The following is a 44,972-nucleotide window of genomic DNA, read 5'->3' on the forward strand; positions in this document are numbered from 1 at the left end:
GAGTCTGGGCCGTGTCTCAGTCCCAGTGTGGCCGATCACCCTCTCAGGTCGGCTACGCATCGTCGCCTTGGTAGGCCGTTACCCCACCAACTAGCTAATGCGCCGCAGGCCCATCCTCAAGTGACAGATTGCTCCGTCTTTCATCGTTTCCCCATGCAGGAAAACGAATTATCCGGTATTAGCTACCGTTTCCGGTAGTTATCCCAGTCTTCAGGGCAGGTTGCCTACGTGTTACTCACCCGTCCGCCGCTAACTCTCAGAGGAGCAAGCTCCTCATCAAGTCCGCTCGACTTGCATGTATTAGGCACGCCGCCAGCGTTCGTCCTGAGCCAGGATCAAACTCTCCAATAAAGATGTTACGAAGTAACATCGACCTCACCGGATTTGGGTCCCACTCGACTGAGTGAATCAAATTCGGTGAGCACTATCGAAAGAGCGATTAAGCTCATTTGAATCTGACAAGATATCATATCTCAATGTTCGCTCCGTCATTCATTCTGTCATAGACACGAACCAAATGACATTGCGGATCGGTTTTACGATGTAAAACCTACTCACTCGTTGTTCAGTTTTCAAAGATCAAACACTTAATTTTCATCACCACTGCATCTCAGCGGCGACTTTAATAATATAACACACAACATCGAAATGAGTCAACAACTTTTTTGAAAGAAATTTTCTCTTTGCAGCTGTTAAAACACTTCATGCTCAAAACAGCAGTCATTAATGTATCACAGTTTCACTTGGTCCGTCAACTTCGGCCCCGGAGCTTGTTGGCATCCGCCCGATCAGGTGTATAAAAACAGTTTTAAAGCATACAGCAGCCCTACCCCCGGCAAACCCAAAACGGCTACTGCCCCTATTGTTACCGGATTGAGTGGAATATGCACTTGGGTGATCCAACCGGAATAATTGACGACATAAATACCCATTGCAGCTATTGCCAAATGTGCACCAAACGTCACCAACCAGCCAGCCCTCGCTTTTTTCATAACCAGCAGATAAAACAGCAACACTACAGAAATGAACATAACTGCCCACGCCACCATTTTCATTCGGCCTTCCTCCCTCTGTTCCACATGAGACTTTCTATTGCCCCCGCTTCATCGGCAGGGAGCCGGAGACGGTGAAGCCCGCTCTGTTTGGCCTTTTTTAATTGGATCTGGTAGTTCCGTTCCGCCGCTTCGAGCACAAAAATAGCGTAATCAATCTGATCTACTCCCACAGCCTCTTGAAACATGCGCTGCGCTCTTATCCAGTCCGTATGGGCAGCACACACATCAGCAAACAGCTCTGTTTGATGCTCAGCATTATCCGGCTCGTCTTGTTTTCTTCTGTTCCAGGTCCACACTTTGCTCACTCCCTACCGATGTTGCTCGGCATCAGTTCCTGCCGTCTCTACATACTTATTCGGGAAATGGACAAACTTAGAACCTCTATCCGGGCCCGGACCGAAATGATTTGGGGGCGACAAAAAAAGGCCAACCGGAAAATGATCCGATTGACCTTCTCTCTAATTCAGTTGGCGTCTTCCTTCAAGCGCCTTGGATAAGGTTACTTCGTCGGCGTACTCCAAATCCCCACCTACTGGAAGCCCGTGCGCAATACGGGTAACGGTAATATCAAAAGGCTTGACCAGCCGCGAAATATACATGGCTGTAGCTTCCCCCTCAATATTCGGGTTGGTCGCTAAAATCAACTCTTTTACCCGCTCATCACTCAAACGGGTAAGCAGCTCCTTAAGCCGGATATCTTCAGGCCCCACACCCTCCATGGGCGAGATAGCGCCCTGCAGGACATGGTAATACCCGTCATACTCCTTCGTTCTCTCCATGGCGACAAGGTCCTTGGAATCCTGAACGACGCATATGATTGACGAGTCCCGTGTTTTATCCTGGCAAATTCGGCATGGATCCGTATCCGTAATATTGCAGCAGACCGAGCAGTAATGGAGATTCCGTTTGACACTCACCAAGGCCTTGGCAAAATCGATCACGTCATCTTCTTGCATATTCAGCACGTGAAAGGCGAGTCGGGCGGCGGTTTTCGGACCAACCCCCGGCAGGCGGGTAAATGCATCGATCAGCTTCGCAATCGGCTCCGGATAGTACAAAGTCTGTTGCTCCTTCGTTCTTATAGATTAGAACAGGCCCGGAATTTTCATTCCGCCCGTAAATTTACTCATATCATTATTGGCAAGTTCGTCAGCTTTGGTAAGCGCATCATTAACGGCAGTCAGCACAAGGTCCTGCAGCATTTCAACATCATCAGGGTCAACAGCCTCGGGTTTGATGGCGATAGACAGAATTTTCTTGTGTCCATTAGCCTGTACAGTAACTACCCCGCCTCCTGAAGTGCCTTCAACCGTCTTCTCCCCGAGCTGCTCCTGAGCCTTAAGCATCTGCTCCTGCATCTTCTTAACCTGCTTCATCATTTGGTTCATGTTATTCATTAATCATCATCTCCTCAAACAAAATTTAAACAGCTCATTCCTTGATTACGATGAGGTCTTCACCAAAGAGCTCAATCGCCTCATCAATCCATGGCTCCTTGGACTTTCCCGGCTCTTCACCCTCGTGCTCCAGCTTAAACTCTTCTTCCTGCCGGGTATTAGTTCCTTCAATAGCCTCCGACCAATCGCGCTGCATCATCGTGACGAGACGAAACGGCTTGCCAAGCTGTTCGTGAAGCACTCTTTCAATCACTTGCCTGTTGGCCGGCTTCTCGGTCGTCTCCCGGTGAATGTTATTTTTGAAGGCCACCAATACGGCATCCTCATACAGCGATACAGGCTCGCCATCCATAAACCAGGCATGCACGGTAACCTTCTCTTCTTTGACCCGCTGCAAAATCTGGCTCCATTTGCGGGCAGCCTCCAAAAAATCCGGACTGGACTTTGCGGCTACAAACTCCTTGAGCTGGGAAGGCAGCTTGGCCGGTGCGGAAATCCGCGGAGCCGCCGCCCTTGAAGCCGCAGGCCGATTCCCTGGGCCCTCTTGTCCAGCTCCCCCGGAAAGCCCCCCTTGCAATGCGCGCTCCAGTTTCTTTTCCATCTCCGAGAGCTGTCTCTTAAGAGCCGCTATCTCCGCACTGTCAGTCCCGGAGGCTTGCCCCTCTTGGCGGGATGGGGTCTGCCGGATGCTGCAAAGCTTCAGCAAAGCTACCTCAAAAAGCGTCTGAGGCTGGACGGCATATTTCATTTCACTTTGATAGCGATTCAGCGTATCAATCATCTGGAAAAGCTGCTCTTTCGTGAATATGGCAGCCACGTCCTGAAACTGTGAGGGATCAAGCACTCTTTCCGTCAGCTTATCCGCCTGCGGCACCATTTTGATCATGAGGAGATCGCGAAAATAATACAACAGATTCTCCATGCATTTATCGGCGCTCTTGCCTTCCTGCATGAAGCCTTCAATCATCTGCAGAACCGTGGCAACATCCTCCTGCTGAACCGCTTGGGCAAGCTTGCTGAACTGCTCGGAAGGAATACCACCGGTCATATCGATGACCTGCCGGTATGTCACCCGTCCGTCTGTAAAGGATGAAATCTGATCCAGCACACTCAGCGCATCACGCATACCGCCGTCGGACAAACGCGCAATATACTGCAGCGCATCGCGATCCGCTTCGATATTCTCCTGTCTGCAGATCAATTCCAGTCGATCCGTCTGTTCCTCCAGCGACACACGCCGGAAATCAAAACGCTGGCATCGGGAAATAATAGTGGCAGGGAGCCGGTGAGGCTCAGTGGTTGCTAAAATAAACATGACGTGCGGAGGCGGTTCTTCGAGCGTCTTAAGAAGAGCGTTGAACGCTTCCGTCGTCAGCATATGCACTTCATCAATGATATACACTTTTTGCCGGACTTCCGTCGGCGCATATTTCACTTTATCCCGCAAATCACGGATTTCTTCAACACCACGGTTGGAGGCCGCATCAATCTCCTGCACATCCATAACCGCCCCGGCTGTTATCCGCTTACAGGATTCGCACTCATTGCAGGGCTCGGTGGCCGGACCACGCTCGCAGTTCACAGCCTTGGCCAAAATTTTGGCCGCACTCGTCTTGCCGGTGCCCCGGGGACCGCTGAACAAATAAGCATGGGACGTACGTCCCTCCCGAATGGCATTCTGCAAGGTCTGGATAATATGCTGCTGTCCTACCATGTCCTGAAACGACTGAGGCCGCCAAGCACGGTACAACGCTATATGTTCCAATTCGCGTTACCCTCTTTCAACATCACTTTCGTGACCTTCGTCGTTACTACATTATACTATATTCCCGTACGAATCTAAACTTTAACCTGTCCCGGTTTTTATGTACAAAAAAACATCCTTTGCCTGTGGCAAAAGATGCTGTGTGCTGCAACCATCAATGGATTTGAATATTCATATTAAGCCGTGCACCTGTTATTGATAATTGCGATCCGAGCGGCAAACCTGCGCAGCAACTCGGGCTAGGCCACCCTCCGGCACATGAGCGGGCTTGCTTATGGCTGCTTCCTTCCGGACCTGACCAGGTTCACAAGTACTCATTGCGGAGGACCCAACCGTCAACATTGTGCTCAGGGACCAGCCTCACATCGACAATACCGCTAACAGGAATTCAACCTCGCTATAGCGGATTGCGAGTTACAGGGCACCGCTGCCTCCCCGTCTAGCACGGTGAAAATAAGTATATCCTATGCATGTACAAAAATCAACCGGGATAAAATGGTCCCTTTTCCGGCAACAAAAAAGACCTCCGCACAAGGCAAAGGTCTGTCTGATACGGTTCATGCCGCGAAACGGCCTACCGGATTACATTCCGTATTTTTTCTTAAATCTATCAACACGTCCGCCGGCATCAACAAATTTTTGTTTGCCTGTGAAGAACGGATGGCAATTGGAGCAAATCTCCACGCGCAGGTCTTCTTTGACGGAGCCTGTTTCAAACGTATTACCACAAGCGCATGTTACAGTAGTAACGTGATATTTCGGTTGAATAGCTTCTTGCATGAGTTTCACCTCTTTCCGCCCTGAGCATCTTATCAGCCCAGAGATATATGGACATATGATTATATTATATCATCCATTACAACTGTCCGCAATGGCTTTCACATAATATTTCAACGCGTCATAACCGGTGACTTCGGCCGTGCCTGCCCTGATGGCGGGACATGGGTATACGATCCGATCACAACATCAGGAAGCTCCTGCCGGTAAATCTCCAGCATCTGCTTCATGCCCAAGATCTCACCCTGGGCTCGAGGGATAAGCTCCAGATACGCTTCCGGATCGATGTTAAGATTGCGCATTTGAATAAGCTTCAGCTTGGTGCGCTTGGCAAATTCAATCATCGCCTCAATTTCTTCCTCCCGGTCGGTTACACCCGGAAAGATAAGATAATTGATCGAGGTATAGACCCCTTGCTCGGCCGCATACTTCATCGATTTCTCCACATTGGCCAGAGTATAGGCCCGCGGCTTGTAATACGCATTATAATGATCATCCAGCGCGCTGATTGTGCTGACTCGCATCAGATCAAGCCCTGCATCTACAATTCCCCGGATATGATCCGTTAACCCGGCATTTGTATTGATATTGATGTATCCCATGTCCGTTGTTTTGCGGACTTCCCGGATCGCTTCGATAATCAGCTTGGCCTGCGTGGACGGCTCGCCCTCACACCCTTGTCCAAAACTGATGATGGATTCAGGGGTTTTCAGGTGCTCCAGCATAATCTCTACAATTTCCTCCACCCGCGGCCGGAAGTTCATTCGGGTCTGCGGGGATACGAACCCGCTGTCATCCGGCTGCTCGGAGATACATCCGAAGCATCCCGCATTACAGGAATAAGATACTGGCACGCCGCCTTCCCAGCGGTTCAAAAACGTATTTGACGAGGTCAGGCATTCATAACCGAGCGCACAATTGGACAAATGCTGATATAAGCGGTTGTCCGGATACTGCTCCGTCAGCCGTTGTACGCCTAGCCGCACCTGGCTGCGGTCACAGTTGTCCGGATTCCATTTGTCCGGTTGATCGCTTTGTTCCGCTGTGACGTAAAAAGAACCGTCTTTCCATACGACAGCCGAATATCCGAATAACGGAAGGCGGTATTCCTTGTCCGTCTTCACATAACCCGGCAGACAGAGTCGAGTATACCCCTGGGGCAACAAGGCACCCACGGCCTGCACGTTTCCGGGCAGAGGCACCATTTCCCCCGTATCCGGGTTCATGCCGACCGGCCGGGTGTGCGGCAGCCCGACCAGAGTAGCCCCATCAGGAAGGGGTACCAGCTCATCCTCCATAATTTCGACGATCATATCGGCGCTGCGGGCAAGACCGTACAGCGAAGGATGATCAAAGACGTTGCCTTTTTCATCAGCGTATACCAAATACATATCGGAACTCCTTTCGTTCCTTCAAGCGTTGCAGCTTTTGAGATCTATTCATATATTTACCCGTTCGTAGTAGCAGGGACCGTAGCTGCCGCTGATCTTGGCGTTCTGCGCTGACCGCCGCCACTGCCGGATCCTCCAGCCGGAGCCGAAATGTCAAAGGAAGCCAAAAACTCGGCATTGGTTTTGGTGTTGCGCAGCTTTTTCAGGAAGTTTTCCACAAATTCATGGCTTTCCGTCATATTTCTACGGATGGCCCAGATGGTGTCCAGCTCATCTTTATTAAGCAGAACTTCTTCACGGCGTGTTCCCGAACGTCTGATATCAATGGCAGGGAATATGCGGCGCTCAGCCAGCTTCCGGTCAAGATGCAGCTCCATATTGCCCGTACCCTTAAATTCTTCATAAATAATGTCATCCATACGCGAGCCCGTATCAATCAGCGCGGTAGCCAGAATAGTCAGACTGCCGCCCTCTTCCACGTTCCGGGCAGAGCCAAAAAACCGCTTCGGACGGTGAAATGCCGCCGGATCGATACCGCCGCTCAGCGTGCGGCCGGAAGGAGGGATAACCAGGTTGTAGGCGCGTGCAAGCCGTGTAATGCTGTCCAGCAAAATGACAACGTCCTTCTTAGCCTCCACCAGACGGAGCGCGCGCTCCAGCACCAGTTCAGCCACCTTGATGTGATTCTCGGGCAGCTCGTCAAACGTCGAAGCCACAACCTCCCCTTTCACCGAACGCGACATATCGGTTACTTCTTCAGGGCGTTCATCGATCAAAAGAACAAACAATTCGATCTCGGGATTGTTGGTTGAGATGCTGTTGGCAATTTCTTTGAGGAGTAACGTTTTCCCAGCTTTTGGAGGGGCTACGATCAATCCGCGCTGTCCTAATCCAACAGGGGCAAGTATATCCATAATTCGCGTAGACAAATTGTTGGGGGAGGTTTCGAGAACCAGCTTGGTTTGCGGATAAAGTGGAGTCAGGGCCGGAAAGTGCAGCCGTTCCGCCGCATGCTCTGGACTTTCACCATTGACTGCGTTCACCTGGAGCAGCCCGAAGTAACGTTCATTCTCTTTCGGAGCACGGCATTTGCCGGATACCAAGTCGCCCGTTCGAAGATCAAACTTTCGAATCTGAGAAGCCGATATATAGATATCCTCGGCACTCGGGAGATAGTTAATCGGCCTCAGGAAGCCATAGCCCTCGGGCAGAATCTCCAGCACACCCTGCATGAACATCAGGCCGCTCTGTTCCGCCTGCGCCCTCAGGATGGCAAAAATCAACTCTTTTTTCTTCAACTGACCGTAATACGGGATTTGATACTGCTTGGCAAGCTTGTATAAATCCGTCAGCTTTTTTTCTTCCAGATCGGAAATTTGCAGATCCATGTAATAACCACCTATTCAATTAATAAGTCCGTTAAGATAAAGGACAAAATCTTCATTCATTTATTTTTACCCAAAAAGGTATAAATTATGCAGCAAAAGCGAGAGACGCAAGGCATTTTGCTTCCTTGCGCCGGCTGTTGCCGTGTTAAAACCCAACATCACCTGAAGGAGTATCACTCATTCTGACGCCATACATCCGCTCCCAGCATCCGTAAGTTGGATACGAGATGATCATAACCGCGATCAATATATTCAACGCCGGTTACTTCGGTAACTCCATCCTCCACTGTAAGCCCGGCAATGACCAGCGCCGCGCCTGCGCGCAGATCGGCGGCTTTAACCTTGGCGGCGTTCAGAGGGCCGCCTTCGATGATGGCCGAGCGTCCTTCCACACGAATCTTAGCACCCATGCGGATCAATTCCGGTACATGCTTAAAGCGGTTGCTGTATACAAAGTCGCTCAGCACGCTCACACCGCGGGCTTGCGTAAGCAGACTGGTCATCGGTGACTGAAGGTCTGTGGCAAAACCCGGATAGACCAGCGCCTTGACGTCAACATGCTCATAGGAAGGCGCTCCCTTGACCCGGATGCTCTCATCAAATTCCTCAATGACGACACCCATTTCCTGCATTTTGGCAGTAATGGCCTCCAGGTGCTTGGGAATAACGTTATCGATCAGTACATCCCCGCGCGTGGCAGCTGCGGCTATCATATAGGTGCCGGCCTGAATTCGATCCGGAATGATGGAGTGGCGGCAGCCGTGAAGCTCCGAAACGCCCTCGATCCGGATCGTTTCGGTTCCGGCCCCCTTGATGACGGCGCCCATTGAATTTAGTAATGTGGCTACATCTATAATCTCAGGCTCTTTGGCCGCATTTTCGATAATTGTAGCGCCTTTGGCCCGGGCGGCCGCCAGCATGATATTAATGGTCGCTCCGACACTGCTGACATCCAGATAGATTTTCGTGCCGCGCAGCTCTTTTGCGTGCAAATGAATGGAGCCATGCTCGTTGGTCACGGTCGCTCCAAGCGCCTCAAAGCCTTTGATATGCTGGTCAATAGGCCGGGGCTCAAAATTGCATCCTCCAGGGAGTCCGACCACCGCTTCCTTAAACCTTCCGAGCATTGCCCCCATCATATAATAGGAAGCGCGAAGCTTCTTGACAGGGCCGTTAGGCATCGGAATGGATTTGATGGCTGAAGGATCAATGCGCATTTGGCTGCCTTCCCAGACAACCTTTGCCCCAAGCTCCTCCAAAATTTCGGCATACACCGCAACATCGCTAAGAAGAGGCAAATTATCCAGTATCACTTCCGATTCCGCCAGAATAGCGGCAGGAATCAAAGCGATTGCACTGTTCTTGGCTCCGCTGATGGAAACCATGCCCTGCAGTGGACGTCCACCGCTAATCATCAATTTTTCCATAAGCTTTAGGGTCCCCCTACTTCACTCCACAGCTGAAAACATGTTCTCATGGAAGTCAATTGGTAACTGAAATGGAAAAACACCGGCTAAGCGGTGCACTTCCATATCCGTATGATATCGGACAGCCCCCGAAGGGTCTGTCCGATGTAAAATCGAGTGTTTCAGTAACTGCAGGATAACAACCGCATCCTGTAAAATAACCTTGTCTTACGCCTTGTTGTTGGAGCCGAACTCGCGGATTTTTCCAATAACTGTTTGTTTGATTGCGTCACGGCCTGGCACAATGTATTTGCGTGGGTCATAAGCATCAGGCTTGGCAGCCAGAACTTCGCGGACAGCCTTGGTGAACTCAATTTGGTTCTCGGTGTTAACGTTGATTTTAGAAGTTCCGAGAGAGATGGCTTTTTTGATGTCATGAGTAGGAATTCCAGTACCGCCATGCAGAACCAGTGGAACTTTAACCGCATTGCAGATTTCTTCCATTTCCTTGAAGCCAAGGTTTGGCTCGCCTTTGTACGGTCCGTGAACGGAGCCCAGCGCAGGAGCCAGCGTATCGATGCCTGTTTCATTTACGATGCGTACGCAGTCGTCCAGTTTGGCATACATTACGTCACCGACAACGTCGTCTTCCTGGCCGCCGACCATGCCGACTTCGGCTTCAACGGAAACACCTTTGGCATGAGCGTATTCAACAACCTTCTTGGTTGTCGCAATATTGGTGTCGATCGGGCTGTGGGAATCGTCGATCATAACGGATGTAAATCCGGCGTCGATCGCTTCTTTACATTTCTCGAAGCTGGAGCCATGGTCAAGATGAATGGCAACCGGAACCGTGATTTTCATGTCGTGCAGGAGGCCTTCTACCATTTTTACAACAGTATAAAAGCCGCCCATATGGCGTGCGGCACCCTCGGATACACCGAGAATTACCGGGGATTTCTCTTCTTCGGCAGCAGCGAGAATAGCTTGGGTCCACTCCAGGTTGTTGATGTTGTATTGACCTACAGCATATTTCCCTTCAAGGGCTTTGTTCAGCATGTCTGTCATGGATACTAATGGCATGGTTTCATCCTCCTAAGGGGTATTGGGTTTGTCTATGGTTTTTAGCCGACATTCACACAGGGCCTATTATACCACATCCCATGTCAAATACTAAACAAGCTTTTACAGGCGCATAAAGGGGCCGGAAAGCCCGTAATCACCCGTTTTGTCCTACAAAAAACAGCCCCTCGCGTGTATAGCAGCCTAACCACCAGATATAGACCCATGATGCTATATTTCATCTATATATTGCATCTTTTATAAACGGGTTAAGAAGGTCTTTTTCCGTCCTTTAACTACCAGCCTCGGAATACACTCTTCAATTTATACTAGCAGTTTAACAAAAAATACAAAAAAACAAAAAACCCTGTACAAATACAGGGCTCTTACCTGAACCGGTTAGGCTCTTCCTGTCCATCCTTCAGCTGTCCGTTCACCGCGATGCGCATTTCATCGATATCAAACGGCTTGGTGAAATGCATCAGAGCGCCCAGTTCAGTCGCTTCCTTGATCATATCGAGTTCACCGTAAGCTGTCATCATAATTACTTTGATCTCAGGATTTCCGCTTTTGATGTGCTTTAAGATTTCCAGCCCGTCCATGCCTGGAATCTTCATATCCAGCAGCACAAGGTCCGGTGTCTCGCGTTCAACGATTTCCAGAGCGATTTTTCCGTTGGCCGCTTGAAAGGTCTCATACCCCTCACTGCTGAACACTTCCATCAACAAAATGCGGATACCGTTTTGGTCATCGACTATCAGAACCTTTTTCATCTCCACTTTTTTAACCTCCCGGGTCTTGAAAAGCAACAATGGCTGTCCTAAGCAAAGTCCGGAGCTGTAAGCCATTGATATAACTGATCACTCAAAAGGTATTCGCGCTTAACGGGTGAAATCCTTCCCCTGTTCAAAAATGTGGAAAAGAAAAGGCCTCCCGGGGGAGACCTTTGTTGCTTAAGCTTTATTCAGCAAGGATGCTTTGACAAATTCACGGAACAGCGGCTGCGGACGGTTCGGACGGGACGTAAACTCCGGATGGAACTGTACGGCCAGGAACCAAGGGTGATCCGGATACTCCACAATCTCCACCAGACGTCCGTCCGGAGAGGTGCCGGAAATTTTCAGGCCGGCTCCCTCGATCACTTCACGGTACTCGTTATTAAATTCATACCGGTGACGGTGTCTTTCATACACAAGCTCATCATTATAACAAGACATGGCGAGGGAGCCCTCAACCAGCTTGCACGGATATAATCCGAGCCGCATCGTTCCGCCCAAATCTTCGATATCCTTCTGTTCAGGCAGCAGGTCGATTACCGGGTATTCAGTCGCCGGGTTAATTTCAGAGCTGTTGGCTCCGTCCAATCCCGCCAGCGCGCGGGCCACTTCAATGACGGAAACCTGCATGCCAAGGCAAATGCCGAAGAACGGAATTTTCCGCTCACGGGCGTAGCGAATCGCGCTGATTTTGCCCTCGATTCCCCGGTCTCCGAAACCGCCTGGCACCAGAATGCCGCCTACACCGCCAAGAATGCTCTCCACATTCTCATCCGTAAGCTCTTCTGCATTGACCCAGCGGATCTTCACGTCCGCATTGGCGGCAAATCCTGCGTGAGAAAGGGACTCCACCACGCTGAGATAGGCATCATGCAAAGCGACATATTTGCCGACAATGGCAATCTCAACGGTCGTCTCCAGCCTGCTGATCCGGTCTACGAGCGCTTCCCATTCCGACATATCCGCAGGAGGGGTGGTCAGCTTCAGATGGTTGACAACAATTTCATCCAACCCCTCTTCCCGCAGGTTGAGCGGAACTTCATACAGAGTGGAAGCATCGCGGCATTCCACCACCGCATTGGGGTCAATATCGCAGAAGAGGGCGATCTTCGCCTTCATGTCGGCAGACAATTCATGCTCTGTCCGGCAGACGATCACGTTCGGCTGAATGCCGATGCTGCGCAGTTCTTTTACGCTGTGCTGGGTCGGCTTTGTCTTCACTTCCCCGGCCGCCTTGATATAAGGAATGAGCGTAACGTGGATGTACATCACGTTCTCGCGTCCGACCTCGCTTTTGATCTGACGGATCGCTTCCAGGAAAGGAAGACTTTCAATATCGCCTACCGTACCGCCGATTTCCGTAATGACAACGTCCGAGCCTGCTTCACGGCCTGCGCGGAATACGCGTTCTTTGATCTCGTTGGTAATGTGCGGAATGACTTGAACGGTTCCCCCAAGGTACTCGCCGCGGCGTTCCTTGCTGATGACGCTGGAATACACTTTACCTGTAGTAACGTTGCTGTTCTTTGACAGATTGATATCAATGAAACGTTCATAATGGCCAAGGTCCAGGTCCGTTTCCGCGCCATCATCCGTTACGAATACTTCACCGTGCTGATAAGGACTCATGGTGCCCGGATCCACGTTGATATATGGATCAAATTTCTGGATCGTTACTTTCAATCCCCTGTTCTTAAGCAGCCTGCCGAGCGAAGCAGCCGTAATTCCTTTTCCCAGGGAAGACACAACTCCGCCTGTCACGAAAATATACTTTGTCACTTTTTAAAACCCTCCTAAATAAAGTCCAGAAATTCAGGCGACATATGATGTTAGCGTAACCCGTTTGCACGGATTATCATCCACAAAGAAAGCAGCGGATCAATTTCCCAACTCCGCCGCCTACCGCTTGCATGTTAAGGTCAACAGCACCGAGCCGGGCTGGAAAACCCCTATAAAAAACAAAAAAGCACTCCCGTGGTAACGGGGCACTTTTAGCACTCAAAACGCACATATTATATAACTCAATCATAAGCCCAAGCAATAGTTTACCTTTTGTTCATACCTCTGTCAAGAAACTTTGAACGACTTGTCGGGAAAGATGGAAATTCCAAAAAAAGAAAAAAAGGGAGCATCCGCCCGTCTCCCTTTTATTCCGGTATTAATACTCATCCTCTTCTTCCGCCGGCTCTTCATCATTCTCTTCTTCCGAGTCTTCCTCTTCATCAAGGTCCTCGTCATCCAGCACGACGTCTTCATCGGTGTCATCGTCGTCATCGCCATCGAACAGATCATCATCATCGTCGGCGTCGGGATCATCCACATCTCCGAAATCGTCGTCGGCGTCGTAGGCTTCTTCCTCTTCCTCATGATAATCTTCTTCCTCATCGTCCTCATCATTGATGATGCGCGGACGCTTGCCGCCTGTAAGGGCATCTTCCGATTTATCTACCGGATACCAGCGCTTGAGGCCCCACAGATTGGTGCCTACACAGGCAAAACGGCCGTCAATGTTGATCTCGGTATATAGCTGAGCAATGACTTCATTGATTTCTTCTTCAGACAAGCCCCGCAGCTTGGCAACTTCATTCATCAAATCACGATAGTAGAAGGGCGTATTGGCTGCCTTCAGCACCATGAATGCCAGGTCTACCATCGGTATTTCATGGACTTTCTCGGGGTCAAGCTTCAAGTTGAGTGGCGTACTCACTTAAGGACACTTCCTCTCATGCGTAATTCACACGAACATTCTAGCCTGCGATTGCTCCATGCAGACTAACTTATCCATTATCACACCTAAGTAAACATTATTTAGGCTTAAATTGCAAGCTAAATGCCCATGTACCGGGGCAGGATTTCAAAGAACAGGATAGAGGCACGCAAAAAAGGCGGGTTACCCCGCCTCCGACTGTATCCCCTCTGAAGGCTAGGCCTTCAAAGGTGATGCGAAAGAGCTTGTAGCTCTCACAGTATCCTATGTCCGCAGTTAATGAATGACACGCAGGAAGCCTATTAATTGTAAAAAGGGGCATGTTCCTCATGCGGCTCTCCTCCTCCTTTCATACAATAATTCAGCATGGCTCAACAGGGGGGAGCGCCTCTTCATGGACTATCCGGGATTTTTGCAGCTATTAAACAAGGCTATTCAGGAGCCAGCCCGCTCGGGGCGGCCAAAACAGATTATCCGGTTCAATAAAGCGTCTCAATACAGGGAGTGTCTTTCGTATTTGCAGAAAATGAAGCCAGGTCTGTCCGGTCTGCGGAGCGTTCAGCCATCCCACCTGATCAGGGCCCTGATCGCTCCGCTTGCCTCAAGAGACCGGCTCGGCAAATATCAGAACGGTGTTGTCATTGAAAATGATTCACGCATCCGCGTTCACGGAGGAGCGGCTCCGCTCTCTGCGGAGACCGTCTCCACCCTCCCCTGGGGGGTTAAAAAAATAAAGGCCCATCAAGCATGGCCTCTCTCCACAGGCTCACAGATCCGGATTGGCGTCATTGACACGGGTGTCGATTTTCGTCATTCCGATCTCCGGCATTGTCTTGCCCATGGGGTCAATCTGCTGAACCGGGCTCTTCTGCCGTACGACGATAACGGACACGGCACCCATATCGCCGGAGCTATAGCGGCTGCCAGCTATGAGCGGGGGGCCGTTGGCGTGGCCCCAGGCGCAATCATCTGTCCCGTCAAGGCTTTCGATCACAACGGCTCGGCGTACGTATCCGACATCATCCTTGCCATAGATTGGTGCGTTCGCAACCGGATCCATATTATCAACATGAGCTTCGGCATGAAGACACGCAGCAAGGCGCTGCTTGATGTCGTCAACAAAGCACATGCCAACGGGATTGTGATCGTAGCTTCGTCGGGCAATGACGGCAAAAGGCAAAGCATCGATTACCCCGCCCGTTATCCGCAGACGATCGCCGTCGGGGCCACGGACCGTCTCGGACGCATCGCTTCATTCAGCAACCGCGGTCCGCACGTGGATATCTATGCGCCAGGCGAGAAAATCGTCTCTGCATGGGTCAACAACAGGTACCATGAAATGAGCGGCACCTCCATGGCGACCTCTCACGTGAGCGGCGCCATCGCGCTTCTGCTCGAACAAAGGCCCGGCCTTTCACCGGCGGAGATCAAAACGCTGCTCAGACGGACAGCTTCGCCCATACGACAGCGCTCGGGCACGGTGTCCAAAACGCACAGATTGGGAGAAGTGGATGCCTACCGGCTCGTTCGGGAAGGGATTAAACTGAAATAATAAATATGTAAAACCGCCCGGCTTTCGGGCGGTTGATTTTTCGACTATATCTGATTTGTGTAATCCGTCTGCTCTGTTACATGCGCTCCGGCGCAGTTACACCAACGAGTCTCAGCGCATTGGCAATCACCGTACGGACAGCAGCCAGAAGGGCCAGCCGGGCCTGCGTCTGTTCCGTATCCTCCGTAATGACACGCTCAGCCTTGTAATAGCTGTGGAACATGGACGCCAGCTCGTATACGTAACGAATCATGCGGTGCGGGGCATAGGACGCAGCCGCCGTGGACACTTCGTCCGGCAGTTCGCCGATTTTGCGGAGCAGGTCATACTCATGCTCGGCATTCAGTCTGGACAGGTTCACTTCCGACAGCGGCAGAACGTTGATGCCCTGCTCCTCCGCCTGACGGAACACGCTGCATACGCGGGCATGCGCATACTGCACATAGAAAACAGGGTTTTCGTTGGATGTGGAGATCGCCAAATCCATATCAAAATCAAGATGCGAGTCCATGCTGCGCATCGTGAAGAAGTAGCGGATCGCGTCAACGCCCACTTCCTCCATCAGATCCTCCATCGTAACGGCTTTGCCGGTACGCTTGGACATTTTTACTTTTTCCCCGTTCTGGAACAGGCTCACCATTTGGGCAATGAGCACTTTAAGCTTGTCCGGGTCATTACCGAGCGCCTCCATAGCAGCCTTCATGCGCGGAATATATCCGTGATGGTCTGCACCCCAGATGTTGATAATAATGTCGTACCCGCGTGCGTATTTGTCACGATGGTAAGCGATATCCGGCGTCAAGTAGGTATAGGTGCCGTCGTTCTTGATGAGCACCCGATCCTTGTCATCCCCGTACTTCGTCGTGTTGAGCCAGGTTGCTCCTTCCTTCTCGTACACCTCATTACGGTCGCGCAGCTCATTCAGCGCCTTGAGCACTTCCCCGTTCTCGTACAGGGAGGTTTCGCTGAACCAGGAATCGAACGGAACCCGGAAGCGCTCAAGATCCCGCTTGATCTTGTCCAGCTCTTTCTTCAGCCCGTATTCGCGGAAAAAAGCCGCCCGGTCTCCCGGGTTCATGGACAGCAGAGAGTCGCCTTTCTCTTCTACAAGCTCCTTGGCGAAACCGATAATATCCTCGCCGTGGTAGCCGTCTTCCGGCATTTCCGCCTGCTGGCCAAGCTGCTGCAGATAACGGGCCTCAATGGAACGGCTCATGTTGTAGATCTGATTGCCGGCATCATTAATGTAGTATTCACGTGTAACCTGGTAGCCGGCGAAATCAAGCACATTGCAAAGCGAATCGCCGACAGCGGCGCCGCGCGCATGCCCGAGGTGCAGGCTGCCTGTCGGGTTGGCGCTGACAAACTCAACCTGCACCTTCTTGCCTGCCCCGTCCTGTGTGCGACCGTAGCCGTCTCCCTGCTCCAGCACACGGCCGATCACCGGATACAGGTATCTCTTGTTCAGTCTGAAATTGATAAATCCAGGACCGGCGATTTCGGCTCCTTCAATAGAAGCGGACACCAGATCCATATGTTCGATAATTTGCTCCGCGATTTGGCGCGGATTCTTCTTCGCGATGCGTGTCAGCTGCATCGCTGCGTTGGTAGCCAGGTCACCGTGCGCCTTATCCTTCGGAACCTCAAGCGCTACAGCCGGCAGCTCCTCCCGGCTTACGATGCCTGCCGCCAGAATGGCGGCTTCAATGGCTTCTTTTACTTTCTGATTCACCTGTTCAAGCGGGTTGCTCGTCATGATTCTTGCTCCTCCTGTATCAACAAACTGATCGCGAAATGTCCGGAAAACTCTTCATATACATACAGATCATATGCCCACTCCACATGACCGGAGAGGCCATCCAGCCGGATGTCCAGCTTTCCGGTATCGTTCGACATCATGAAGTTCATGTATGGCGAACGGTAAAACCCGGGCAGCTTGCTGCCCTGCTTGAAGGTCTGCTCGGACTGAATGTCTCCGTGACGGATCAGTTTAAGCTCGTCCTTCCCGATTTTAACGGTGGTCCGTGTCTTTCCGCCCTGCGGCCCCTCCTGCGGATCTTCATACCTGACGTACAGGCTGCCGCCGCGAATCGTCGCTTCCGCGGGAAGCTCCTGCACGACGTTCTCCCCGCCATGGCGGCTGTGCAGACGGATGCGGACCGGTGTATGCTGCGACATCGTCTTTTCGGCTCCCATTCTATGCATTCCTACTGTACTACTATAGCCAGTTCCCCGCCGCAATTCAATTCAAACAGTAAAAAACCCCGCCTTGCCGAAGCAGCAGGATTCGCCTGGCGTCGCGGGCAGGGTCAGGGTTTGCGTGATGGATCAATTCGCTGCTGCGTAAACCGGTAACATCTTTATTTGGTCAGATCTTCCACGAACTTGGGCAGAACAAACGCCGCTTTGTGCAGGCGCGGGCTGTAGTATTTCGTATCCATTTCAGGAATTTGCGTTTCATCCACTTCGAGCGGATCATACTTCTTGCTGCCCAGCGTGAAGGTCCACAATCCACTCGGGTAGGTCGGAATGTTGGCGCCATAAACGCGCACAATCGGGAAGATTTCCTTTACGTCTTTGTTTACCTTCCGGATCAGATCAGCCTTGAACCACGGGTTGTCCGTTTGGGCGATAAATATCCCGTCATCCTTCAGCGCTTCGTAAATGCCCTGATAGAAGCCTCTCTCGAAGAGCGGGGCGGCCGGACCGACCGGTTCGGTGGAATCGACCATAATCACGTCATACTCATTTTTATGCTCAAGAATATGCATGTACCCGTCATTAACCAGCACCTCTACGTTAGGCTCATCCAGCTTGCCGGCAATTTCAGGCAGGTACTTTTTGGAGTATTCAATGACTTCACCATCAATTTCCACCAGAACAGCCTTCTCCACTTCAGGATGCTTGATGACCTCGCGGATGACGCCGCCGTCCCCGCCGCCGACGACCAGTACCCTTTTCGGGTTCGGGTGAGTGTTGAGCGCCGGATGGGCCACCATTTCATGGTAGACGAATTCATCTTTTACCGTGGTCATGACCATGCCGTCCAGCACGAGCATGTTGCCGAATTCTTCGGTCTCCACCATGGCAAGATCCTGAAATTCCGTTTTTTCATTTACATAGGTCTGTTTAATTTTGGCCGTGATGCCGAAAGAGGAAGTCTGCTTCTCCGTAAACCACAATTCCATCGTTCTACCTTCTTTCCCGTCGAATTCGTGTCAGGACTTTATCCCATCGCCTGGACGCTTGCACACGTCTTGCATTATAAGTTACCCCCATCGGGACTGCAAAACATGTTTTTATTGAAACTTTCCTGTATTTAATTTACCCTGCCGAAGGGGATGACATCTGCTATTTTTCGTAAAAACCCCTGAATTTCCCGTTACGAATCCGGTTCTGTTTGAATAGACCCCGGGGGATTGACAATAATGAGTAATCAATAATGGGTAGTCAATAAGTGTGAAGAAGGTGATCAAATGAGCGGGATGCGGCCCAATTCACCAAGCAGAGGACATGGATTCTTTTTGTTCATTAAAATAGCTTTTGTTACCGCCCTGATCGGGCTGATCGCGGCCGCGGGGCTGCTTGTCTACTTATACGGCACAAGCCTTCCCTTAGCGGATACGGATCGTAATTCCCGGCTGCTCGACAGCGAGGGGCAGGTGATTGCCACCTTCTCGGCTGGGGGCAAGAATTCAATCCCCGTGCCGCTAAACGCCATCTCCAAGGATGTGATCGACGCCACGCTGGCCGTGGAGGACCGCAAGTTTTACAGCCATCCCGGCTTTGATTTTAAAGGCATGGCCAGAGCGGCGCTTGTGAACCTGGAGCATTGGAAAATGGCGCAGGGCGCAAGCACGCTGACCCAGCAGCTTGCACGCAATCTGTATCTCTCGCATGAACGGACCTGGACGCGCAAGGCCAAAGAAGCTTTTTATACCGCCCAGCTTGAAATGAAGTACAGCAAGGATGAAATTCTGGGAATGTATCTTAACGAAGTCTATTACGGGCACGGCGCATACGGGATTGAAGCGGCTGCGCAAATGTATTTCGGCAAATCGGCAGACAAGCTGAGCCTGGCGGAAAGCGCTCTGCTCGCAGGCATCCCCAAGGGGCCCACCTACTATTCGCCATACAACCATATGAAGAATGCCAAAAACCGGCAGAAAATTGTGCTGGACTCCATGGTTGAGACAGGCAGCATCACGGCTGCCGAGGCGGACGCCGCTTACGAGCAAATTCTTGCGATCAAACCCGAGAGCGAACGAAGAAGCGTGGAGGCGGCCCCTTATTTCCGCGATTATATCCGGAAACTGGCTGTGGAGCAGTTGGGAATTGACGAGAAGCTGCTTGAACATGGTGGCCTGAGCATTTATACCACGCTTGATATGCGTATGCAGCAGGCGGCGGAGCAGGCGGTAAGCAAGGGGCTGAAGGGCAGCAGCGGACTGGAAACGGCCCTCATCTCCATGGACCCCCGCACCGGGTATATCAAGGCCATGATCGGCGGGAGAAACTATGTGGAAAATCAATATAACCACGTGTTTGCCGCTACCCGCCAGCCCGGATCATCCTTCAAGCCGATCATGTACCTGACCGCGCTGGATTCCGGCGAGATGACAAGCCTGTCGATGTTCGAGAGCCGACCTACGCTTTTCCGGTATGACGATGACCGGAAAACGTACCAGCCGCGCAACTTCGGGGACAAGTATCTCGGGGAGATCGACATGAGACGCGCCATCGCGGCCTCGGACAATATTTATGCGGTAAATACGATATTGAAAATCGGTACGGAAAAGGTCATATCCACGGCTCACAGCATGGGCATTACAAGCAAGCTGGAGTCGGTCCCGTCACTCGCGCTGGGGGTCTCGCCAGTCAGCCCGTTCGAAATGGCTGCCGCCTACTCGGTCATCGGCGGAGGCGGCGTTCAGGTGCAGCCGACGGCCATCCTCCGCATTACCGATGCGGGAGGACGCATAATATACGAGGCTCCCAAGCCTTCCGGCAAACAGGTCGTCAAACCAGCGTCCGCTTATGTGCTCACCCGCCTGATGGAGGGCGTGTTCGAGGAAGGCGGCACCGGCAGCCGCGTGGCCGATCTGATGAAGCGACCGGTGGCGGGCAAGAGCGGCACCACCGACACCGATGCCTGGATGATCGGCTTTACGCCCGAGCTGACGACCGCCGTATGGGTCGGCTATGACAAGGGCAAGAGCATCACGGCCACAGACGCCCACCGTGCGGCTCCCATTTTCGCCGAATATACGGAGAAAGCGCTGGAGAATGTGCCCCCTAAAATATTCCCCATCCCGGAAGGCGTCGTCAGTGTATACATCGATCCGGACTCCGGCAAGCTCTCGTCCTCCGACTGTCCCAGCCAGCGTCTGGAGGTGTTCGTGAAAGGGACTGAGCCCAAGGAAGCCTGCCCAGGGCAAGGAGGAAGCGCGAAACCGGAGAATAAGGAAATGCTGCAGGACGGCTTACAGGCGAACGACCGGGAGGAGAAAAGATCCTGGTGGGCTGATTTCAAGCGCTGGTTGATGGACTGAGGAGACCGACCTGACCTCAGCCATGATTAAAATAGTCTATGGATTTCTGGATAAACGCTTTGGCAGATTGGGTGAGGAAGCGGTCGGCTCGATGAATAATTTCCAGGTTCCGGTATGGAGGATCGTCCTTAATCCGAATGCAGCGTAATGCCGGTTCATTCATCGCTTCTATGATTGGATAAGGCATGACGGTCCCACCAATGTTAGCCTTTACAAGACTAATAATAGAGGTGGCAGAGCTGGTCTCCATGATGGTATTCAATGTGAAACCATATTTCCGACAGTAGCCGTCAACCAATTCTCTGCCTGTGAATCCTTCGGGGAACATTACCGTCTCGATATGACGGAGTTCCTCGATCCCAATATAGTCACGGTCTGCCCAATCGTGGTTCCTGGAAACGACCAGCACATATTCTTCGCTGCACAAAGGAATACGGACAAGGCGTTCGTCCGGAGCGGAAGTCAGCCAGATCCCGATGTCCGCTTCGTTCTCCAACACTTGATTCAATACGTAAACAGAAGATACAAGCTTTAATTTCACTTTGGGAAAAATGGCATGAAAATCGACAAGCAATTGGCTGATCCGGTAGTCCAAATCGGACGGAAGAACACCGATCACCAGCTCCCCACGCTGATCATTACGGAGTTCAGCCATGGCGTCTTTGGTATTCTGCAAGTGGCGAACCATCTGTACACAGTGCTCCAGGAACAATGCTCCGGCTTGTGTGAGCACTGTTTTTTTGCCGACCCGGTCGAACAAGGGTACTCCCAGTTCATCCTCCAGTGCCCGTATCTGCTGGCTCAAGGTGGGCTGCGAAATGTTCACGGCATTCCTGGCCGGTGTAGGTATTGCGCTTGCCGGACCGCTGCTGTCCAGCTTTATTAAGCAGTATTTCCCGGCCCGCGTTGCTTCTATGGTAGGGATTTATTCTACAGCTATGGCTGTCGGGGCCAGCTTTAGCGTCGGCCTGTCCGTGCCACTGCAAAATGCATTGGGAGGCTCGTGGAGAGGGTCGCTGGCGGTGTGGGCCCTGCTTGCGGTGATTGCCCTGCCAATCTGGTTAGCATTGGCGATAACCGGCCGAAGGAATCGACAATATGGGCAGACTGCTGCCGCGAACGATGCGTCTTTTCCCGTGAAAAAAATGCGCGCCTGGGTGCTGACGTTGTTTTTCGGGCTGGTGTCGGCGATTTTCTATTCCTTGACTGCCTGGCTTGCGCCTGCGATTCAGAGCCATGGTTATACCAAAGAGACTGCCGGCAGCATCCAAACGTGGTTTACTATCATTTCATTGCCTTCGACTTTATTGATTCCAATGTTTGTTCAACGTTTCCAGAAACGTTTGTTCTGGCTTGTCGGTTGTGCGCTGATGGAATTGATCGGGGTATTGATGCTGAATCTGTCCGTCAGCCCGTGGATTGTGGCCATCCCCCTGGGAATCGGCGCGGGAGGGCTGTTCCCGATTGCTCTGATGCTGCCGATTGATGAGACGGACAATGCTTCGGAAGCAAGCAGCTGGTCGGCGATGGCCCAATCCGGAGGCTATATTCTGGGGGCTCTTGGGCCGCTGGGAATCGGCTGGCTGCATGATGCCTCGGGCAGCTTCGTTTATGCTTTCTACGGTCTGGCCGTTATCATCGTTCTGCAAATCATGGTTCAATTGGTCATAGGGAATAAAAAAAGCTCAAATTCCGCTTCCAAAAACATGGAATATCAGGGGACTTGAGCGCCAAACTATGGGTGGGCAGTACCGGCATCTCCCATCGTTCTCTCCGATAGGTTATGATGAAGTAAACGTATATCAGGAGGAAAACATTCATGGACAAACAATCAGCGCGGGGCTCGGGTTCCCGGGCGGCGGCTGCGGATCATCCAGAAACCGGCGGGCGGCATGCCCTTCTTACTCCCAGCTTGTACGCCATGACTGCGCTGGAGGCCGGTCCGCGTCTGCTCGGACAGACGCTCGTGCGAGTGACGGAGGACGGGGAAATCCGCTGCCGGATCGTTGAAACGGAGAGCTACGGCGGCGCGGAGGACAAAGGGAGTCACGCTTATGGGAACCGCAGAACCGCCCGAACGGAGACGATGTTCCAGCCGGGTGGCTGCGCTTATGTGTATCTCATTTACGGCATGTACCACTGTCTGAACGTCGTGACGGGCCTGGCAGATGATCCACAAGCTGTCTTGATCCGTGCCGTCGAGCCGCTTACGGACAGAGATGCCGCCCTGATGGCAAGCTACAAAGGCGGAGCGCCGAAGCGGCCATACGAGTTAAGCGGTGGGCCCGGCAGGCTGTGCAAGGCGCTGCGCATCGACAAAAGCCTGAACGGCGTTCCGCTGAACCAGCCGTCCGGTCCCCTGTGGCTGGAAGCCGCGCCGCCATCCGTGCCGGACTTCGGGATTATGCATGGCCCGCGCATCAACATCGATTATGCCGAGGAGTATGCAAGCAAGCCCTGGCGCTTCGTTATTGAGAAGCACGCTTACAATTCCGCCAAGAAAGCATCGCTGGATTGGTACTGCAGGTATGGAGAGCTGTAGGAGTACGATCGGAGGAATGGTTCGTTCCCGAAACGTCTCAGAACATAAAAGAGGAGTCCCAGGTCAATAGATCTTCCGGGACTCCTCTCTAAATATTGCTTCAGCCTTCCAGTGCCTGCTTCAACTCATCAGGAGAAGCGTTCCACCATTCTTCATTATGCGAAATCAGCAGCTTCTTCAGCACAGTTTTCTCTTCACTGCCCAGCTCATCCAGCATAAATCTGCGCTTCAATGCGTAATCCATCCGGTTCACATGGTCGGCAAGAATTTTCCACCCACGCTTGGCCTCTTCATCAATCAGCATCTCACAGGCCGTCGCGCCGCCGTAGAATCGGCTGTCCGCCGTTCGGTCCACCGCCACCCACACGACCCACACCTGACGGCCGTTAGGCACGTCCTCCTTGTTAGGGGAAAATTTGATCCCGCGCTCCACCTTGCTCTTCGCATGCATGGCTCCGACATCAATCTTCGCTTCACCGCGGTCGATGATCACCGGGGACATGTTGTTCAGGTCGATGGAGCCAGCTCCAAAACCTTTATGTTTGCTTTTGCTGCTTACAATATTCAAAGCGATTTGCTTCTTGCCGTCCGGCTGGTTCTGATTCATAACCTATTCCTCCATATCATTGTCGACCATCTAACGTCTACAAATTATTTTAACTAATAATCCCCGGAAAGCAAACATATACATGCTGTAGATGCTTGTCAACGGGAGGTATCCAAAACAATATGAAGCTACAGCGCGGCAAAACCTTTCTCTGTCTGCTGCTTGTTCTTTCCATCCTGTCCGGGGGAGAAGCTGTGTCCGCCCGTCAGCCATCCGCTGCGGCTGCGCCGGAACAGGCCAAGCCCCCGGTGTCCTCTTCCGTGCCTCAGACTTCTGCCCTGCCTTCACAATCCACGGCTGAGGTCCTGAGCAACCGGGTCGTGGAATACCACATCGATGTGTCTTTGGAAGAAGGGGCGACTCTGCAGGGGAAGGAAACGATCACCTGGAAGCATCCCGGACGGAAACCCGTCAATGAGCTTTATTTTCATATGTATCCGAATGCCTTCGCTTCACCGGCAACAACGTTTATGAAGGAAACAGGCGGCAAGCTGCGCAATGATACGATGCCCGCCAACGGCTACGGCTCAATCACTTTGAAAGACCTGAAGACAGAGGACGGGCTTCCACTGATGCACCGTATCCAGTATGTTCAGCCCGATGACGGCAATACGGCGGACCAGACGCTGATGAAGGTAAGGCTCCCCAGACCTGTGAAAGGAGGGGAGAGCATCACCCTGTATATGAGCTTTGAAGTGAAGCTTCCCAAAGTCTTTGCGCGGATGGGGTATGCCGGTGATTTCGTCATGGCTGGGCAATGGTTTCCGAAGATCAGCGTCTATGAGCCCGCCGGACGGCGGGGCCGTGCGGAAGAGGGATGGAATCTGCACCAATACCACGGCAATTCCGAGTTTTATGCCGATTTCGGGATTTACAGCGTGCGCATTCAGGTGCCCGATTCCTATATCGTAGCTGCCACTGGCTTTCCTACACGGGCTCCGGTCAGCAAAGGCGGACGCAGAATTTATCAGTATTATGCAGATGATGTGCATGATTTTGCCTGGGCCGCCTCGCCTGATTTTGTCACCTATGAAGAGCCATTCTCCACCGCGCAGGTGCCGGGCGTCAAGATCAAGCTGTATATGGACTCCTCTCATAAAGAGCTGAAAGCCCGTTATATGTATGCAGCCAAAGCCGCACTGTCCAACTTCAGCAAGTGGTACGGGCCCTATCCCTACTCCACCTTGTCCATCGTCGTTCCTCCGCAAAATGCAAACGGCGCCGGCGGAATGGAGTATCCGACGCTAGTTACGGCTTTCGGGGCTGACGATGCCGCGCCGGGATATAGCCTGGAGCGAACCGTGGTGCATGAAATCGCCCATCAATACTTTTACGGCATCGTGGCCAGCAATGAGTTCGAAGAACCGTGGCTCGATGAAGGGTTCGCCTCCTATGCGGAGGATAAATTAATGGAACAGGAATACGGCCTCATCCCGAACACGCCTTTGCAATCTGGACAGGTCTATGCCCCTGAACCGCTGACCCGTGAAGCATGGAAATACAGCTCGCCCAGCCACTATGCGCAAAATGCTTACCTGCGCGGCAAATTGGTGCTGCTTGGCATGGAACGGCAGCTGGGAAGCGCCAAAATGGAAGCTTTGCTTCGTTCCTATGTGCGGAAATACCGCTTCAAGCATCCATCCACCCAGGATTTTCAGCGAGTGGCGGAGAAATTGACGGGCAGGTCATGGTCCCAATATTTCAATCAGTATGTATACGGCAGCCAGATGGCCGATTTCGCGGTGGACAGCATTCAGCTTCGCAAGCTGGAGAATGGGATGTACGAGTCTGTCGTTACCGTTTCCAAAAAGGGTGGCGACGTGCCGGCAGTGCCCGTACAGATTACGTTCGAGGATAAAAGCAGCGTGCAGAAAACATGGGACGGCAAGCAGCAAAAGGTAACCTACCGTATTCAAAGCCGGTCCCCTGCAGTCTCGGTGGTCATTGATCCCCTTCATACGATCCCTCTGGAGAACAACCACCTGAATAACACACTGCTGGCCAAGCTGCCGGAGAAAACCGAAACGCGCTGGCTTCTGGGGATGACCAGGCTGGCTGAAGCTCTGATTGGAAGTCTGTCATGGTGAGGTGTCCGAGGTGATGAATTCTGTCAAAGAGGGTTGGACGCTCGTCCGCTTGCACTTTTTCATCGTAATTCTGCTGTTTATCTACCGTCTTGTCTGGGGAGTATTCAACTATAAATACACCGAGTCGGGGATCGTGCCCCTGCTGCTGCGTTATCCGGGAAGCGGGCAGAGCGAGCTCAATCAGACCTTATTCTGGATGGAGAGCCAAATTGCATTGACGCAAAATTCTTCCGTCCATCTGTATTTCTGGGTTCTGCTTGCGGTCATCATGCTGCGCATGCTGTTGACCCCTTTGGTCCGGGTGGGTGTGTATTACAGCCTGCACATGAAGAAAGAACAGGGGCGGCGCTCCTTTCTCATCGGCATCCGTCTGTTCTGGCGTTCGTCCCTTTTATATTACATGGTTGAAATCTGCCTTCTGCTGCTTCCCGGATACTGGATTATACCGCGTCTGCTGCAGACTCTGTCCGGTTCAATGAACGAGCCGCTCCTGGCTGCCGTCCGTCTTCTCCCCTACATCGCTTTATGGGGCGTTTTGGCCTGGCTCATCCGTCAATGCGTGATGTACATGCAGTTCGGAACGATCAGTGGGAGGGGCGCGTGGTTCTCGCTCGCCTGCTGCATGCGGCGAATCCTGCCCGGTATCGGAATATCCGCACTGCTCGGAGCATCCGTAATCGTCCTGCTCTCTATCTTTACCGCTTCGGCCTGGCTGTGGACAGGGCTGCTTGCACTCATTCTGCATCAGACCTACCATTTTATTTCTTCACTTTTTACAATATGGCATACGTCCGCACAGTATCATTTATGGAATACGGCCTGTGATTCGTTCGCCAAGGAGTAAATTGATGCCAACCCCTGCATTTCAGCGAATAAAAATATATTGATTTATCAAAAGTATAGGTTCATTCAATTACACTTAACATAGTGTTTTCGATCTTTTATGTCTCTGCTTGCTGCAGAGACTATTTTTTTGAAGTTTTTTGCTATGAAACATTTGCCAAACCATGCTGCCTTTGTTACAATAGTCGCAGTGAACTGATAGTAACAACTTTGTAATTATTGTTGTAACCTTTTTAGACAAACCATTCATGATTGTTCATACGCTTCAAGGTGCATATCTAAGTGAAGCCGAATTCCCGGCACCTGGGAAGCGGGGGAACCAGTTTTGGGTGAATTGATCTCGCAACAGAGGGATCATAGGGGAACCTTCTACCGAACCCTTAAGCTAACCTCGCAGGCATTGGAAGGGGTTTGTATTTTTTTGAAGAAGAAGCTAACCATCGCACTCATGAGTGCAGCAATCGCCTTCTCGGCGTTTTCGTTCGGCGCAGGAAGCGTATATGCGGACTCTAAAATGGACCAGATCATCCAGGATGCCAAAGGCACTTCTTATAGAGCAGGCGGCACAACGTTGAGCGGATTTGACTGTTCCGGATTTACAAGTTATGTATTTGAGAAGCTTGGTCTCGATCTTCCACGCCAATCCTCCTCCCAATTCGATATGGGAACCTCCGTTTCACGGGATGAAATGCGACCTGGCGATCTGGTATTCTTTAACACCAACGGAAGAGGAGTTTCACATGTAGGTATCTTTGTAGGGGACGGCAAGTTTGCCCACTCCTCCTCATCGCGTGGTGTTACCGTCAGCTCCTTGAACGAAAGCTACTACGCCAATCGGTATCTTGGTGCCAAACGTGTCATGAGCACATCCACTTACGAATCTGTTGCCCTTGACTAGAAATCATTACATCATTCATATGAACTTCAATAGCAGCTTCGATTCCGATTGGAATTGAAGCTGTTTTTATTGCCAAACAGGTTTAACTGGAGTACCATTTTTAAGTAGTAATGTGTAGGGGGAAAAGAATATGTCCGCCGGATCAACAAGCTATCAGGTCGTTCCGATGAGTGAAGAGCAGGCGGCTGCCATATGCGAGTGGAAATATGAACCGCCTTATGATATTTACGGCTGGCTCCCCTGGGAGCAAATGAAGGCTCTCGATATCGAATTCGCCAACCCGGAGCTGCGAAGCTCCCAATATGTCGCCGTATTGGCTGAGTCAGGCGATCTGTGCGGATTTGCCCAGTATTTCCCCATGGAAGGGGTGACCCGCCTTGGTCTAGGAATGCGTCCCGAGCTATGCGGTCATGGACATGGCGCGGAGTTTGTGAAGGCTATCGCTGAGGAAGCCAGGCGCCGTACGCCGCAAAATGAGATCGACCTCGAAGTCCTCGTCTGGAACAAACGGGCCATCAAAGCCTACCGGTCGGCAGGCTTTCGGATTACCGATACCTACGAGCGCCAGACTCCCGAAGGGATGAAGCCTTTTCATTGCATGGTCTACAAAAATGGTAAAGGTACAGACGATATACCAAACGCCCCGGATTCAGAGTAATTAACTCTAGACCAGGGCGTTTTTCCATTTAAACGCTTATTATGCTTAAGTTAAATTCGGCTGTAGGGTTAATCCTCCGAACGCATTCGCTCGAACGCTTCATTGTACTGCTGCGCTTCTTTTATATCTACTGCTGTGATCCCGCCTTCATCCCATGAGGTAAGACGCAGTGTGACCGTCTTGTAATCAATGGTGATAAACGGATGGTGATTGAATGCTTCCGAAATACCAGCTACCTCATCCACGAATGCGATTCCCCTCATAAAGCTGGAAAAGACATATTTTCGGACAATCCAGCGTCCCTCTTCAAGCTCCCAGCCCTCCAACCTCTCCAGATGAGCCTCTATTTCCTCTAATGTAAAAGGCATTGTAATTCCTACTCCTCTCCGTTATACGGAAGCCGTTCCTGATGTCTTTAGGGTCAGTGCCTATATCGTGTTTCATATTACCATGGCTTCGGTGAGAAATCCACATGGTTATGTTATACGAGCGACACGAAGGTCAGCTCCTCTTCTCCGATCAGAACATCGATCCGGTAGTGGTTCCGGTCATGAATGACGACTCCGCTGCCGACCGGAATAACCGGCTCTTCCCCAAGCGCATAAAAGAGATCCTCGGCCAGCGCCTCCTGAACCTCGACACGTTCCTCGCCGCCCAGACACTCCCATTCCTCTGCTTCCATTTCAAAAAAAAGGTAGCTGTCCGGAATACGCCCTACTGCAGCCGTTAACTCCTTAAGAATATGCTCATATTCCCTTCCATGCTTAACACCCATGCGAACTCTCCGCTCCTTATTCCAGATTGAATTCATGTTCTCAAAATTGTCATTAAACAGAGTTGTCTTCATTATACCGTGAAATCCCCCTTAAAAAAAAAGGGGCTTTTGTCGATAAATATGGTAATCCGTTTCATCAAAATGCGTTGGAGGGCAAGGATGTCCCCTGGCCGACCGGATGTTCTACCAATTTCTCATGGACGAGGTGTACAATGCAAATTTCAACAATTATAGGACTTGCACTCGGGCTCGTATCCCTGGTTGTCGGCATGATCCTCAAAGGGGCGCCTGTCGTCAATTTGGTCAATAACCCTGCTGCTTACATGATTATCTTTGTAGGCACAGCCGCCAGTGTATTCATGGCCTTCCCGATGTCGGATATGAAGAGAGTACCCAAGCTTTTCAAAATAATTTTCACTGAGCAAAAGCTGCCTGACCGCCAGCAATTGATCACTACTTTTATGGAGTGGGCGTCCATCACCCGTCGTGAAGGTCTTCTGGCCCTTGAACCCAAAGTGGAAGAGATCGACGACGCCTTTCTGCGCAGCGGGATGCGGATGATCATTGACGGCAATGATCAGGAATTCGTGCGTGATGTTCTTATGGAAGATATCAATGCCACGGAGGAAAGACACCGGGCCGGTGCGCAGATCTTTTCCCAAGCTGGCATGTATGCTCCGACACTGGGGGTGCTCGGGGCGGTCGTCGGTCTGATTGCGGCTCTTGCCGATCTCAGTGACATGGAGAAGCTCTCCCACGCCATCGCCGCCGCCTTCATCGCAACACTTCTGGGTATCTTTACGGGTTATGTATTATGGCACCCCATGTCGAATAAACTAAAACGATTGTCCAAGAGAGAAGTTGATATCAAGCTGATGATGGTGGAAGGCCTGCTGTCCATTCAATCGGGCGTATCCACCATAGCTATCAGCCAGAAGCTGTCCGTATTCCTCACTCCTACAGAGCGGGCTCAAATGAGCGACAACGAGAAGGGAGAGAGCGACAGTGAGTAAAAAAGGCAGACACGAGCCGCATGAGGAGCATGCGGACGAGAGCTGGCTGCTTCCTTATTCCGATTTGATGACCCTGCTGCTCGCCTTGTTCATCGTTCTGTTCGGTATGAGCTCGCTGGATGCCAAGAAATTTGAAGAAATGGCAAAGTCAATGAGCTCCGCCTTCAGCGGGGGGAGTGGTGTACTGGATAACACCTCCGCCAACCCGGTCGAAAACCCCTCCGTGGATATGGGCAAGAATAGGGAAACCGTGCAGGACCCCGTGAAGAGCAAGTCGTCCAGCGAGCTCCAGAAGGAGCTTGCCCGCCGCGAGCAGGAAGATCTGGAGAAGCTCAAACGCCGGATAGATAAATATATTAAAGAAAACGGGTTAACAGAGCAGCTGAGCACCAAGCTCAACCAGTCCCAATTAATGATTACGATATCCGATAATGCCCTGTTCGCATCCGGACAGGCCGTCGTCAAGCCGGAAGCCCGCAAGCTTGCCACTGCGATTGCTGCTCTGTTGGACGAATTCCCGGACTATGATGTTATTGTTTCAGGACATACGGATAATGTTCCCATTTCCAACAGCAAATATCCTTCCAACTGGGAGCTGAGCGCTGATCGTGCCTTGAACTTCATGCGCATCCTGCTGCTGGACAAGAAGCTTAATCCGCAGAAATTCAGCGCCATTGGTTATGGGGAATACCGTCCAAGCACCACCAATTCCACGAATGTCGGCCGTGCCAAGAACCGCCGGGTGGAAATTTCCATCATTCGCAAATATCAAAACGGCACCCAGGTCATCAGTGCAACCTCGGGCGGGAATCACTAGAAAATTACAAAAAGCCCTTTCGCCTCCCAGCAGGGAGTCCGGAGGGCTTTTCGTTTACCATGTCGGCACCTTCCAAGATTACTAAAAATCATGTACACAAGTTTGTCCAAATTGACTAGAACATTCTATAAATTAATAGAATAAAATGAAATGAAATATAAAATGATTCATTCCGAATTTCGAAAGCATATTTTCGAAGAAAGGAACATGAACAATGAAAAGTAATGCAGAAAGACAGTTGGAAATTCAGAAGGAGCTTTGCAAATTGGCGGATAAAATAAAAGAAGCCCATGCTGAGGATCAAGATTTCTATACTCAAATTGCCCAGCAATATGTCCTTCATCTGAAACAAATTCAAAAAGAGTGTTATAAACAAAACGGTGAACCTTGTATCGACGTGATGCCGCATTGTAATTCGTAAAACAGCGGTATGATAAGATAGGCCGCTGACATGATGGTCAGCGGCCCTTTCCGTATTTTACACGAGCTTATAATTCAGCATGCGGCCCAGTTCCTCTTTCTCACGATCCGTTAAATCCCGCCAGGCTCCCGTACGAAGCGTTCCCAGGTGAATATTCATAATGCGTATACGCTGCAGACGTCTTACTTCATATCCGAAGGCAGCGCACATGCGCCGGATTTGCCTGTTCTTCCCTTCCGTCAGAATGATCCGGAACACTCTGTCGGATACGCGGGTAACCTCGCAGGGCAAGGTACGCTGGCCCAGAATTTTGACGCCGCTCGACATTCCCTGCAGGAAGGACGGTGTTACCGGCCGATCCACTGTTACAATATACTCCTTCTCGTGCTTGCCCTCAGCGCGTAATATTTTGTTGACGATGTCACCGTCATTCGTAAGCAGAATCAGACCTTCAGAATCCTTGTCCAAACGGCCTATGGGAAAGATACGCTCCTTATGACCGACAAAATCCACAATATTGCCCCGAATATGATGTTCCGTTGTACTGGTGATCCCTACGGGCTTGTTCAGCACTATATATACATGGCCGGTTGCCTTGCTGCCCAGAGGCTGCCCGTTAACACGAACATCGTCCCCTTCCTCGGCCTGGCTGCCCAAAACAGCCACAATCCCGTTAATGGTGACCTTGCCGCTCTCCACCAGCTTGTCCGCTTCACGCCGGGAGCAGTATCCCGTCTCGCTAATAAATTTGTTGATACGCAACTGATTTTACACCCCGCTCTGTAATTCGCCCTCCGGCGCCCCTGCTGTTCCGGTATTCTCCGCATGAGCTGCCCAAGGCAGAAGAATGGTAACAGTCGTACCTTCTCCTTCTTCGCTTTCAATATCCAGCTGCCCATTATGGCTCTGAATAATCCGCTGGCTGACCATGAGTCCGAGCCCGGTGCCCGAAGCCTTTTTCGTGAAAAAGGGCTCTCCAAGCTTGGCCAGCACATCGGGAGGCATCCCTGTGCCCTCATCCTTGATGACAATTTTAACGTTTTCCCCGGACAAGCACAATTTAATGAAAATGCGCCCCCCGCCCGGCATCGCTTCAATCGCGTTTTTGAGCAAATTGATAAACACCTGCTTCAGCTGGTTTTCCTCACAGAAGACCAACGCCGGCTGGTCCGTGATCTGAGGTTCAAATTCAACCCCATACAGATGAGCCTGGCTGTCGAGCAGGGAAATGACATCCCCCAAAATAAACCGGATATCGGTTTTTTGGAACTGAACGGCCTGTGGCTTGGCCAGAATGAGGAATTCGCCGACGATCAGATTGATCCGGTTCAATTCAGAGAGCATGAGCTCGATATGTTTCGGATTCAGCAATCCGGTCTGCTGCTGCAATTGTAAAAATCCGCGCAGGGTCGTAAGCGGGTTGCGAATTTCATGCGCCACTCCGGCGGCAAGCTGTCCGACCGTGGTCAGCTTTTCCGACCGGCGCAGCAGCTCCTCCATCCGGTTCCGGCCCGTCATATCCCGGATTACGCTGATAAAACCGTTGATTCCGTTCTCCTCATCATAAATAGGCGAGATGCTGATGCTTACCTCCACCCGGCTGCCGTCCCGACGCAGGTGAATAGACTCTGTGGACGTAATGCTTTCTCCTTCCAGCAGCCGCTGCCGCTGCTCATCGTATTCCCCCTTCAGCTCTTCCGGGATTAAATCCAGGCACTTCCCGATCACTGACTGCTTGTCCCAACCGTATAAATCTTCAAAGGCTTTATTAACCCGGACAACAACGTCCTCCGTATCGGTAACGCAGATCGCATCCGCCGTTTGATTGATGACCGATTCCAGATGATCCTTAACAGCCCTGTTTTCCTCATACATCTGCTTCAGCCACCGGGTATACAGGCTAAGATTATTTGCCATAACATTAATCCGGCCGCCCAGCTGTGCAAGCTCATCGTTCCCTTTCACATTGAGCCGTGTATCCAACTCGCCGGATGCCATCTTATTCACTTTTTCCAATATGGACTGAACAGGCCTTGTAAAATAACCTGCAAGCACATAAATGCCGCAAATGACCAAAGCCAGCAGGACGACCGAAATGATGATAGAGCTGAATAACAGCTCTTGTATCAATGAGGAGATATTTTGGTAATCCATCACAATACGAATGACGTAGGGATCGCGCCCCTCCGGATAAAAGGGCATAAAACTCTTAAGGACCTTCTTCTCCTGTACACGGCTGTCAAGCATGACACTGTCCCCCGTACGGATCGCTTTCTCGACGGCAGCACTGTCTTCTTCCCATTGGTTTAGCGCATAGGTACCGAACAGAATCGTGTCGAAACTCCCGGGGCTGTCGGCATTCTTGGCGACGGTTTCCGTCCGAACGGAGGAGCTGGATGCAGCGGGGGCTATACCGGTGATCTCCAAATAACGCGGATCGGTCTTGAGGATCTGCTTCAGCGTGTCCTCAAGACTTGGCCCGGCCTCAAGCTGCTGTACGGCTGAGTGACGGAAAGAAACTTTAATAATATAGTTCCGCTGGTGGTCAGCGTACATGCCCCATTTTTCAAAATAAGCATGATCTTTAGTTGAATCGTTCGTCGGGGAGGACCAGAACGTTCCAGTTCCAGTTCCGAACTGTGCGGAAGCGTGGGTCTGACTTCCTGACAGAAGATCTTCAGCTGCTTCTGCCGCTGTACCGGTAAGCATTTCTCCCGCCCCCCTCTCACGGGGATCGAAAGATTCTACTGTCTTAAAGCCGCCTTCTTCCCGCACAACGATGGATATGTGGACAATATCCGTCATCCGGCTTGCTTGCTCCAGGTCCTCCCTCGTAATTGTTCTGTAATCCTTGTTCAATTGCAGAGCGGCCATTCTTGCGGCCATTAGCAGATTATATTCCGCCTGCCTCCGTATTTTCTCTGAAATCGACCGGTTCCGTTCCACTGAACCTTCAATTTGCCTGGCTGCGAGCAGCATCTTCGACTGGCTGTCCCTTTTAAGGCTGTTACCTACCGTATAATAATTGAGTACCAAATTTAACAATAAAATGACCAGGACAAAAACCGACATAATCATCATTAGTTTTTGTTTTATAGACAAACTATTCGTCACCTACTTAGAGGATTTTGGCGATTCCTGGCATGATAATTCCATCATACCCCGTTGCCTGTCCTTTTGAAAAGAATAATCGTATCCATGAGGAGTCCTCTATTTCAAGATTGAACGCAGACAGCGGTTGTTATTTTTATGGGGTTTGCCTACAATATAACTAGTCCACAATCTATCCACAAATACACAGAATTCTGCACATATTGTGTATAACCATGTGTATAACTATGTAGTTATCCACAGATTTGTGCACATCATGTTAACAACGGAATGCCTGTTCGCTGGATAATTCAATGATCGAAAGGAGCCCCATTCCCAGTGACAGACGAGCAGCATGAATACTGGATGAACCAGGCCATTTTGGAAGCGAATAAAGCGGAAGCTATCGGTGAAGTCCCCATCGGGGCTGTTATTGTAAAAAACGGCGAAATTATTGGCCGCGGTTACAATCTGCGTGAAACCACCAGCGACGCAACGGCCCATGCCGAAATTATTGCCATCAAGCAGGCGAGTGAAAGCCTAGGCGCATGGAGGCTGCTTGATTGCCGTCTATATGTAACACTTGAGCCCTGCCCGATGTGTGCGGGCGCTATTGTTCAATCCCGTATTCCAACGGTGATCTATGGAACCCCCGACCCAAAGGCTGGCTGTGCCGGAACATTAATGAATCTGCTGCAGGAACCCCGTTTCAATCATCGCACCGAAGTCATTCAGGGGGTTTTGCAGCCGCAATGCGCGACTTTGCTGACTGATTTCTTCCGCAAGCTGCGCAGAAAATGAATAACTCACAGAAAAGAAGGGACTTATTATGTCTTTAAAGCTATATAACCACTCGCAGGGTATTTTTCTTCGTCTCCTTCGCATGGAGGATGCTCCAACGCTGCTTGAGCTTCGGTGCGCCAACAAGGAATATCTCGCTCCTTTTGAGCCTTTGCGGGAGGAAAGCTTCTTTACGCTGGCCGGCCAGCAGCAGTTTCTGATGCAGCGTATCCAAAGCGAGGAAAGCGGGAACGGCTGCCAATTTGGAATATTTACTATGGAAGATGACCGTCTTATCGGCACGATCGCTGTTTCCAACATTGTACGTGGAGTTGCTCAATATGCCGATGTCGGTTATATGATGGCACAGAGCGAGCAGGGGAAGGGGCATATGACCGCAGCGGTCAAGCTGATCGTTCAATATTCTTTCAAGGGGGTGGGTCTGCACCGGCTGCAGGCGGCCACTCTTCTGCACAATAAAGGCTCTCAGCGGGTATTGGAGAAAGCGGGCTTTCAGGAGGAAGGCGTCGCCCGCAAAATGCTTTGCATCAATGGGGAATGGCAGGACCACCGCAGGTATGCGCTCCTTGCAGAGGACATTTTGCAGGAAGCCTGAAATGCCGCAGCTCTGAAAAACAAGGAACCACCCGGACTTTGCGAGGCCGGATGGTTCCTTGTTGGGTTTTTACTGCTTATTCTTTTGCATTAAAATCCGATTTTGGACATTTCCTCCTGTAGCTGATCCATGGTAATCACCTGATCGCCGGAAGGGATGCCAATTGCAAAGGTTTGCTTCTCATTGATTTTAGAGTACTGACCGCTGCCGGACACAGAAAGCTTAACATTTTGTTTGGTGTCCGGATCATTAAAATCAAGATTGGCATTCAGACTTTGATATACCGGGAAGTTATCCTTGTTGATCGCCGTATTCACATCAAACTGATTTACCTTCAGATACTTTTTCGCTTCTTCCAGATCCTTGGCTACGTCGCCGCTGTTCGATGCCAGCTCGGATTTGAATTTGTCAATTTCGGATTTCTCCACCTGCAGCATATCGGCATATTCTTCTTTGGACATAATATCCAGAACTTTAGGAAGCGCCTTGTTGATAAATGTCGTTGCAGCCTCCTGGAAGTTGTCATTGGTTACTTTGAATTGAACCACCTGTTTGGCGTCTACACCTTCAGGCAGTCCTGCATTTTTCGGATCGATATCGGCAAAATAGGAATCGGCATATTCAGCCAGAATAGCATTCATCACTTCATTGGAGAACTTCTGGGCTTTAGCCTGATCCATCATTCCCGCATTAAATTCGGTGCCGGACTCTTTGGCCAGTTCAGCCGGGTCGAGCTCCAGGAATTTACCCACAACCGTATCCGGTATCGGATAGAACGGGATCTTTGGAACTTTCACATACATTTTATCCTTAGTTGCGATCATAGGAATGGTAAAGTCCATGGACATATCGCCCTTTAAATGAATGCCGAGTGTCAATTCTGTCTGCATCGGATCCTTTTGATATACGCCATCCAGTGTAATTTCCGCATTTTTCAGCAGGTTGGCGGCTGTTTCAAAGTCCGGATCGCTTTGTCCGTCAGAGGATGTCATAGACAAGTCATTAATCGTAAATTTGCTGGTCATTGCGTAAGACGTCATTGTTGTTGATTGTGTTGCTGCTGCTGTGGCCGCTTCCTTCGGCTCCATCTTCTTGCTGCAGCCCACGAGCGCGACCGTCAGTACAAGAATCATGGTCAGCGTCAAGGCTGCAATTCTTTTACTCATTACTCTTTCTCTCCCCTCGTTGTTTAACCCCGATGCACATTAAAGATAAAGAATGCACACATCTTACATGATAACGTAAGTTGTATGTTTTTGAAACACTTTTTGGTAAATTTATCGAATAACCGGAACCAAAAAAACGCCTTAGTCTATGACTAAGACGCTGACTACATATGGCTCCGCCTTCAGATGACCTAGGACCCTTCCGGATTATGGTGGTCGACATGATTGCGGTTTTTGACTTTTTTAGACCCGGACAACGGCTCCTGCATCCCCCGGTCATGATCCCGGTCACGGTGCTGAGCCTCCTGTGCTTCAGGTACCGGTATGCTTTTCGGCTTGCTCATGATTCCCGTCTCCTTTGCGTCAATCTGGTGCCTGGGTTTGACCTTGCTCACATATGGGTCGGGTTCATATCTTCTGTTGCATCATGGTTCAGAGCATCCTGGTGCCGGCGGTCATTCCGGTCCTGCTCAAGCTGCTGAGCCTGATGGCTGTTTACGGGACGCTTATCCAGGCTTTCAACGACGTTGGATAAATTTTTGTCCATTCCCTTTTTCGATCTGCTCACTAAGATCACCCCTGTCAGAAATAGCCTAAAATCTCCGGTCATGCTCCAATCATGCGTGCGTTAGCTGCTGCAGCGCCTGAGCGCATTGATGGATATGCCTTGTGTAGTCGTCAGCCAGCTGCTGTATGATGTCCGACCGCTCATCAACGGTCCGCCCTTCGCTTTCCACATCCACCAGGTTGACCTTAACTTCCCGGGAGTCCACATAGGCACAAGCAAAATCAAAAGAGTACATCTGTCTTCCTTCCACTTCAATGTGAATACGCAGCGCTTTGGGGTCTGCTTCGTCTGCGGACACCCACGCTTTATCTCCAGGACCGATCAAGGTCGGCAAGCGCTCCTGCCATGCCTCCACCAGCTGCTGCTGGTCTATTTGCAGCTCTCTGTTCATTTGCAACACCTCCTCCGCATTGTTAACGTGCGGCAAAGGAGCATCATTTATGCACGAAGCGACCTGAAGATATAAGAAAAACATCTATCGACGTAATTCAAAGAAGCCAGAGCATATTTAGCGGTAATTTTATATCTTTAACAAATGCAAAAAAGCTACCCGCAGCTGCCACAGCAGAACGGATAGCTTATGTATTCATTGTATAATGGCGGAGAGGATGGGATTCGAACCCATGTGGAGTTGCCCCCTAACGGTTTTCAAGACCGCCCCGTTATGACCGCTTCGGTACCTCTCCATGTGGTAAATATGCGTCACGCCTTGAAACTTTAGAGGAAGCGCAACACAATTGATCTTACCACAAATCTAAAATAAAATCAATGCTATGCCTTACGGGCAATTTTCTCAATCCCGCCCATATAAGGCTGGAGCACTTCAGGAATACGCACGCTGCCGTCTTCTTCCTGATAATTTTCCAAAATTGCCGCTACTGTACGTCCAACGGCAAGGCCAGAACCATTCAGTGTGTGCACAAACTCCGGCTTGGCTTTCGGCTCCGGACGGAAACGGATATTGGCACGGCGAGCCTGAAAGTCCTCACAGTTGGAGCAGGAGGAAATTTCGCGGTACATTCCGCTTTCAGGCAGCCAAACTTCAAGATCATAGGTTTTGGCCGACGTAAAGCCCATATCGCCTGTACAGAGCGCCAGCACACGGTATGGCAAGCCCAGCAGCTGCAGTACACGTTCGGCGTTCTGCGTCATTTTCTCCAGCTCTTCGTAGGAGGTGTCAGGGTGCACCAGCTTCAGCATTTCCACTTTGTTGAATTGATGCTGGCGGATCAGCCCGCGTGTATCCCTGCCAGCGGCACCCGCTTCTGAACGGAAGCATGAGCTGTAAGCAACATAATGTTTTGGAAGCTCCTCGACAGGCAAAATTTCTTCCCGGTGATAGTTGGTTACCGGAACTTCCGCTGTAGGAATCAGGTAGTATTCGGTATCGCGCAGTTTGAAGAGATCCTCTTCAAACTTCGGGAGCTGCCCTGTACCGTACAGGCTGTCTCTGTTCACAATATACGGAGGCAGCATCTCCTCATATCCGTGTTCGCTGCTGTGCAAATCCATCATAAAGTTGATCAGCGCTCGCTCCAGACGGGCTCCAAGACCTTTATAAAAGGTGAAGCGCGACCCGGTAACCTTGGCACCGGCTTCAAAATCAAGAATCCCGAGATTCTGGGCGATGTCCCAATGGGCTTTGGGCTCGAAGGAAAACGATCTTGGCTCAGACCATCTGCGGATCTCCACGTTATCTTCTTCAGAGGCCCCAACAGGGACGCCTTCATGCGGGATGTTCGGGATGGACAGCACCAATTCATCAATCTGTTCTTCCAACTCGCGCACCTGCTCATCCAGTTCCTTAATCCGGTCCGATACCTGTCGCATCTCCACAATAAGGTCATCCGCATTCTCTTTGTTCTTCTTCAGCCTTGCCACCTCAGCAGACACGGTATTGCGGCGGTTTTTCAAGGCCTCGCTTTCCTGCAGCAGCTCCCGGCGGCGGGTATCCAGCACCGGAAATTCGCTGATGGAATCTTGATCCTTGCCCCGGTTGCGCAGCGCCTCTTGTACCCGTTCAAAATCATTACGAAGTATTTTAACGTCCAACACGACATTCCCTCCTACACAAAAACCTTGACCTCTGCTCGAAAAATAACGATCCGTTCATGCTGCCTCGGCCGCTTAGCCGTCATTCGTTATTCCCTGCATGAGGGTCAAGGTCGATTCGATTACAGATTTATTTACTGCCTAAATTTTCACGAACCATGTCGGCAAAATATTGATGAAGCCGGTAATCGTCCGTCAGCTCGGGATGGAAAGAAGAAGCCAGCAAATGTCCTTCCCGTGCTGTCACGATTTCACCGTTGTATTTTGCCAGAACATCCACGCCCGGACCAACCTGCTGAATCAGAGGAGCGCGAATGAATACAGCCCGTACGGGCTCTTCTATTCCTGCAATGTTCAGATCAGCCTCGAAGCTCTCCCGCTGCCGGCCAAAGGCGTTCCGGTTGACCGTCATGTCCATCAGTGCGAGATGAGCCTCTTCCTGTCCGGCAATTTCCTTAGCCAGTACAATCAGGCCTGCACAAGTTCCGAAAATCGGCTTCTTCTCCTCTGAGAATTTGCGGATCGCATCAATAAAATCGTACTTGCGCATCAGTTTGCCAATCGTTGTGCTTTCTCCGCCCGGGATAATAAGCCCGTCAATCTCATCCAGCTGTTCCGTGCGTTTGATGGCAATTCCCTCGGCACCGGCCAAACCGATGCTTCTGATATGCTCTGCAACGGCGCCCTGCAGCGCCAGTACTCCGATTTTCATAGATTACCCTTCTCTCTTACCAGCCGCGGTCCTGCATACGATCCTGCGCAGCCAGCTTGGAAATCTCGATACCTTTCATCGGAGTGCCCAGGTTTTTCGATACTTCAGCAATCAGTTTATAGTCCGTATAATGCGTTGTAGCTTCTACAATAGCACGGGCAAACTTCTCGGGGCTATCCGATTTAAAAATACCAGAGCCCACAAATACGCCGTCTGCTCCCAGGTGCATCATCAAAGCGGCATCCGCAGGAGTCGCTACACCACCAGCCGCAAAGTTAACCACCTGAAGCTTGCCGTTCTCATGAACCTCAAGCAGCAGGTCATAAGGCACTCCCAAGTTTTTGGCTTCGGCATAAAGCTCGTCCTTCGACATGTTCTGTACTTTGCGGATTTGGCTGTTAATGAGGCGCATATGGCGCACGGCTTCAACAATGTTGCCCGTTCCCGGTTCGCCTTTCGTACGGATCATGGAAGCCCCTTCGCCGATACGGCGCAGCGCTTCACCGAGGTCTTTGGCACCACAAACGAATGGAACGGTAAAATCCCGCTTGTCGATATGAAACACTTCATCTGCCGGTGTGAGCACTTCGCTCTCATCAAGATAATCGACGCCCAGCGATTCCAGGACTTTGGCTTCAACATAGTGGCCAATACGGGCTTTTGCCATCACGGGAATCGTTACAACCTTCATAACCTCTTCCACGATCGTCGGGTCAGCCATACGGGCTACCCCGCCGGCGGCGCGAATATCGGAAGGAACCCGTTCCAGTGCCATAACGGCGGTAGCTCCGGCCGCTTCGGCGATTTTAGCCTGCTCGGCGTTCATGACGTCCATGATGACGCCGCCTTTTTGCATTTCTGCCATACCCCTTTTTACACGTGATGTTCCCGTTTCCATCTCTTATTGGCCTCCTGTTGTATATGGTTTAATCTGTTGATCCGATCGCTTATGAAAACTTCAAAAAAATTCAGATTCTAACTCGTTATTTTACCTTACGGTACCCAAATACTCAATATCCTGCAGCCAGTTATGTTAGAACAGATTCTTGATGTTGCCGAACAGATCCGCGAAGAAGCCTCCGATCGCCCGGAAGAACATTTTGAACCAGCCCGCTTCCTCCACGTTTGTTGCCGTGATCAGATCAACGGTTTTTTGCTGCGGCTTGTCCATCCCATCCGCCTTGTAGGTGTAGGTTACTGCTCCAACCTTCTCTCCTTGTTTAAGCGGAGCCACCAATTCAGCAGCGGGTGTTACATTTGTCGTGTGTGTAATTTTCGCATTGGTCGCATTCTTCGGAACAACAAAAGTAACAGCGTCCTTGGTGACTACCGGTACTTCGGTTTCTTTACCCTTGGTTACTGGCACCGTCTTCAGATCATCTAGCTCGGCCTTGGGAGCCACAACCTGCTGCAGCTTGAAATTGTTAAAGCCGTAATCCAGCACCTTCCGGGTTTCTTTAAAACGCGCAGGTTCATTGTCAGCACCCATAACCACGCTAATCAGTGTCATGCCATCTCGGACTACCGTGCCCGCAAAACAGTAACCTGCAGCCTTGGTATGACCGGTTTTCATCCCGTTCAAGCCTTCATAGGCATAAGCTTTGAAGTTGGTGATGTTCTTATTGGATTCCAGCATCCAGTTCCAGTTGACAATTGGATCTTTATCAGTAGGGCGGAACCTGTAATTTTGAAGTGTTGTAAATTGGGTATAATCTGGATGATCACGCACAATATATCCAGCCAGTGTAGCGACATCTCTTGCGGTCATAATGGTCTCGCGGTCCGTATCCGGCCGGTACTCCGCCGGCATATCGATCCTGCTCAAACCGGTAGAGTTAATGAAATAAGAATCCTTCATTCCCATGCGCTGGGCCGTTTCATTCATCATTTGCACGAAGTTCTGTTCGGAACCGGCCACATATTCCGCCAAGGCAACAGTAGCATCATTGGCAGAACCAACAGCCATGGCTATATAAAGATCTTTTACCGTGTGCTTGTCACCTTGAGCCAAAAAAATACGCGATCCGACGCTTTTCGCCGTATTTTCTTCAACGGTCACCACATCGTCCCACTTGATTTTGCCCTGCTTGACCTCTTCGGCAACAATATACTCAGTCATCATTTTCGACATGCTTGCAGGCGGCAGCGCCTCATCCGGGTTCATGGACAGCAGCACTTGGCCTGTAGTCGGTTCTATTAATATAGCTGACTTTAAAGCCAGGTCAGGAGTTTTGATTCCGGCAGTACCGACAATCTCCGTTTTGGCTTCGGCAGCAGAAGTAATTACCGTAGGATCCAACGAGCTTATGGCCGGCAAAGTGGTCATATACATCATATTAAACAGCACGACAGCAGCAATACTCTTCTTCAGCAAGCTTTTCTTTTTCCATTCACCTGAGTTTTTCAACGTTAAATAAACTCCTCTCTCACTCAACCCAACTCACTGTAGTCATATGCGAAGGTTGTTTGGGCCTGTGGCCGGGTTTTGCCTGACTGCTCAAGGGTTCTTGTCCCGCCTGGAACTCCCCGTAAAGCAATCACTTATCTATTCTATCATACGCTATGGCGCAAAAAAAGACAGGCCGGGCTAATTCGCCCAGCCTGCCTTCTCTAGCAATTTCTGTATATTACAATGAGTAGTTTGGCGCTTCCTTCGTGATTTGCACATCATGCGGATGACTTTCGCGTAACCCTGCACCAGTGATACGGATGAACTTCGTATCATTGCGCAGCTGCTCAATCGTCTGTGTACCGCAGTACCCCATGCCGGAGCGAAGTCCGCCGATGAGCTGATGAACTGTATCGGACAATGGGCCTTTATAAGCAACACGTCCTTCGATGCCTTCAGGCACCAGCTTCTTGTCGTCATCCTGGAAGTAGCGGTCTTTACTGCCCTGTTTCATCGCCGCCATGGAGCCCATACCGCGATATACCTTGAAACGGCGTCCCTGATAGATTTCGGATTCACCCGGGCTTTCTTCCGTTCCGGCAAACAGACTGCCCAGCATAACTGCAGAAGCGCCTGCCGCCAAAGCCTTGGTGATCTCACCGGAGTACTTGATGCCGCCGTCAGCGATAATCGGCACACCGTACTCACGAGCCACGGTTGCACAATCATAAATAGCCGTGATCTGCGGGACCCCGATGCCTGCAATGACGCGAGTTGTACAAATAGATCCAGGACCGATGCCGACCTTAACGACCGATGCACCGGCTTCGATCAAGTCGCGGGTTGCCTCTCCAGTTGCCACATTGCCCGCAACAATGGTCAGCTCCGGATAGCTTGCCCGCAGCTTGCGGACCGCATCCAGGATATTGATGTGATGTCCGTGCGCCGAGTCTACGACAATCATGTCTACTCCGGCCTTAACCAGTGCTTCCGTACGAACAAACGTATCGGAGGAAATTCCGACTGCCGCTCCCACCAGCAAACGGCCATGCGCGTCCTTGGCTGCATGCGGGAACTGGATCGCTTTTTCGATATCCTTGATCGTAATCAAGCCTTTAAGATTATTGTCCTCATCCACCAGCGGAAGCTTCTCGATCTTATGCTTCTGCAAAATGACTTCCGCTTCCTGAAGCGTAGTTCCCACAGGTGCGGTAACGAGATTTTCACAAGTCATGACTTCACTAATTTTAATATTGTAGTCATGAATGAAGCGAAGGTCCCTGTTGGTCAAAATGCCGACCAGCTTGTTCTCCTCATTGACAATCGGCACGCCGGAAATCCGGAATTTCCCCATAACCTGCTCTGCGTCCGATACCAGATGATCCGGAGTCAGCGAAAACGGATTGGTAATAACACCGCTCTCGGAACGTTTAACACGATCGACTTCTTCGGCCTGCTTCTCTACACTCATGTTCTTATGAATAATACCGATGCCGCCTTCTCTTGCCATGGCAATGGCCATTGGCGCTTCCGTAACAGTATCCATACCGGCACTGATCAGGGGAATATTGAGTCTCACTGTGTCACTTAACCTCGTGGATGTGTCCACCTCTTTCGGCAGAACTTCGGATTTACGGGGCACCAACAATACGTCATCAAAGGTTAAGCCTTCCTTGCCAAACTTATCTTCCCACACCAGGGTTGTCCTCCTTAGAATATGTTTAAGAACGCCACGAATGTCTATCCATGACGGACAAAGTAACGTTTTCTGAAAATATATTATTGCAATCTTAGCAAAGCACTATAGGGGTGTCAAGCCTTAGAATCCACATGTTCTTAAGGTATATTTCCCAATGAATACAACTGTATGCGACCGATGGACATATGACAAATAATAGCCGGACCCCGGCATAAATCCCGAGGTCCGACCGCTAATTAACATTGCTCTATTGAGGTTGATTTGGCGAGGTACGAATAAAAAAATAACCAGTCATCGAAAACCATCGATGACTGGTTATTAAACATGCAAGACTTTTGCCTGGCAACGTCCTACTCTCCCAGGACCCTTCGGTCCAAGTACCATCGGCGCTGGAGGGCTTAACGGTCGTGT

At 50.9% G+C, this 44,972-nt stretch carries 44 protein-coding genes, 1 tRNA gene, 2 rRNA genes, 1 other RNA gene and 1 riboswitch; of the genes, 13 read left to right on the forward strand and 35 right to left on the reverse strand.

What is annotated here, in order from left to right; translation table 11 throughout:
- From ACI1P2_RS28510 to rpoE, 15 genes are all read right to left on the reverse strand, one after another.
- Positions 1 to 351: ribosomal RNA gene (locus ACI1P2_RS28510) — 16S ribosomal RNA — on the reverse strand; the annotation flags it as partial.
- A gap of 437 nt (positions 352 to 788) precedes the next feature.
- The gene (locus tag ACI1P2_RS28515) at positions 789 to 1,055 is read right to left on the reverse strand and encodes a pro-sigmaK processing inhibitor BofA family protein (protein WP_355326440.1); all 267 of its coding nucleotides are present in this window, start codon (positions 1,053 to 1,055) and stop codon (positions 789 to 791) included.
- Positions 1,052 to 1,360 carry a DUF2508 domain-containing protein gene (locus tag ACI1P2_RS28520; protein WP_408976370.1) on the reverse strand — a complete coding sequence of 103 codons (309 nt, stop codon included), beginning with the start codon at positions 1,358 to 1,360 and terminating at the stop codon, positions 1,052 to 1,054. Before ACI1P2_RS28520 ends, ACI1P2_RS28515 begins: the two co-directional genes overlap by 4 nt.
- 153 nt (positions 1,361 to 1,513) lie before the next feature.
- Entirely contained in the window at positions 1,514 to 2,113 is a 600-nt protein-coding gene (recR, locus tag ACI1P2_RS28525) for a recombination mediator RecR (RefSeq protein ID WP_355326443.1), read from the reverse strand.
- 27 nt (positions 2,114 to 2,140) lie between these two features.
- Positions 2,141 to 2,452 (reverse strand): YbaB/EbfC family nucleoid-associated protein, encoded by a 312-nt coding sequence (locus ACI1P2_RS28530; protein WP_355326446.1) that lies wholly within the window; start codon positions 2,450 to 2,452, stop codon positions 2,141 to 2,143.
- Between the two features lie 34 nt (positions 2,453 to 2,486).
- Positions 2,487 to 4,217 (reverse strand): DNA polymerase III subunit gamma/tau, encoded by a 1,731-nt coding sequence (dnaX, locus tag ACI1P2_RS28535; protein WP_355326449.1) that lies wholly within the window; start codon positions 4,215 to 4,217, stop codon positions 2,487 to 2,489.
- Positions 4,218 to 4,398: 181 nt separating this feature from the next.
- Positions 4,399 to 4,665: signal recognition particle sRNA large type (ffs, locus tag ACI1P2_RS28540), an RNA gene on the reverse strand.
- A gap of 134 nt (positions 4,666 to 4,799) precedes the next feature.
- Positions 4,800 to 4,997 carry a 50S ribosomal protein L31 gene (gene rpmE / locus ACI1P2_RS28545; protein WP_355326452.1) on the reverse strand — a complete coding sequence of 66 codons (198 nt, stop codon included), beginning with the start codon at positions 4,995 to 4,997 and terminating at the stop codon, positions 4,800 to 4,802.
- A gap of 110 nt (positions 4,998 to 5,107) precedes the next feature.
- Positions 5,108 to 6,385 carry a radical SAM protein gene (locus ACI1P2_RS28550; protein ID WP_355326455.1) on the reverse strand — a complete coding sequence of 426 codons (1,278 nt, stop codon included), beginning with the start codon at positions 6,383 to 6,385 and terminating at the stop codon, positions 5,108 to 5,110.
- Positions 6,386 to 6,441: 56 nt separating this feature from the next.
- Entirely contained in the window at positions 6,442 to 7,773 is a 1,332-nt protein-coding gene (gene rho / locus ACI1P2_RS28555) for a transcription termination factor Rho (RefSeq protein WP_355326458.1), read from the reverse strand.
- A 173-nt stretch (positions 7,774 to 7,946) separates the two neighbouring features.
- Positions 7,947 to 9,200, reverse strand: coding sequence for a UDP-N-acetylglucosamine 1-carboxyvinyltransferase (locus tag ACI1P2_RS28560; RefSeq protein WP_355326461.1), 1,254 nt, complete (start codon positions 9,198 to 9,200; stop codon positions 7,947 to 7,949).
- 207 nt (positions 9,201 to 9,407) lie between these two features.
- The gene (gene fba, locus ACI1P2_RS28565) at positions 9,408 to 10,262 is read right to left on the reverse strand and encodes a class II fructose-1,6-bisphosphate aldolase (protein WP_355326464.1); all 855 of its coding nucleotides are present in this window, start codon (positions 10,260 to 10,262) and stop codon (positions 9,408 to 9,410) included.
- Between the two features lie 365 nt (positions 10,263 to 10,627).
- A complete protein-coding gene (locus tag ACI1P2_RS28570) occupies positions 10,628 to 11,020 on the reverse strand; it encodes a response regulator (protein ID WP_355326467.1) in 393 nt (130 codons plus the stop codon).
- A gap of 174 nt (positions 11,021 to 11,194) precedes the next feature.
- Positions 11,195 to 12,796, reverse strand: coding sequence for a CTP synthase (locus ACI1P2_RS28575; RefSeq protein WP_355326470.1), 1,602 nt, complete (start codon positions 12,794 to 12,796; stop codon positions 11,195 to 11,197).
- Between the two features lie 379 nt (positions 12,797 to 13,175).
- Positions 13,176 to 13,724 carry a DNA-directed RNA polymerase subunit delta gene (gene rpoE, locus ACI1P2_RS28580; protein ID WP_355326473.1) on the reverse strand — a complete coding sequence of 183 codons (549 nt, stop codon included), beginning with the start codon at positions 13,722 to 13,724 and terminating at the stop codon, positions 13,176 to 13,178.
- 394 nt (positions 13,725 to 14,118) lie between these two features.
- Between rpoE and ACI1P2_RS28585 the strand changes: the two genes are divergently transcribed.
- Positions 14,119 to 15,276 carry a S8 family peptidase gene (locus ACI1P2_RS28585; protein ID WP_355326476.1) on the forward strand — a complete coding sequence of 386 codons (1,158 nt, stop codon included), beginning with the start codon at positions 14,119 to 14,121 and terminating at the stop codon, positions 15,274 to 15,276.
- A 76-nt stretch (positions 15,277 to 15,352) separates the two neighbouring features.
- Here the strand turns inward: ACI1P2_RS28585 and argS are convergent, their stop codons facing one another.
- The 3 genes from argS to speE form a co-directional block, all read right to left on the reverse strand.
- Complete coding sequence (gene argS / locus ACI1P2_RS28590) at positions 15,353 to 17,032, reverse strand: arginine--tRNA ligase (RefSeq protein WP_355326479.1); 1,680 nt, start codon at positions 17,030 to 17,032, stop codon at positions 15,353 to 15,355.
- Entirely contained in the window at positions 17,029 to 17,454 is a 426-nt protein-coding gene (locus ACI1P2_RS28595; protein WP_355326559.1) for a YwiB family protein, read from the reverse strand. The genes argS and ACI1P2_RS28595 overlap by 4 nt, the downstream gene beginning before the upstream one ends.
- Positions 17,455 to 17,636: 182 nt before the next feature.
- Positions 17,637 to 18,464, reverse strand: coding sequence for a polyamine aminopropyltransferase (gene speE / locus ACI1P2_RS28600; RefSeq protein WP_355326482.1), 828 nt, complete (start codon positions 18,462 to 18,464; stop codon positions 17,637 to 17,639).
- Positions 18,465 to 18,752: 288 nt separating this feature from the next.
- Between speE and ACI1P2_RS28605 the strand changes: the two genes are divergently transcribed.
- The gene (locus tag ACI1P2_RS28605; RefSeq protein ID WP_408976371.1) at positions 18,753 to 20,828 is read left to right on the forward strand and encodes a transglycosylase domain-containing protein; all 2,076 of its coding nucleotides are present in this window, start codon (positions 18,753 to 18,755) and stop codon (positions 20,826 to 20,828) included.
- A 16-nt stretch (positions 20,829 to 20,844) separates the two neighbouring features.
- On the opposite strand, the gene ACI1P2_RS28610 is transcribed toward ACI1P2_RS28605, so the two are convergent.
- Positions 20,845 to 21,654: a LysR family transcriptional regulator gene (locus tag ACI1P2_RS28610; protein ID WP_355326485.1), complete on the reverse strand. Its 810-nt coding sequence runs from the start codon at positions 21,652 to 21,654 to the stop codon at positions 20,845 to 20,847.
- On the opposite strand from ACI1P2_RS28610, the gene ACI1P2_RS28615 reads away from it, so the two are divergent.
- Positions 21,647 to 22,555 (forward strand): MFS transporter, encoded by a 909-nt coding sequence (locus tag ACI1P2_RS28615; protein ID WP_355326488.1) that lies wholly within the window; start codon positions 21,647 to 21,649, stop codon positions 22,553 to 22,555. The genes ACI1P2_RS28610 and ACI1P2_RS28615 overlap by 8 nt on opposite strands.
- A gap of 92 nt (positions 22,556 to 22,647) precedes the next feature.
- Positions 22,648 to 23,370, forward strand: coding sequence for a DNA-3-methyladenine glycosylase (locus tag ACI1P2_RS28620; protein ID WP_355326491.1), 723 nt, complete (start codon positions 22,648 to 22,650; stop codon positions 23,368 to 23,370).
- A gap of 100 nt (positions 23,371 to 23,470) precedes the next feature.
- On the opposite strand, the gene ACI1P2_RS28625 is transcribed toward ACI1P2_RS28620, so the two are convergent.
- Positions 23,471 to 23,977, reverse strand: a complete 507-nt coding sequence (locus ACI1P2_RS28625) for a YwhD family protein (RefSeq protein WP_355326494.1) — start codon at positions 23,975 to 23,977, stop codon at positions 23,471 to 23,473.
- Positions 23,978 to 24,099: 122 nt separating this feature from the next.
- Between ACI1P2_RS28625 and ACI1P2_RS28630 the strand changes: the two genes are divergently transcribed.
- From ACI1P2_RS28630 to ACI1P2_RS28645, 4 genes are all read left to right on the forward strand, one after another.
- Entirely contained in the window at positions 24,100 to 26,064 is a 1,965-nt protein-coding gene (locus ACI1P2_RS28630; RefSeq protein ID WP_355326497.1) for a M1 family metallopeptidase, read from the forward strand.
- A 13-nt stretch (positions 26,065 to 26,077) separates the two neighbouring features.
- On the forward strand, positions 26,078 to 26,908 hold the full coding sequence (locus tag ACI1P2_RS28635) for a hypothetical protein (protein WP_355326500.1): 831 nt from the start codon (positions 26,078 to 26,080) through the stop codon (positions 26,906 to 26,908).
- A gap of 275 nt (positions 26,909 to 27,183) precedes the next feature.
- Positions 27,184 to 27,322: riboswitch (cyclic di-AMP (ydaO/yuaA leader) on the forward strand.
- A gap of 6 nt (positions 27,323 to 27,328) precedes the next feature.
- A complete protein-coding gene (locus ACI1P2_RS28640) occupies positions 27,329 to 27,805 on the forward strand; it encodes a C40 family peptidase (RefSeq protein WP_355326503.1) in 477 nt (158 codons plus the stop codon).
- A gap of 130 nt (positions 27,806 to 27,935) precedes the next feature.
- A complete protein-coding gene (locus ACI1P2_RS28645; protein ID WP_355326506.1) occupies positions 27,936 to 28,463 on the forward strand; it encodes a GNAT family N-acetyltransferase in 528 nt (175 codons plus the stop codon).
- A 68-nt stretch (positions 28,464 to 28,531) separates the two neighbouring features.
- Here the strand turns inward: ACI1P2_RS28645 and ACI1P2_RS28650 are convergent, their stop codons facing one another.
- Both ACI1P2_RS28650 and ACI1P2_RS28655 read right to left on the reverse strand, forming a co-directional pair.
- Entirely contained in the window at positions 28,532 to 28,831 is a 300-nt protein-coding gene (locus ACI1P2_RS28650; protein ID WP_355326509.1) for a 4a-hydroxytetrahydrobiopterin dehydratase, read from the reverse strand.
- 113 nt (positions 28,832 to 28,944) lie between these two features.
- A complete protein-coding gene (locus ACI1P2_RS28655) occupies positions 28,945 to 29,238 on the reverse strand; it encodes a hypothetical protein (protein ID WP_355326565.1) in 294 nt (97 codons plus the stop codon).
- Between the two features lie 212 nt (positions 29,239 to 29,450).
- On the opposite strand from ACI1P2_RS28655, the gene motA reads away from it, so the two are divergent.
- The 3 genes from motA (at position 29,451) to ACI1P2_RS28670 (ending at position 31,489) form a co-directional block, all read left to right on the forward strand.
- Entirely contained in the window at positions 29,451 to 30,251 is an 801-nt protein-coding gene (gene motA / locus ACI1P2_RS28660) for a flagellar motor stator protein MotA (protein WP_355326512.1), read from the forward strand.
- Positions 30,244 to 31,068, forward strand: a complete 825-nt coding sequence (gene motB / locus ACI1P2_RS28665) for a flagellar motor protein MotB (RefSeq protein WP_355326515.1) — start codon at positions 30,244 to 30,246, stop codon at positions 31,066 to 31,068. Before motA ends, motB begins: the two co-directional genes overlap by 8 nt.
- 214 nt (positions 31,069 to 31,282) lie before the next feature.
- Entirely contained in the window at positions 31,283 to 31,489 is a 207-nt protein-coding gene (locus ACI1P2_RS28670) for a hypothetical protein (RefSeq protein WP_355326518.1), read from the forward strand.
- Between the two features lie 57 nt (positions 31,490 to 31,546).
- On the opposite strand, the gene rluF is transcribed toward ACI1P2_RS28670, so the two are convergent.
- Positions 31,547 to 32,251, reverse strand: coding sequence for a 23S rRNA pseudouridine(2604) synthase RluF (rluF, locus tag ACI1P2_RS28675; RefSeq protein WP_355326521.1), 705 nt, complete (start codon positions 32,249 to 32,251; stop codon positions 31,547 to 31,549).
- Between the two features lie 6 nt (positions 32,252 to 32,257).
- Positions 32,258 to 34,591 (reverse strand): ATP-binding protein, encoded by a 2,334-nt coding sequence (locus tag ACI1P2_RS28680; RefSeq protein WP_355326524.1) that lies wholly within the window; start codon positions 34,589 to 34,591, stop codon positions 32,258 to 32,260.
- Between the two features lie 327 nt (positions 34,592 to 34,918).
- Here ACI1P2_RS28680 and tadA point away from each other — a divergent pair, with 327 nt between their 5' ends.
- Both tadA and ACI1P2_RS28690 read left to right on the forward strand, forming a co-directional pair.
- A complete protein-coding gene (gene tadA / locus ACI1P2_RS28685) occupies positions 34,919 to 35,380 on the forward strand; it encodes a tRNA adenosine(34) deaminase TadA (protein ID WP_408976372.1) in 462 nt (153 codons plus the stop codon).
- A 28-nt stretch (positions 35,381 to 35,408) separates the two neighbouring features.
- A complete protein-coding gene (locus tag ACI1P2_RS28690; RefSeq protein WP_355326527.1) occupies positions 35,409 to 35,975 on the forward strand; it encodes a GNAT family N-acetyltransferase in 567 nt (188 codons plus the stop codon).
- Between the two features lie 89 nt (positions 35,976 to 36,064).
- Here ACI1P2_RS28690 and ACI1P2_RS28695 read toward each other — a convergent pair whose 3' ends face one another.
- The 11 genes from ACI1P2_RS28695 to rrf all read right to left on the reverse strand — a co-directional run.
- Positions 36,065 to 37,141 carry a hypothetical protein gene (locus tag ACI1P2_RS28695; RefSeq protein WP_355326530.1) on the reverse strand — a complete coding sequence of 359 codons (1,077 nt, stop codon included), beginning with the start codon at positions 37,139 to 37,141 and terminating at the stop codon, positions 36,065 to 36,067.
- A gap of 191 nt (positions 37,142 to 37,332) precedes the next feature.
- Complete coding sequence (locus ACI1P2_RS28700) at positions 37,333 to 37,485, reverse strand: small acid-soluble spore protein P (RefSeq protein WP_355326533.1); 153 nt, start codon at positions 37,483 to 37,485, stop codon at positions 37,333 to 37,335.
- Positions 37,486 to 37,532: 47 nt separating this feature from the next.
- Positions 37,533 to 37,709, reverse strand: coding sequence for a hypothetical protein (locus ACI1P2_RS28705; RefSeq protein WP_355326536.1), 177 nt, complete (start codon positions 37,707 to 37,709; stop codon positions 37,533 to 37,535).
- A gap of 49 nt (positions 37,710 to 37,758) precedes the next feature.
- Positions 37,759 to 38,100: a hypothetical protein gene (locus ACI1P2_RS28710; protein WP_355326539.1), complete on the reverse strand. Its 342-nt coding sequence runs from the start codon at positions 38,098 to 38,100 to the stop codon at positions 37,759 to 37,761.
- Between the two features lie 206 nt (positions 38,101 to 38,306).
- Positions 38,307 to 38,395, reverse strand: a tRNA-Ser gene (locus tag ACI1P2_RS28715).
- 85 nt (positions 38,396 to 38,480) lie between these two features.
- Positions 38,481 to 39,764: a serine--tRNA ligase gene (gene serS, locus ACI1P2_RS28720; protein WP_355326542.1), complete on the reverse strand. Its 1,284-nt coding sequence runs from the start codon at positions 39,762 to 39,764 to the stop codon at positions 38,481 to 38,483.
- Between the two features lie 127 nt (positions 39,765 to 39,891).
- Positions 39,892 to 40,473 carry a pyridoxal 5'-phosphate synthase glutaminase subunit PdxT gene (gene pdxT / locus ACI1P2_RS28725; protein ID WP_355326545.1) on the reverse strand — a complete coding sequence of 194 codons (582 nt, stop codon included), beginning with the start codon at positions 40,471 to 40,473 and terminating at the stop codon, positions 39,892 to 39,894.
- Between the two features lie 16 nt (positions 40,474 to 40,489).
- Positions 40,490 to 41,371, reverse strand: a complete 882-nt coding sequence (pdxS, locus tag ACI1P2_RS28730) for a pyridoxal 5'-phosphate synthase lyase subunit PdxS (RefSeq protein WP_355326548.1) — start codon at positions 41,369 to 41,371, stop codon at positions 40,490 to 40,492.
- 135 nt (positions 41,372 to 41,506) lie between these two features.
- Positions 41,507 to 42,880 carry a D-alanyl-D-alanine carboxypeptidase family protein gene (locus ACI1P2_RS28735; protein WP_355326551.1) on the reverse strand — a complete coding sequence of 458 codons (1,374 nt, stop codon included), beginning with the start codon at positions 42,878 to 42,880 and terminating at the stop codon, positions 41,507 to 41,509.
- A 220-nt stretch (positions 42,881 to 43,100) separates the two neighbouring features.
- Entirely contained in the window at positions 43,101 to 44,558 is a 1,458-nt protein-coding gene (gene guaB, locus ACI1P2_RS28740) for an IMP dehydrogenase (protein WP_355326554.1), read from the reverse strand.
- A 340-nt stretch (positions 44,559 to 44,898) separates the two neighbouring features.
- Positions 44,899 to 44,972: ribosomal RNA gene (gene rrf, locus ACI1P2_RS31505) — 5S ribosomal RNA — on the reverse strand; the annotation flags it as partial.

The sequence above is a fragment of the Paenibacillus jiangxiensis genome (assembly GCF_046098255.1).
Taxonomy (GTDB): Bacteria; Bacillota; Bacilli; order Paenibacillales; family Paenibacillaceae; genus Paenibacillus; species Paenibacillus jiagnxiensis.

Coding starts and splice junctions, on each gene's coding strand:
- ACI1P2_RS28515 (WP_355326440.1), bottom strand. CDS start 1,055: ATGAAAATGGTGGCGTGGGCAGTTATGTTCATTTCTGTAGTGTTGCTG.
- ACI1P2_RS28530 (WP_355326446.1), bottom strand. CDS start 2,452: ATGAATAACATGAACCAAATGATGAAGCAGGTTAAGAAGATGCAGGAG.
- rpmE (WP_355326452.1), bottom strand. CDS start 4,997: ATGCAAGAAGCTATTCAACCGAAATATCACGTTACTACTGTAACATGC.
- ACI1P2_RS28550 (WP_355326455.1), bottom strand. CDS start 6,385: ATGTATTTGGTATACGCTGATGAAAAAGGCAACGTCTTTGATCATCCT.
- rho (WP_355326458.1), bottom strand. CDS start 7,773: ATGGATCTGCAAATTTCCGATCTGGAAGAAAAAAAGCTGACGGATTTA.
- ACI1P2_RS28560 (WP_355326461.1), bottom strand. CDS start 9,200: ATGGAAAAATTGATGATTAGCGGTGGACGTCCACTGCAGGGCATGGTT.
- fba (WP_355326464.1), bottom strand. CDS start 10,262: ATGCCATTAGTATCCATGACAGACATGCTGAACAAAGCCCTTGAAGGG.
- ACI1P2_RS28585 (WP_355326476.1), top strand. CDS start 14,119: ATGGACTATCCGGGATTTTTGCAGCTATTAAACAAGGCTATTCAGGAG.
- argS (WP_355326479.1), bottom strand. CDS start 17,032: ATGACGAGCAACCCGCTTGAACAGGTGAATCAGAAAGTAAAAGAAGCC.
- ACI1P2_RS28595 (WP_355326559.1), bottom strand. CDS start 17,454: ATGTCGCAGCATACACCGGTCCGCATCCGTCTGCACAGCCGCCATGGC.
- speE (WP_355326482.1), bottom strand. CDS start 18,464: ATGGAATTGTGGTTTACGGAGAAGCAGACTTCCTCTTTCGGCATCACG.
- ACI1P2_RS28605 (WP_408976371.1), top strand. CDS start 18,753: ATGAGCGGGATGCGGCCCAATTCACCAAGCAGAGGACATGGATTCTTT.
- ACI1P2_RS28615 (WP_355326488.1), top strand. CDS start 21,647: ATGTTCACGGCATTCCTGGCCGGTGTAGGTATTGCGCTTGCCGGACCG.
- ACI1P2_RS28620 (WP_355326491.1), top strand. CDS start 22,648: ATGGACAAACAATCAGCGCGGGGCTCGGGTTCCCGGGCGGCGGCTGCG.
- ACI1P2_RS28625 (WP_355326494.1), bottom strand. CDS start 23,977: ATGAATCAGAACCAGCCGGACGGCAAGAAGCAAATCGCTTTGAATATT.
- ACI1P2_RS28630 (WP_355326497.1), top strand. CDS start 24,100: ATGAAGCTACAGCGCGGCAAAACCTTTCTCTGTCTGCTGCTTGTTCTT.
- ACI1P2_RS28635 (WP_355326500.1), top strand. CDS start 26,078: ATGAATTCTGTCAAAGAGGGTTGGACGCTCGTCCGCTTGCACTTTTTC.
- ACI1P2_RS28645 (WP_355326506.1), top strand. CDS start 27,936: ATGTCCGCCGGATCAACAAGCTATCAGGTCGTTCCGATGAGTGAAGAG.
- ACI1P2_RS28650 (WP_355326509.1), bottom strand. CDS start 28,831: ATGCCTTTTACATTAGAGGAAATAGAGGCTCATCTGGAGAGGTTGGAG.
- ACI1P2_RS28655 (WP_355326565.1), bottom strand. CDS start 29,238: ATGGGTGTTAAGCATGGAAGGGAATATGAGCATATTCTTAAGGAGTTA.
- motA (WP_355326512.1), top strand. CDS start 29,451: ATGCAAATTTCAACAATTATAGGACTTGCACTCGGGCTCGTATCCCTG.
- ACI1P2_RS28670 (WP_355326518.1), top strand. CDS start 31,283: ATGAAAAGTAATGCAGAAAGACAGTTGGAAATTCAGAAGGAGCTTTGC.
- ACI1P2_RS28690 (WP_355326527.1), top strand. CDS start 35,409: ATGTCTTTAAAGCTATATAACCACTCGCAGGGTATTTTTCTTCGTCTC.
- ACI1P2_RS28695 (WP_355326530.1), bottom strand. CDS start 37,141: ATGAGTAAAAGAATTGCAGCCTTGACGCTGACCATGATTCTTGTACTG.
- ACI1P2_RS28700 (WP_355326533.1), bottom strand. CDS start 37,485: ATGAGCAAGCCGAAAAGCATACCGGTACCTGAAGCACAGGAGGCTCAG.
- ACI1P2_RS28710 (WP_355326539.1), bottom strand. CDS start 38,100: ATGAACAGAGAGCTGCAAATAGACCAGCAGCAGCTGGTGGAGGCATGG.
- pdxT (WP_355326545.1), bottom strand. CDS start 40,473: ATGAAAATCGGAGTACTGGCGCTGCAGGGCGCCGTTGCAGAGCATATC.
- pdxS (WP_355326548.1), bottom strand. CDS start 41,371: ATGGAAACGGGAACATCACGTGTAAAAAGGGGTATGGCAGAAATGCAA.